The sequence below is a fragment of the Cellvibrio zantedeschiae genome (assembly GCF_014652535.1).
GTDB lineage: Bacteria > Pseudomonadota > Gammaproteobacteria > Pseudomonadales > Cellvibrionaceae > Cellvibrio > Cellvibrio zantedeschiae.
Window position 1 is genome coordinate 1 of sequence record NZ_BMYZ01000001.1, and the last position, 55794, is coordinate 55794.

The window sequence follows — 55794 nt, forward strand, 5'->3', positions numbered from 1 at the left end:
CAAGCTCTTATCCCAAACGCCCGACAGTAACACTGTCGGGCGTTTTCTTTTTTATCCTGAAGGTTTCTTATTGAATTATTTTGTCTCGATTTTCGAGACAGCTGGATTTCAGCCGGCCACCTGCATAATATGCATCTTTTTGCGAGATGTACTCCTTCCATGATTTCCTCTACTGGCGTTCTTACCATTGACCTATCTGCAATTCAGTCAAATTGGCTGCAAGTTGCCGCTATGTTGAATGGGCGCGCTGAATGCGCGGCAGTAGTCAAGGCGGATGCTTATAGCGTTGGCGCTGGTGAAGTGGCGGCTGCACTTTATGCCTCCGGTTGCCGCAGCTTCTATTTGGCTACTTTGCACGAGGCAAAACAGCTGCGCCAGGTTTTGCCGCAGGACACTATATTGTACGTTTTGGGTGGTGTTCGAGAGGGGACGGAAGCTGCGCTCGTTGAGCTGAATTTAATCCCGGTTTTGTATTCTTTGCCTACTATCAACCGTTGGTTAGATTTTTGCCAATCGCGTGAACAAGCTTTTCCCTGTGCAATCAAGTTGGATACAGGCATGGCTCGCCTCGGCTTGACCGAAGGTGAGTTTGTAAAATTATTGGCGATAGCACCGGATTCGCCCTTGCTCAATCCAGTTCTGTTTATGAGTCATCTCGCTTGTGCAGATGAGGCTGCTCATCCTTTAAATGATGATCAGTTAAAACGTTTTAGTTCGGCAGTAACAAAAATAAAAACGATTTTTCCGAAGATTAAAACTAGCTTGGCTAATTCTTCGGGTACTTTTTTAGGTGAAGCCTATCATTTTGACATGGTGCGAATCGGTGCTGCCCTGTATGGCATAAACCCTCAGCCGGGTTCTATCAATCCACTGCAGAATGTTATCGATTTGAAACTACCGGTCTTGCAAATCCGCGAAACTGAACAACCTTCATCGGTGGGTTATGGTGCTACAGCATCAGTCAAAGCGGGCACGCGTTTGGCCGTGGTCGCAGGGGGCTATGCCGACGGAATTAATCGCAGTTTAGGTTCTGCCCCAGAGGGGCGGGCGGCAGGTGTTGAAGTAAGAGCTGTAGGTCGACTATCCATGGACTCGTGTATTTTTGATATTACCTCTGTTGAAGGTGATCCTGCTTATATTGACGTCATTAATCATGAGCTGACTTTGGACTATTTGATGAGCGTGAATAAAACGCTCGGTTATGAGGTGCTAACGAGCCTCGGCCGCCGCTACCAGCGCCGCTATATTTCTTCTGGAACAAATAATGAATAGCGATGCTGCTGATTTGCCGCCCATGGCCTTATTGCAGCTATTGGCTGATGGCAAAAATCATTCTGGCCAGGAAATGGCGAAGCATTTAAATGTCAGTCGCACAGCTATTTGGAAGCAACTCGCTAAACTAGAGGCCTTGGGGCTTGAGCTCTTATCCCAATCGGGCAAGGGCTATTGTTTGGTTGGTGGTTTGGAGTTGTTGGATGAAGGCATCATTCGTAAAGAGATGGCTCACACCGCGTCAGAATGCCTTAATAAACTCTCAGTTTTAACCTCTATAGATTCGACTAACGCATTTCTCATGCGTCAGGAACCGGCGCCGGGAATTAGTGCTTGTTTTGCAGAGTACCAAACCGCTGGGCGTGGTCGTCGTGGTCGCCAATGGGTGAGCCCCTTTGCAAGTAATATTTATCTCTCGCTGAGATTGTCAAACAATAGCGGCTTGGGGGCTTTTGAGGGGATTAGCCTGGCTGTTGGTGTTGCAGTCGCACGGGCTTTGAATGAGCTCAATATTGGCGATGTGCAATTAAAATGGCCCAATGATGTGTTATGGTCCGGCAGAAAGCTCGGTGGGATTCTCATTGAGGTTGTTGGAGATCCATCCGGTGTTTGCCATTTGGTGGTGGGATTGGGATTGAATCTCAAAACAGAAAAATCCATGGCGCAGGCGATTGATCAACCGTGGGTGGCGCTAGATAGTATCCTGACTGAACCGCCAAGCCGAAACCACGTGGCCAGCTGTTTGCTCAACCACATAGTGCCGCTTTTAAATACTTACGAAGTCCAAGGCTTTTCTGCCTATAAGTCGGAATGGGAAGGCCTTAATGCACAGGCTAACCAAGCCGTCGATTTATTTATGGGCGACAATCGGACATCTGGCATTATGCGAGGCGTAAATTCATCAGGAGCGCTCTTGTTGGAAACGGATAAGGGTTTGGAGATTTTTCACGGTGGCGAAGTTTCTTTGAGGGTCGCTCGGTGATATTGGAGTTGGATTGCGGCAATACGCGGGTTAAGTGGCGGGTGCGCGACCACCATAAAACCCTTATGCGCGGCATGTTTCTTACCGGGGAAGGATTTCACCCATCCACGACCGCTGAATTGGCAGACGCAAATATTGAGCAAGTCTTGGTTGGTTCGGTGTTAAGTGACGATTACGCGCGCAAGCTGGCGGCCTGGTCAATCTCTCATTTAGGTGTAAACCCCCAATTTGCGGTAAGTGAGCCCCACTGTAATGGTGTGGTTAACGGTTATCAGCAGCCTGAGAAATTGGGCGTAGATCGCTGGTTGGCGATTCTGGCGGCTAAGGCAAAAGATCCCTCGGCATGTGTGATCGTGGACTGCGGGAGCGCCATAACTGTTGATCTCGTCACATCTCAGGGAGAGCATTTAGGTGGTTATATAGCACCTGGGTTAAGGTTGATGCGCGAAGCGCTCGCAACCAAAACTTCGGCCATTAAACTGGGGCAGATCGGCTACCCCGAAAACGATTTTCCGGGTCGCAATACAGTGCTGGCTATTAAATCCGCTGAGCTGGCGATGATTGCTGGCTTGGTTGAGCATGCGAAATCAATTTTGCGTAACTACGATAGTCATGGAGCGCATCTGCTGGTGACGGGCGGCGACGGCGAGTGGTTGGTTAGCATGCTGAAAGAGGGGGCCTATCACGAAGATTTGGTGATGGATGGGTTAGATATAGCCTTGGCTGAAGTCAAAACATAAAAGGCGGAATCAATGAGATTGATCTTTATAGTGCTGTTGCTCGGCAATGTCGCGTTTTTTCTTACCCAATTTTTCGGGGGATCGGCGCCGGTGGATGCCAAGCCTGCTGTGGTCGAGCACAGAAATTTCGGTAATTTACAAACGATTGCCGAGCGCGACGCAAAAGGCAAGCAGTCTGCAAAAGAATCCCGAAAGAAGGAGCCTGAGGCTCCGTCGGGTGCTGCCGTGAGCGATTCTGAAAAATGTGAACTTATTGGTCCCTTCGCCGAACTTCTCCATGCGGAATATTTGGTTGAGCGTTTAACTGCGCTGGAAGTTGCATCTTCCATTAAGCAAGTAGAGATCGCCGACGGTAAAAATTATTTGGTGTATTTAAAGCCTGAAATGTCAGAAAAAGAAGCTTTGAGGCGTTTGAGTGAGATTCAGCAATCCAAGGCGATTGATAGCTACATAATTCCGAGTGGCGAGCTGGCAAATGGCATTTCGTTTGGGCAATTTGCCAGCGAAAAGGAGGCGTCGGATAAGGCAGAACAGATTCGAGCCCAAGGCTATGCTGCTGAAATAAAAGAGATTCCTAAGAGTCATAATGAGACCTGGGTGGAGGTTCATCAAAAAGTTGGGCAGAAAGTAAGCGAAGAAAAGTGGTTGAGCCTCCTTAAAGAAGAAAAAGCTATAGAAAGACGACAAAATTACTGCTTGGGTGTTGCGCGCTGATAAAACTTTCTCTAATATTCGCGCCTCCACATTAGACGGTGGTTGTGAAAAGGCTGGCGTAGCTCAGTAGGTAGAGCAGCTGACTTGTAATCAGCCGGTCGGGGGTTCAATTCCTCTCGCCAGCTCCATTTCTTAACTTGTCTAGTGTGATGCAATGTAAGTGATTGCATTCGCAACGCGCGAGCTTCGATGGTTCGAATCCATCCCCCTGCACCATATTTATATCATTTGAATCCTGAATTCAGGTGAGCAAAAAGTAAGTTAGGCATCGCTGAGCTAAATGTGTTTAGCGGGTATGGTTCAATGGTAGAACCTCAGCCTTCCAAGCTGATGGCGCGGGTTCGATTCCCGCTACCCGCTCCATATTCTTATATGGAGAATGCTTGAAGAATATGCTTTTGTAGCTCAGTTGGTAGAGCACACCCTTGGTAAGGGTGAGGTCGGCAGTTCGAATCTGCTCAAAAGCTCCATATCTGCTGCGAGGGAGAACCTTTGCGGCTTTTTTTGTCTGTTTTAAATTAATCTCTTGAGGAGTGACTCGCAATGGCGAAGGAAAAGTTTGAACGTAACAAGCCCCACGTCAATGTGGGCACCATCGGTCACGTAGACCACGGTAAAACGACTTTGACTGCAGCGTTAACACGCGTGTGTTCAGAGGCATGGGGCGGTAAAGCGGTTGCATTTGACGGTATCGACAATGCTCCGGAAGAGCGTGAGCGCGGTATTACCATCAATACCTCACACGTTGAATACGATTCACCTGTGCGTCACTACGCACACGTAGACTGCCCAGGCCACGCCGACTATGTGAAGAACATGATCACCGGTGCTGCACAAATGGACGGCGCGATTTTGGTATGCGGCGCAACTGACGGCCCAATGCCACAAACTCGCGAACACATCCTCTTGTCTCGTCAAGTAGGTGTTCCATACATCGTGGTATTCCTGAACAAGGCTGACTTGTTGGCTGCAGACTGCGGCGGCGTAGGCACCGAAGAATACAACGAAATGTTGGAATTGGTTGAGATGGAATTGCGTGAGCTGTTGGGTACTTATGACTTCCCGGCTGACGACACCCCAATCATCCCAGGTTCTGCCTTGATGGCATTGAACGGCGAAGATGACAACCAATTGGGTACCTCTGCTGTTAAGAAGTTGGTAGAAACTTTGGACTCATACATTCCTGAGCCAGTACGTGCTATCGACCAACCATTCCTGATGCCAGTAGAAGACGTATTCTCTATCTCTGGTCGCGGTACTGTAGTGACTGGCCGTGTAGAGCGTGGTGTAGTGAAAGTAGGTGAAGAGATCCAGATCATCGGTATCACCGAAACTCAAAAAACCACCTGTACTGGTGTTGAAATGTTCCGTAAGTTGCTCGACGAAGGTCGTGCTGGTGAGAACGTAGGTGTTCTGTTGCGTGGTACCAAGCGTGATGACGTGCAGCGTGGTCAAGTATTGTGTAAGCCAAACTCAGTAACCCCACACACCAAGTTCATCGCAGAAGTATACGTATTGTCTAAAGATGAAGGTGGTCGTCACACCCCATTCTTCAAAGGCTACCGTCCACAGTTCTACTTCCGTACCACTGACGTAACTGGTGCTGTTGAATTGCCAGAAGGCGTAGAAATGGTAATGCCAGGTGACAACATTCAAATGAACGTTACCTTGATTCACCCCATCGCGATGGAAGAAGGCTTGCGCTTCGCTATCCGTGAAGGTGGTCGTACTGTTGGTGCTGGTGTTGTTGCCAAAATCATTCAGTAAGTTGTAAATGCCTTGCGAAAAGGACGCTGTAAAGCGTCCTTTTTATTTAAGGTAAGTAGTCTGGATGATGTTTTTAGTGGCTTTTAGAGTTGCTTAAATATTGTCTATTTTCTGTCAGCATTGTGTTGACAACCTGGGTCTAGGTCTTTAAGATTGCGCCTCCTTTTAAGGGGCTATCTTTTTAGCGCTTAGAAGGTGTTCTTTAAGTTAAATAATTGGAGTTTGGTTCATGCAGAATCAACGCATTAGAATTCGCCTGAAAGCTTTCGATCACAAGCTGATTGATGCATCTACTCAGGAAATTGTTGAAACCGCAAAGCGCACTGGTGCGCAAGTTCGTGGCCCAATTCCGCTGCCGACTCGTAAAGAGCGCTTCACTGTATTGATTTCTCCGCACGTTAATAAAGACGCGCGTGATCAATACGAGATACGTACACACAAGCGTTTGCTCGATATTGTTGAGCCTACTGAAAAGACTGTAGATGCCCTGATGAAGCTGGATCTAGCTGCAGGCGTTGAGGTTCAAATTAGTCTCGGTTAATAAGTAAATGTTTAAGTTGTAGGGCAATGGTGCTTTGCAACTGTGTAACGCTCTGAAATGGGCGGCCATAGCGGGTAAAAGCCCCGTACACTATAGAGGTTAGTAAAATGACGATTGGTATTGTCGGCCGCAAAAGCGGTATGACTCGTATTTTTACCGATGATGGTGTTTCCATTCCTGTTACTGTGATTGAGGTTGAGCCTAATCGCATCACTCAGGTCAAGAATGTCGAAACCGATGGCTACTCTGCTGTGCAAGTAACCGTGGGTTCTCGTCGTGCCTCCCGTGTTACCAAGTCTGAAGCAGGTCACTTCGCTAAAGCTAACGCTGAAGCAGGTCGTAACTTGTTCGAATTGCGTAACGACACTCAAGAAGCTTTCGAAGTTGGTGCATCAATTACTGTTGAGTCTTTCTCTGCAGGTCAAATCATTGATGTAACTGGCACATCCAAAGGTAAAGGTTTCGCTGGCGGTATTAAACGCTGGAATTTTGGTATGCAAGATGCGACTCACGGTAACAGCCGTTCGCACCGCGTATTGGGTTCTATCGGTCAGTGTCAAACTCCAGGTCGCGTATTCAAAGGCAAAAAAATGGCTGGTCACTTGGGTGCTGAGCGTGTAACCGTTCAGAATCTTGAAGTTGTCCGCGTTGATGCTGAGCGCAATCTGCTTCTGGTTAAGGGTGCTATTCCTGGTGCTCCAGGCGGCGACGTATTTGTACGTCCTGCTGTTAAAGCGCGCACTAACGGTTAAGTATCCGAGGGGAATCGACCATGGAATTAAAAATTGTTAGTCCCGCAGGCGCGCAAGGTACAGTAAATGTATCTGAAGTTGCCTTCGGTAGAGAGTTTAACCAAGACTTGGTTCATCAAGCCGTTGTTGCGTACATGGCTGGTGCTCGTCAAGGTACTAAAGCGCAATTAACTCGCGCTGAAGTGTCTGGCGGTGGTAAGAAGCCTTGGCGTCAAAAAGGTACTGGCCGTGCACGTGCTGGTACTATTCGTAGCCCAATCTGGCGTGGCGGTGGTGCTACTTTCGCAGCAAAACCGCGCGATCACGAGCAAAAGCTGAACAAGAAAATGTATCGCGCTGCATTGCAATGCATTTTGTCTGAGCTGAACCGTCAAGAGCGTCTTATTGTTGTTGAGAGCTTTGATATTGAAGCTCCAAAGACTAAAGCTCTGGTGCAAAAATTAGCTCAATTCAACTTGACTGATGTATTGATCGTTACTGAAGAAATCAGCGAAAACCTGTTCCTCGCTTCACGCAACTTGTACAAGGTTGGTGTTTCTGATGCGCAAGGCGTTGATCCAGTAAGTCTGATCGGTTTCGACAAAGTTGTTGTGACTGTGCCAGCTCTCAAAAAATTTGAGGAGATACTGGGATGAACCAAGAGCGTTTATACAAAATTATTCTCGGCCCAGTAGTTTCTGAGAAATCAGCAGCGGCAGGCGAGTCTGCAAATCAAGTGGTGTTTAAAGTTAATCCAACTGCAAACAAACTTGAAATCAAAGCTGCAGTTCAATCGTTGTTTGGCACAAAAGTAGAAAGCGTTTCTGTGCTGAATGTTAAAGGTAAGACCAAGCGTACCCGTTACGGTCTTGGCAAAAGAAGCGATTGGAAAAAGGCATACGTTCGTTTGGCGCAAGGTCAAGAAATTGATCTCGCGGCATCGGCTGAGTAAGGGGATTAGGTCATGGCTATCGTAAAACGTAAACCCACATCGCCTGGTCGTCGCTTTGTAGTTAGCATTGTTAACCCGGATTTGTACAAAGGTGATCCCTATGCACCTTTGCTTGAAAAGAAATCAAAAACCGGTGGTCGTAACAATGCTGGCCGTATCACTACCCGTCATATCGGTGGTGGTCACAAGCAGCATTACCGTGTAGTCGATTTCCGTCGTAACAAAGATGGTATTCCAGCAACTGTAGAGCGCATTGAGTACGATCCAAACCGTACTGCTTACATCGCTCTCGTTTGCTACGCCGATGGTGAGCGTCGTTACATTATCGCTCCTAAAGGTTTGGTAGTAGGTGACAAAATTGAATCTGGCAATGCCGCTGCAATCAAGGCTGGTAACACCATGCCTTTGCGCAACGTTCCGCTCGGTTCTGTTGTTCACTGTGTTGAACTCAAGCCTGGCAAAGGTGCTCAGGTTGCTCGTTCCGCTGGTGCTTCGGCTCAGTTGGTTGCGCGTGACGGTGCTTATGCAACCTTGCGTTTACGCAGTGGTGAAATGCGCAAGGTGTTGAGTGATTGTCGTGCAACGTTAGGTGAAGTATCTAACAGCGAACACAATCTGCGTTCCTTGGGTAAAGCTGGTGCTACTCGCTGGCGTGGTGTTCGTCCTACCGTTCGCGGTGTGGCGATGAACCCTGTCGATCACCCAATGGGTGGTGGTGAAGGGCGTACGTCGGGTGGTCGTCACCCAGTTTCACCATGGGGTGTTCCTACTAAGGGATACAAAACGCGCAGCAATAAGCGCACAGACAAGATGATTGTTCGTCGTCGCGATAAGAAATAATCGCGCGTCTAACAGCAGCTGAGAGAGGAAATCGCAGTGCCACGTTCACTGAAAAAAGGTCCTTTTATAGATCTTCACCTTATTAAGAAGGTCGAAGCAGCGATCGCAGCTAACGATCGTCGTCCAATTAAGACTTGGTCACGTCGTTCTATGATCATGCCGGAAATGATTGGTTTGACCCTTGCTGTGCATAACGGTCGTCAACATGTACCAGTATTGGTAAATGAAGAGATGGTTGGTCATAAGCTTGGTGAATTTGCAGCAACCCGCACTTATCGTGGCCACGCCGCTGATAAGAAAGCGAAAAAACGCTAATCGAGGTATACGATGGAAGTAGCAGCAAAATTAACCGGTGCTCGTCTGTCGGCGCAAAAAGCGCGTTTGGTAGCTGATCAAATTCGCGGTAAAGGCGTTGAACAAGCTCTTGATACTCTTACCTTTTCTACTAAGAAAGGCGCGGATCTTATCAAGAAAGTACTGGAATCTGCGATTGCTAACGCAGAACACAACGAAGGTGCTGACGTTGATTCTTTAAAAGTATCAACCATTTTTGTTGATGAGGGCACAAGCCTTAAGCGCGTAAGTCCACGTGCTAAGGGTCGTGCAGACCGCATCACCAAGCGCACTTGTCACATCACCGTTAAAGTAGCCGACAAGTAAGAGAGCAGGCGTTATGGGTCAGAAAGTACATCCGAACGGCATCCGTCTCGGAATTATCAAGAAGCACACCTCTGTGTGGTATGCCGATGGTACTGATTACGCAGATAAGTTGATCGTTGACTTGAAAGTACGTAAGTACATTCAAGAAAAACTGGCCAGCGCATCTGTAAGCCGTGTAGACATTGAGCGTCCAGCTAACACTGCTCGCATCACTATCCACACTGCGCGTCCTGGTATCGTGATCGGTAAAAAAGGTGAAGATGTTGATAAGTTGCGCCTTGAACTAGGCAAGCAAATGGGCGTTCCAGTCCATATCAATATCGAAGAAATTCGTAAGCCTGACTTGGATGGCGCATTGGTTGCCCAGGGCGTAGCCCAGCAATTAGAGCGCCGCGTAATGTTCCGTCGTGCCATGAAGCGCGCGGTACAAAACGCCATGCGTCAAGGTGCCGAAGGCATCAAGATTCAAGTTGGTGGTCGTTTAGGTGGTGCTGAGATTGCACGTAGTGAATGGTACCGTGAAGGTCGCGTTCCTCTCCACACATTGCGTGCGGATATTGATTACGCTACCGCTGAAGCGCACACCACCTACGGCATCATTGGTGTAAAAGTCTGGATTTTCAAAGGCGAAGTTATCGGTGACGTAGTTGCTGAAGCTGAACCTAAGAAAAAAGCCGCTAAATCCAAGTAAGGGGTACGCAAAATGTTACAACCTAAGCGTACAAAGTTTCGCAAGCAGATGAAAGGCCGCAACCGCGGCTTGGCCCAGCGTGGCTCCAAAGTTAGCTTTGGTGATTTCGGCTTGAAGGCAACTGGTCGCGGTCGCTTAACTGCTCGCCAAATTGAAGCAGCACGTAGAGCGATGACTCGTCACGTTAAGCGTGGCGGTAAAATCTGGATTCGTGTGTTTCCGGATAAGCCAATTACCGAAAAACCTCTTGAAGTTCGTCAAGGTAAAGGTAAGGGTAATGTGGAGTACTGGGTGGCACAAATCCGTCCTGGCAAGGTTCTGTATGAGATGGATGGCGTTGGTGAAGAGTTGGCTCGTGCAGCTTTCGCTCTTGCCGCAGCTAAACTGCCAATTTCAACAACATTTGTTAAACGTTCGGTGATGTGATGAAAGCTTCAGAATTACGCGAAAAATCCGTCGAAGAGCTGAATGGCGTTTTGTTGGAACAATTGAAAGAGCAGTTTAAGTTTCGTATGCAAGCTTCTACTGGCCAATTGAGCCAAACTCACTTGCTCGCGCAAGTGCGCAAAGACATTGCACGCATCAAGACAGCGCTTAGACAAAAGGCAGGTAACTAACGATGACTCAGGAAACAAAACTGGCTCGTACTCTGACCGGTAAGGTCGTTAGCGACAAGATGGATAAAACCATTACTGTGCTGATTGAGCGTCGCGTTAAGCATGAACTTTATGGCAAATACGCCACTAAATCTTCAAAGCTTCACGCTCATGACGAAAAGAACGAGTGCAAAATTGGTGATGTGGTTACGGTTGCAGAATCGCGCCCATTATCAAAAACCAAGACCTGGTCTTTGGTTAAAATTGAAGAACGTGCTTCTGAAGTCTAATCGGCTCCAGATTATATTGAAAGTTTCGGAGACGGACGATGATTCAAACAGAAAGCTACTTAGATGTTGCTGACAACAGCGGTGCTCGCCGTGTCATGTGCATCAAGGTTCTTGGCGGTTCTCACCGTCGCTATGCGGCAGTGGGTGACATCATCAAAGTTACCGTAAAGGAAGCAATTCCACGCGGTAAGGTGAAAAAAGGCCAAGTCATGAAGGCAGTTGTTGTTCGCACAAAGAAAGGTGTGCGTCGCCAAGACGGTTCATTGATCAAGTTTGACGATAATGCTGCCGTACTGCTGAACAACCAAGATGCTCCGATTGGTACACGTATTTTCGGACCAGTAACTCGTGAGTTGCGTGGCGAGAAATTCATGAAAATCATTTCTTTGGCTCCTGAAGTACTTTAAGTACTCAGTCCTAAGAATAAAGGGGCAGGAAAATGCTTAAAATTAAACGTGATGACGAAGTGATTGTTATCGCCGGACGTGACAAGGGCAAGCGCGGCAAGGTAGTTCGTGTGTTGGCTGACCGTGTTATCGTTGCTGGCATTAACTTGATCAAAAAGCACCAAAAACCTAATCCACAAGCTGGCGTTGCTGGCGGGATTATTGAGAAAGAAGCATCGATTCACACATCGAATGTTGCAATTTATAACCCAGCAACCAAGCAGGCTGATCGTGTTGGATTCAAAGTTCTTGAGAATGGCGACAAAGTTCGCGTTTTCAAATCCAATGGCGAGGCCGTAGAGGCGTAATAGAATGGCTAGGCTTAAAGACTTATACAACAAAGAACTCGCTCCCAAGTTGAAAGAAACATTGGGTTTGGCGAATGTTATGGAAGTGCCACGCATTACCAAAATCACCCTGAACATGGGTGTAGGTGAAGCAGTTGGTGATAAGAAAGTGCTTGAGAACGCGGTAGGCGATCTGACTAAAATTGCTGGTCAGAAAGTGGTTGTCACAGCAGCGCGCAAGTCAATTGCGGGCTTCAAAATTCGTGAAGACTGGCCAATCGGTTGCAAAGTAACTCTGCGTAGTGATCGTATGTATGAGTTCCTGGATCGTCTGGTTTCAATTGCAATTCCACGTATTCGTGACTTCCGTGGTATTAGCCCGAAGCAATTTGATGGTCGTGGTAATTTCTCAATGGGCGTGACTGAACAAATCATTTTCCCAGAGATTGATTACGACAAAGTGGATAAAATCCGTGGTTTGGACATTTGTATCACGACAACTGCCCGTACCGACGACGAAGGCCGTGCTTTGCTAAAAGCCTTCAACTTCCCATTCAAAGGCTAAGGGTAGAATCATGGCTAAGAAATCTATGATTGCGCGTGAAGTTAAACGTGCAAATACCGTAAAAAAATTCGCTGCTAAACGCGCTGAATTGAAAGCTACCATCATTAGCCCTTCTTCAACTGAAGAGCAAATCTGGGAAGCCCAAATCAAATTGCAACAACAGCCTCGCGATGCAAGTGCTAGCCGCAAACGTAACCGTTGCCGCTTGACTGGTCGTCCACATGGCGTTTACCGCAAATTTGGTTTGTGCCGTCACAAGTTGCGCGAAGCCGCAATGCGTGGTGACGTTCCAGGTCTTGTTAAGGCTAGCTGGTAAGCCTCGGCTTAATTTTAGGAGCAGAATCATATGAGTATGCAAGATCCTTTGGCAGACATGCTTACCCGCATTCGCAATGCGCAATCAGTGGGTAAACCGTCTGTAACTATGCCTTCTTCAAAGTTGAAGGTAAATGTTGCCAATGTACTTTCTAGCGAAGGTTACATTAGCGGTTTTTCAGTAAGCGAAGGCGCTAAGCAAGAGCTGACTGTTGAATTGAAATATTTTGAAGGCAAGCCAGTTATTGCTGAGATCGACCGCGTAAGTCGTCCTGGTCTTCGCAGTTATGCTGGAAAAGCAGCTATCCCTACCGTACGTGCTGGTTTGGGTATTGCTATTGTTTCTACCAGTAAAGGTGTGATGACTGATCGTGCTGCCCGTGCCGCTGGCGTGGGTGGTGAAGTTCTTTGCACAGTATTCTAATGGGAAATCGTCATGTCACGAGTTGCAAAAAGTCCGGTTGAAGTGCCTGCCGCAGTGAGTGTGACCTTAGCGGGTCAATCGCTCACTATTAAAGGCGGTAAAGGTACATTGGCGCTGGAAGTCCACGCGAGTGTAGAAGTTAAACACGAAAACAACGTGTTAACTTTTGCCCCACGCGACGGTGCCAAGCAGTCCGATGCACTAGCAGGCACTACCCGTGCGCTAGTTAATAATATGGTAAAAGGTGTTAGCCAAGGTTTTGAAAAGAAACTGACTTTGGTTGGTGTTGGTTACCGTGTTAAAGCAGAAGGCAATACTGTAAACCTGTCTTTGGGTCTATCTCACCCGGTAAATTATGTCCTGCCTGCAGGCGTAACGGTTGAAACCCCAAGCCAGACCGAAATTGTACTAAAAGGTAGCGACAAGCAATTGCTTGGTCAAGTTGCTGCTGAGATTCGTTCGTTCCGTGAGCCAGAGCCTTATAAAGGTAAAGGTGTACGTTATTCAGACGAAGTAGTACTCCGTAAAGAAGCTAAGAAGAAGTAAGGGCTAGGTTATGAGCGATAAGAAGCTATCTCGTCTTCGCCGCGCACGCCGTGCCCGAGCAAAGATTCGCGAACTGGGTACAACTCGTTTGACTATCCATCGCACCCCACGCCACATTTACGCACAAGTAATTGCTGGTGATGGTTCAAAAGTATTGGCTAGCGCCTCTACTCTTGATAAAGATTTACGCAGTGGTAAGACTGGCAATGCTGATGCCGCAAAAGCAGTTGGTTTACTGGTTGCTGAGCGTGCTAAAGCTGCGGGTATCACACAAGTTGCTTTCGATCGTAGCGGTTTCAAATACCACGGTCGTGTAAAGGCCTTGGCTGATGCTGCCCGTGAAGGTGGTTTGGAATTCTAAAGGTTAAGATATGGCTTACTCTAAGAAAGAAGATGATAGCAACAACGAAGGCTTGCAAGAGAAGTTAGTTCAAGTCAATCGCGTTGCTAAAACTGTAAAAGGTGGTCGTATCTTCCAATTTACCGCGTTGACAGTTGTTGGCGACGGTAATGGCAAGGTAGGTTTCGGCCGCGGTAAAGCGCGTGAAGTGCCCACTGCAATTCAAAAAGCAATGGAAGCAGCACGTCGTAACATGATTAACGTTGACCTGAACGGCGACACTTTGCAATACGCTATCAAAGGTGTGCATGGCGCATCTAAAGTGTACATGCAGCCAGCTTCACAAGGTACCGGTGTAATTGCCGGCGGTGCAATGCGCTCCGTGCTTGAGATTGCAGGTGTTCAGAACGTATTGGCTAAGTGCTACGGCTCTACCAATCCAGTAAACGTTGTTCGTGCAACCTTTAACGCCCTGAAAGCAATGACTTCTCCAGAAGCAGTTGCTGCCAAGCGCGGTAAAAGCGTTGAACAAATTCTGAACTAATCGAATTTTCGATTTACGACGGTGGATAACCATGTCTAAGAAAATGATTCAAGTGACTCAGGTGAAAAGCATTGCTCACCGCCTGAAAGCTCACAAGGCATGCGTTGCAGGTTTAGGCTTGCGTCGCATTGGCCATACCGTTGAAGTAGAAGATACTCCTTCTGTTCGCGGTATGATTAATAAAGTGAACTATTTGGTCAAGGTAGTGGGAGAATAAGATGCGTCTTAATACACTTAGCCCCGCACCGGGCAGAATTAAAGCTGCTAAACGTGTTGGCCGTGGTATCGGTAGTGGTTTGGGTAAAACTGCTGGCCGTGGTCACAAAGGTCTGAAATCACGTTCAGGTGGTTCTGTACGTCCAGGTTTCGAAGGCGGTCAAATGCCTTTGCAAATCCGTTTGCCAAAATATGGTTTCTCTTCTCGTATTGGTCGCGTTACTGCTGAGATTCGTTTGTCTGAACTGAATCTGGTAGAAGGCTCCGTAGTAGATTTGGAAACTCTCAAGCAAGCAGACTTGATTAGCTCCGTTATCAAACGCGCTAAGATTTTCGCTTCTGGTGAGTTGAAAAAGGCTGTGACTGTTAAAGGTTTGGCTGTAACCAAAGGTGCTAAGGCTGCTATTGAAGCTGCTGGCGGTACTGTAGAAGAGTAAGAGACGCATGGCTATCACTAACAATATGCCGTTAGCGAATCAAAAAGGTTTAGGCGAGCTTTGGGCTCGCCTTCGTTTTCTCTTTTTGGCTATTTTGGTCTACCGCATTGGTACTCACGTACCGATTCCGAGTTTAGATCCAGAACGAATCGCAAATCTGTTTAATCAAAACAAAGACACAATCCTTGGCATGTTTAACATGTTCTCGGGCGGTGCGCTTGAGCGGATGAGTATTTTAGCCCTGGGCATCATGCCTTACATTTCGGCATCGATCATCATGCAACTCTTAAGCTCGGTAACCCCGTCGCTTGAGCAGTTGAAGAAAGAAGGTGATGCCGGACGTAGAAAGATCAACCAATACACACGTTATTTCACGGTTGTATTAGCTGCTGTACAAGCCTTTGCCATGGCAGCCAGCTTTTCCAACTATGCATACGGCGGTGAGCCAACAGTTGCCTATTACTTCACTACGGTGATTTCATTGGTGACCGGTGCGGTGTTTATGATGTGGTTGGGCGAGCAAGTTACCGAGCGCGGTATTGGCAATGGTATATCCATGTTGATTTTCGCCGGTATCGTTGCTGGTTTGCCAAGTGCTGTTGTTCATTCTCTGGAAAGTGCGCGTCAAGGCGACGTGAATTATTTGGCGTTGTTATTTGTTGCGGTAATTGCAATAGCGGTAGTGTGGTTGGTGGTGCGCATTGAGCGTGGTCAGCGCAGAATTACTGTTAACTACGCGAAAAGACAACCGGGTCGTCAAGGTATGGGGGCGCAATCGAGCCATCTGCCATTGAAGATCAATATGTCAGGTGTAATTCCAGCCATTTTCGCCAGTAGTATTTTGTTGTTCCCAGCATCAATTGCCCAATGGTTTGGTCAAGGTGAAGGTCCGGTTAAGGTGTTCTTGCAGAACGTTGCTCTGGAGCTTAGTCCTGGTCGCCCACTGTACATTTTGTTGTTTATTGCATTTATTTCGTTCTTCTGTTTCTTCTACACCGCGTTGATGTTCAACCCGAAAGAAGTGGCAGATAACTTGAAAAAATCGGGTGCTTACATTCCAGGGATTCGTCCTGGTGAGCATTCCGCAAAATATATCGATAGCGTACTAACTCGCTTAACCGTGATTGGTGCTATCTATATGTCAGCAGTTTGCTTGTTACCTCAGTTCTTGCAAGTAGCCGCAAAAGTACCTTTCTATTTGGGTGGTACTTCATTACTTATCGTGGTGGTTGTGGTTATGGACTTTATGTCTCAGGTACAGGCTCACTTGATGTCTCATCAATATGAATCATTGATGAAGAAGTCAAACTTAAAAGGTTACGGCGGCAACGCGCGTTAATCCTGGATTTTGAGGTTGAATAATGAAAGTTCGTGCTTCTGTTAAAAAAATTTGCCGCAATTGCAAAATGGTGCGTCGCAACGGTGTTCTGCGTGTAATCTGCGCCGTTGAACCGCGTCACAAGCAGCGTCAGGGTTAATGCTTAATTAATTTGTCGCTTCAGTAAGAGGCAGGTATTCAATCTGAGTGCCTGCCTCTTGTTTTCTAAGTGATTAAACCAAAGCATTACCAATAGGGGGCGCCTGACTGTCGTTAGATAAGAAATTGTCTAGCTATTGCTTTGTGCTGTATTTCTCGCTATCCTGCGCGCCTTTTTGAGCGGCGATGATGGCGGTTAATACTGTCAGCGCTACATTTATGTGTTATTGGAGTAATTTGAATGGCTCGTATTGCTGGTGTAAACATACCAGATAACAAACACGCCGTTATCTCGTTGACTTATGTGTACGGGATTGGTCGTACTACAGCTAAACAGATCTGTGCCGCTACTGGTATTTCTGAAGAATCTAAAATTGGTTCTTTGTCAGAAGAACAGTTGGAATCGATCCGTGCTGAAGTTGCAAAGCGCACCGTAGAAGGTGACTTGCGCCGTGTTATATCTATGAATATCAAGCGTTTGATGGATTTGGGTTGCTACCGTGGCTTGCGTCACCGTCGTAGCTTGCCATTGCGTGGTCAGCGTACTAAGACGAACGCTCGTACTCGTAAAGGCCCACGTAAGCCCATTAAGAAGTAATTCTTAGGCTTAACTTCATTCACTTACGGTAACAAATTAGTAGGAAGAAATTGCTATGGCTAAGCCAAGTAATAAAACCGCAACCAAGAAAAAAGTTAAAAAGACAGTAGTGGACGGCGTTGCCCATATCCACGCTTCTTTTAACAACACCATCGTGACTATCACTGATCGTCAGGGTAATGCTCTTAGCTGGGCTACTTCAGGTGGTTCTGGTTTCCGTGGTTCACGTAAATCTACACCATTCGCTGCGCAGGTTGCTGCTGAGCGCGCTGGTGAAGCTGCAAAAGAATACGGCTTGAAAAACCTTGACGTAGAAGTTAAAGGCCCAGGTCCAGGTCGCGAATCAGCGGTTCGTGCTCTGAACAATGTTGGTTACAAAATTACCAACATCACTGACGTAACGCCGATTCCTCACAACGGCTGCCGTCCGCCGAAAAAACGTCGTGTGTAAGGGGAATAGATAATGGCTCGTTATATTGGACCTACCTGTAAACTCTCTCGTCGCGAAGGCACTGATCTTTTCCTGAAAAGTGGTGCGCGCGCGTTAGATTCAAAATGTAAATTAGAAACTGCACCAGGTCAACATGGCCAACGTCGTGGTCGTTTGTCTGACTATGGTGTGCAGTTGCGTGAAAAGCAAAAAGTTCGTCGTATTTACGGCATTCTTGAAAAGCAATTCCGTGGTTACTACAAAGAAGCTGCACGTCGTAAAGGCGCTAGCGGTGAGAACTTGTTGAAGCTGCTCGAATCTCGCTTGGATAACGTTGTTTATCGTATGGGCTTCGGCTCAACTCGCTCTGAATCACGTCAATTAGTGTCGCACAAGGCAATTAGCGTAAACGGCAAAACCGTTAATATCGCTTCTTACCAGGTTGCTGCTGGTGATGTTGTTGCAGTTCGCGAAAAAGCTAAAAAGCAATTGCGCATTCAAAACGCTATTAACCTTGCTGGTCAACGCAGCAATGTTGAGTGGGTTGATGTTAACGCTGAGAAGAAAGAAGGCGTATTTAAACGCGTTCCTGATCGCAGCGATTTGCCAGCTGATATCAACGAGAACCTCATCGTAGAGCTTTACTCTAAGTAAGGATCTCTGAGTAAGTACCGGGAAGCTCCCGGTACTAACAACATCTCGGTACTCACTAGAACCGCTAACAGGTGTGGATATGCAGACAGCAGTAAACGAATTTTTAACTCCTCGTCACATCGACGTTTCAGAGAGCAGCCCAACTCACGCACGCGTGGTATTGGAGCCTTTGGAGCGTGGTTTTGGACATACACTCGGCAATGCCTTGCGCCGTATTTTGCTATCTTCAATGGCCGGTTGTGCCATTGTTGAAGCTGAAATCGAAGGCGTTTTGCATGAGTACAGTGACATCGAAGGCGTTCGCGAGGACGTGATTGAGATTTTGTTGAATCTCAAAGGTGTTGCCATTGTTATGCACGGTAAGGATCAAACCGTTCTTACCCTGAACAAAAAAGGCCCAGGCGTTGTTACTGCTGCTGATATTCAACTCGATCACGATGTGGAAATCAAAAATCCAGATCACGTGATTGCGAATATCACTGGCAATACCGAATTGAAAATGCGCTTGACCGTAGCTCGTGGTCGCGGTTACCAGCCAGCTGACTCTCGTCGTAAAGACGATGATGAAAGCCGTGCAATTGGTCGCTTGCAACTCGATGCTTCTTTCAGCCCAGTTAAGCGTTTGGCATACAGCGTAGAAAATGCGCGTGTTGAACAGCGTACTGACCTGGATAAATTAGTATTGGATTTGGAGACAAACGGTACTATCGATCCGGAAGAAGCAATCCGTCGTGCAGCTACAATTCTGCAACAACAGCTTGCTGTGTTTGTTGATCTTGAAGGTGAAAAACAATCTGCGCCAGAGCAAAAAGAAGAGGCTATTGATCCTGTCCTCTTGCGTCCAGTGGATGATTTGGAACTTACCGTACGTTCAGCAAACTGCTTGAAAGCGGAAAATATTTACTACATTGGCGACTTGATTCAACGCACAGAAGTTGAATTGTTGAAGACGCCAAACCTTGGTAAAAAATCTCTTACCGAAATTAAAGACGTTCTCGCTTCACGCGGTTTGTCTCTCGGTATGCGTTTAGAAAACTGGCCACCGGCTAGTCTTCGTAACGACTAAGAAACCGAAAAACTAAAGCGGCTATTGCTTCGGCGGTAGCCGCTTTAATTTTTTATTAGTTCGCCCGTCAACTCACTTCGGTGCGGGTGATTAACGAGATTGCTATTAGCAATCCTTTTTGAAGGAAATTTGTCATGCGTCATCAATTAAGTGGTCGTCAATTAGGCCGTAATTCTTCTCACCGTAAAGCTATGTTCCGTAACATGGTTATTTCTTTGGTTGAGCATGAATTGATTAAAACTACTTTGCCAAAAGCAAAAGAATTGCGTCGTTTCGCAGAGCCTTTGATTACTTTGGCTAAAGTGGATAGCGTTGCTAACCGTCGTCTTGCATTTGCTCGTTTGAACAGCAAAGAAGCCGTAGGTAAGTTGTTCAGCGAATTAGGTCCACGTTACAACACTCGTCCAGGTGGTTACCTGCGTGTGTTGAAGTGCGGCTTCCGTGCTGGCGATAAAGCACCAATGGCTTATGTTGAGCTTGTTGGTCGTCCAGTAGCCGCAAAAGCTGTTGAAGTAGACGCTGAATAATTTTTAGCTTTTACGTAATACCAAAAAGCCAGGCTCTCGCCTGGCTTTTTGCATTTTGGATAGCTGTAATTTAGATCCCTTATAATGAAACAAAAAGGGGAGGCAAATGCCTCCCAAGTCGTGCTCGCCTTACAACTTATTTTAGCTGGGGCTTATGCCTCAGCGTTTGTCTATAAGCTCGGCGGTTTAACGGAAATAGCCAGCTGTAGAAGCCTTGGCGATGATGCTATCGGCAAAAGCAGCTTCAAACTCGGTTCGCGTCAAGGGTCCGGAAAAACTAATTGTCTCTTTATTAAGTGCGTAAAGTTGGAACTGGTAATGATGACGGCCAGATGGCGGGCAAGGGCCACGATATTTGGCTGAACCGAAATCGCTGCTGGTTTCAACTGATCCTGCAGGAAGTTTATCGACGTGAGTGGATGCTCCTTCCGCGAGCTCTTTCGCAGTTGCACTTATGTTGTAGATATTCCAGTGCACCCAAACCACCCCAAACATCGCAAATGCGTCCGGGTCATCCACTATAAGAGCAAAGCTCTTTGTTCCAGCGGGTGCGCCTTCCCAGCCTAATTGCGGGTTGATATCGCTGCCGTCACAAGTGTATGTATTGGGTATGGTTGTATCTTCTACAAAACTGGTGGAAGTCAGCTTGAAGTTGGATGCGTTTGCCGAGGATGCTGAGGACGACTCTGCTGAGCTGCTTGATGACACGGCCGCCTTGCTAGATGACGAGCTTGAGGACGAACTTGTGGATGAAGAACTGACTTCGGAGGAGCTTGATACACTGCTTGATGATAAACTCGAAGAGCTCGGCGTATTTGTGGGAGCGGAGCTTTTGCCTCCTGAACCGCCACCGCAGGCGGCGAGTAACAAGAACGATAAATATAAAATAGCGTTAATCAATTTCATGGCGAATACCTGCTGTTGTTATGAATACCGGGATTGAAATTAGGGAATCATTGGTGCATTCCCTGAGTTCAAAATCCTAATTGCATTGCACGGCGTTTCATCATTAAATCTTATGAAGTGTTCCTAAGGCTCCTTTAGAAAATAAGAACAACGGCTTACCAGCGCTACGCAAATAATTCTCGCGGCCGAATTGAGTACATGAGGATCTAATGTCAACAGAATCTGAAGCTTCCGAAGGTTCGGCCAGCAATCTCTCTTCTTACAAGATTGGGGATTGGCTACTCAATGCGCATAGCAATCAGCTAACGAAGGATGGGCGTTCAGTTGAGCTGGAATATCGCCTGATGAATTTGTTGGTATTTCTGTTGGAGAACAGAGATAGGGTGTTAGCCAAGGATGAAATTTTGAGAGCTGTGTGGCCTAAAAAAGTCGTCAATGACGATAGTGTTGCGGTAGCGATCAGTCAGTTGCGCAAAGCTTTGGAAGACAACCCGCGAGCCCCGACCTATATCAAAACAATTCCCGGTGTTGGCTACCAGTTTATCCATCAGGATCAAATCGACATCCCCGTCGCAAACTCAACTGTTGAAGCGAGCGAGCCAGCCAAAGTAGTGCGGCCAATAAAAACTTACGCAGCTGTTGCTGGGCTGATGATGTGTTTGGGTATGTTTGCCGTTTTGATTTACACCAGGGAAACCGCGAAGCCTCTTGCTCCAATGCCAAAGGAATCTCCAGTTTCACCTACGCATAACGCAAACTTATTCACGCAAGCTGCAGGATTAACAGCAAGCCCCAATGCGGAAGACTGGCGCACAGCAGTAAAACTGCTGCGGCAGTTTATTCAGGAAAACCCTACTAACGCACCCGCATATTTAAACCTTGCCGAAACTAAAATTAAGCTCTTTGCAGATCGTTTCGCAGAGACTGAAAACTATCTGGAATTAACTGCGCTATTAAATAAAGCGTTGGAGCTAGATCCAGATCTGGCGCGCGCACACGCCTGGTTGGCAGAACTAATTTTTGTGCACGATTTAAATCCCGCTAAAGCAGAAAAACATTTCAAACTTGCCGTTGCCTTGGCGCCAAGGGATGACTTTGTTCATTATCGTTACGCTCATTTTCTGTTTATCTATAAACGATTTTCAGAAGCGCAGGAGCAAATTAATATTTCTCGCGGCTTAAACCCTTTAAGTTTTTCAGGTACCAATATGGTTTGGATCTATTTGCTACAAGGCAACAATGAGTTGGCAGAGCGCGAGTTAGAGCGTATTCAAAGCACGGAAGAAGTTGATAAGTATTTTAAAATTGCGGCGCAAAATGTGTATTACCAAATGGGCAACGAACAAAAAGTGTATGAAAACATGCAGTGGTTTTTTAAGCGGGCCCAATTTAATGAAGAAAAAATTAATGTGTTGAACCAGGCATTTTCGGAAGGCGGATTAAAAGCAGTTTATCGCTGGCTACTAGAGCACAAAGAAACGGCAGACGTTGGTCAATACACTCCGCCAATTTCCTGGGCGAGATATGCTATTGCAGTAGGTGATAATAAATCGGCGATGAATTATTTGGAGCAAGCATTTGCAAAGCGTCAACCTCATGTGGAATGCGCCGTGGCAGATCCCCATTACGCGCCTTTAAAAGATGAGGTCAAATTCAAAGAGTTTGTTGCACGATTTGGTAGTTCGGTAACGCGTTAGTCATAAAAAAGGGACGCACTTGCGTCCCTTTTTTATTCTACAGATTTACTTTTTTGCTTCTTTTTTTGCGCTGGTCTTACCTTTTTTCTTTAATAAAGGCTTCAAGAAAATTCCGGTGTAAGAACGTGGGATTTCCGCAACTTCTTCCGGTGTTCCGGTGGCGATAATTTGTCCGCCGCCGCTGCCGCCTTCTGGGCCTAAATCCACAATCCAATCTGCGGTTTTGATTACATCTAAATTGTGTTCGATTACCACAACAGTATTGCCGTGGTCGCGCAGGCGGTGCAGAACATTTAATAATTGTTGGATGTCATAAAAATGCAAGCCCGTTGTAGGTTCATCCAAGATGTACAGCGTTTTACCCGTGTCGCGTTTGGATAATTCTTTTGCGAGTTTAACGCGTTGCGCTTCACCGCCCGATAAAGTTGTTGCGGCTTGGCCGAGACAAATGTAAGTCAAGCCTACATCAATTAGCGTTTGCAATTTATTGGCGATGGATGGAATGGCATCGAAAAATACGCGTGCATCTTCTACCGTCATTTCCAACACTTCGTGAATGTTTTTGCCTTTGTATTTTACGTCGAGTGTTTCGCGGTTGTAGCGTTTGCCTTTGCACACGTCGCAGGGTACGTATACGTCGGGCAAGAAATGCATTTCAACTTTGGTTACACCATCGCCTTGGCAGGCTTCGCAGCGGCCGCCTTTTACGTTAAAACTGAAGCGCCCTGGTTGATAGCCGCGCGAGCGCGCTTCTTGTGTGCCTGCAAATAATTCGCGCACGGGCGTAAAAATTCCAGTGTAAGTTGCAGGGTTTGAACGCGGTGTGCGGCCAATGGGTGATTGATCTATATCGACACATTTATCGAATAAATCCATGCCTTCAACTTTATCGTGCGCGGCTGGTGTGAGCGTGCTCGCGCCGTTTAATGCTGTTGCTGCAAGTGGATGAAGTGTTGCGTTAATCAGTGTGGATTTTCCAGAGCCCGAAACGCCTGTTACGCAGGTCATTAAACCTACCGGAATTTCGAGCGTAACATTTTGCAAGTTGTTGCCTTTGGCTCCCACCAAACGCAGCATTTGTTTTGGATTAACTGGATTGCGTTTTGCAGGTACAGCAATTTCGCGTGAGCCACTTAAGTATTGCCCGGTGATGGAATCTTTATTTGCCATAATGGCTTTTACATTGCCTTGCGCAATTACCTGGCCGCCGTGTACGCCTGCGCCCGGGCCGATATCGATCACGTGATCGGCGAGGCGAATTGCATCTTCATCGTGCTCCACCACAATTACGCTGTTGCCAATGTCGCGCAAATGCGTGAGCGTTTTTAACAAGCGTGTATTATCGCGTTGATGCAAACCAATTGAAGGCTCGTCGAGAATATACATAACGCCGACGAGGCCGGCGCCAATTTGGCTGGCGAGACGAATGCGTTGTGCTTCGCCGCCTGACAAAGTTTCTGCGCTGCGATTTAGTGTTAAATAATTTAAACCAACATCCACAAGGAAGCGGAAACGGTCGCGCAATTCTTTCAACACTTTATCGGCGATACCTGCTTTGCGGCCGGTGAAGCTGAGCTGCATGTAATATTCGTAGGCATCGGCCACCGGCAAGGTGGTAATTTCCGGTAATGTTTTTTCGTCGATAAATACATTGCGCGCTTCCAAACGCAAACGTGCACCATCGCATTCGGGGCAATCTTGTGTGGAGAGAAAGCGCGTTAAATCTTCGCGTACCGAGTTTGATTCTGTGTCGTGGTAGCGACGCTCCATGTTCGGAAGCACACCTTCAAATGCATGGCTGCGTTTGTAAACATCGCCGCGATCATTGACATAATTAAATGCGATAACTTCTTCGCCAGAGCCATGTAAAACCGCGTCGCGCTGTTTGGCTTTAAGTTTGTTCCAAGGTGTATTTACATCAAAACCATAATGCTTGGCGAGTGAGGCGAGCATATGAAAATAATAAACATTGCGCTTGTCCCAACCGCGAATGGCGCCTTCAGACAAACTTAATTTTGGATCTTGAATAACTTTATCTTCATCAAAAAATTGCTTTACCCCTAAGCCATCGCAGCAGGGGCAAGCGCCTGCGGGATTATTAAATGAAAACAGGCGCGGCTCTAATTCGGTGAGGCTGTAATCGCAAATTGGGCAGGCGTGTTTGGATGAGAAAAGACGATCTGGCGCCTTCTCGTCCATGTCGCTAATGATTGCAATGCCTTCGGAAAGTTTGAGTGCCGTTTCAAACGATTCTGCCAAACGCAACTTGATATCTTCACGCACTTTAAAACGATCAATCACAACTTCGACTGTGTGTTTCTTTTTCTTGTCGAGCGTAGGTGTGTCATCCAAATCACAAAGAATTCCATCAATACGCGCGCGAATAAAACCGTCGCGTTTTAATTGTTCAAACACATGCAAATGCTCGCCCTTGCGTTCGCGAATCACGGGTGCGAGCAACATCAGTTTGCTGCCTTCGGGCATGGCCGTCACTGTATCCACCATTTCACTGACGGTTTGCGCTGCCAGCGGAACGCCGTGATCAGGGCAGCGCGCTTCACCTACCCGTGCGTAAAGCAAACGCAAGTAATCGTAAATTTCGGTGATGGTGCCCACGGTGGATCGCGGGTTGTGTGACGTAGATTTTTGCTCGATGGAAATTGCCGGGCTCAAGCCTTCAATATGATCGACATCCGGTTTTTCCATCATGGATAAAAATTGGCGCGCGTAGGTGGAAAGAGATTCCACATAACGGCGTTGACCTTCTGCATAAAGCGTATCAAATGCGAGGGACGATTTGCCCGAGCCAGAGGGGCCGGTGATGACCACGAGTTTGTCGCGTGGGATATCCAGGTCGATATTTTTTAAATTATGGGTGCGAGCGCCGCGAACAATAATCGTATCCATCTAATACTCTCTAAGGCTTGCGTAGGGACAAATTAGTCAAAAGGGCGGATTATACGTGAAGCTTGTGTCAGTGGATGTCAGTAATCTGTGCTTTACCTAGCTTAATCAAGGGCAGCATACAAAATTGTGCAAATGTGGCTTTGGTACCGGCACTTATTTGCCATTAGGTTATTCTGCGCAAGCGAGCTATTGGATGAATTAATGACAGGAATTGACTATGAAATTGCTAAGGATTTTGGTTGGGACTAGTGCACTTTGCTGTTCGTTGTTATTGAGCTCTTGTGGTGGTGGGGCTAATGTGGATGACAGTGGTTGTGGGTCCACTCCCAATCCGCCACAGAGGCTAATTACTGGCTACAGTGCAAGCCTCGCGCGTTACGACAAGCCCATTGATCCCTTGGTTCTGCAGGCTGCGAAACCCCTTGCGAATAACGACTCGCCCGTTTGGAACGCCTTCAGTATTGAGCTCACGGCCGCTTACCAGCTTTATCAATCAAAAGCGGTGCCGTCTATAAGCTTCAGTCTTTTTGCCCAAGCCTTCGCCTGCTCACTAGTTCTTGGAGCTAAACAACATGTCACCAAAATATCCATTACTAGCGCGAATAACTTCAGCGATAAATATCCGGCGGGCAGTGAGTTGTTGGGCGTCTTTGAGTCAATAAATCACACCTACATCAAGCTGACTGATTTGCTTGTTAATTCACGTGCCCCGCTGCAGTTGAGCCTCAAGTTGTTGGAGGCGCCGCAATACGCTCGCCAGAATTTTGAAATAAAAATCACGCTTGATGACGGTAATACTTATGTTGTGAGCACGGGTGATGTTTATTTTAATTTGCCGTGATGCTGTAAAGCTTTTTATAGAGCGGTAATGGTTCCTTCCAGCTCGCAAAACTGTGCAATCTTCTCTTCGGTTTTGCGATTTTTTGTTGAGCTTTTGGCTTTTTGTTGCATCCAGAACTGGCATTCCAGGCTGTCTTTTTTGGCTTTGGCTTGTCTCGCAAGCTTGCGCTCTTGCTCGATCCTATCGCGTTCGAGTTCATTCTTTAGCTCTACTTCGGCGATGTATTTTGACAGCTTATGCTCATCTTCATAAGCAGATACTTTTGGCGCCGCAGTGGCGACAACAGGGGATTTATGGGTGAGGATAAATATCAGCAGGGCGGCTCCCGCAGCAAATAAAATACAGGCGAGAGTCATAAAGGAGGGCACGCGCATACAGATAGTCCTTTTAAGGTTAAATCCCAGGGTAAACACCAAGCGCGCGAATCATAACCCAAGTTTGCGGCAAAGTGATTACCCTGATTTAACATCTATTTCATGCTTCCTTAATTTTGCGTAACAGAAGCAAACGGTGAGCTCTGCGGCTTGCCTCAAACAAGTTGACTGCGGTACCGCCTATAAATATCCAGAATGCAATGGTGTTGATTAATTCGAGATGATTGACCATTTGGCTGTTGCCGATTACTGCGATTTTATCGGGCGTGTGTGCAACCGCCATGCACAGGCCAGCGAGAATAAGGCGCAAGACCAAGGACAAGCTCAGCTTGGCAGATGTCCAGTAAGGGTGGCGCAGGTTCCAAAGGTTAATCAGGATAGCAACGACAGCTGCCGCGCTCAGAATCATCAGCCAGGATTTCAGGCCTGCACCAACGGTCAGCGGTGCGGCAGGTACGCTAGCCGTTTCCACCCAGAAGAAATATTGCATGATCATCAGGAAGAAGGCATTGCCGATAAGCTCCATGGTTGAGTCAAACAGGCTGATGCGCTGCCAGGGTTGTCTCACGGGTGGCAGCTCCTCTGGACGCCATTTGCAGTAAGGGGATAAATTGGCGGTGGCTGCAAGATTACTCAACACGCAAAACACCCCGGTTACGCAGGCGAACATGACCAATGAGCCGTGTATCCATCCCCCGATAAACCCCCGAATAAAGCCACCAATACTGACGTTTCCGCCCCCCAAAAGCGTGACCGCAGCGGCCAGCAATTGAACGCCCGCCACAATGATCAAGCCATAGGTGAGGCATTGGAGAAAAAATGGGAACCATGCAGGGCTAACCAGATGGCGAGGGGGCAGGAAGCTCGCGGCTACCTGGCGGGGATGCCCCAATTCACGTAAAAGAGCAGATTCGTCTGCGGGTGTTAGCGGGCGGCCATGTTGCTCGGAAAAATGCTCCATCCGGTCAAGGATGTTGGCCTTTAGCTCACGGGTAATATCGTCGCGGCGGCTGGCGGGTAGTTGTTGCGCAACGGCGCTGATGTAACGATCAATAAGGCTCATCTTAAACCTCCAAAAGTTTTGCAATGTTTGAGTTCAGGGCTTGCCATTCGCTGCTTAGGCTGTCGAGCAACCCCGCACCTACAGGTGAAAGCTGGTAATAACGGCGCTCGCGGCCATCGCCTTGCTGCCATTCACTATCGAGCAAACCCTGGTCTGCCAGCCGGCGTACCAGCGGATAAAGCGTGCCTTCATCGATATCAATCCCGGCATCTTGCAATTGTTTGCGCAGCGAGTAGCCGTAATGCGGTTGTTTGAGCGAGCCGAGTACGGCCAGCACTAACACGCCGCGCCTTAGCTCCTGCCGCAGTTTCTCTAAATGTTCTTCTGACATGGGCCTCTCCCATAAATGACTGGTTCATACTGTGTGGCAAACACTGTGTATTGCACAGTATGTGTTGTGTACTATGCGCCGCACAGTAATGCGCTGTCAAGCATTTGTTTACATTTTGTTCGAATTGCCTGGTGCGTTGAATATTGGGGAGAGGGGTACTGGCGAGAATGATCGGTGTGCCGAGCCTAAATTCTGCTAGTGCTCAGCATGAGAAAATCGCCATCTTCGAATTGGAAGATGGCGATGAGTGGATGAGGTTTAAAAAAGGTCGGGCAGGTTTTGATCCGGATTTTTCTTGCGAGACAATAGTTTTTTTATAGTGTCAGATAATTCTCCTGGCGCCTCTTCCAGATCTTTAGCTAAATCAAATTTTTCTAAAATCTTGCGTGCGTCATAGGGTGCCCAGAGTTTGTCAGTGTTATCAAAATAACAAAAAACATCGCGCGGTTTATGTCGCCGTGCGGTTTGTTTCGCTGTTAATTTTGCGTCTTCCGGTTCGCCACCCTCGCTCCAGATTTTGATTCGCTCATACCAATAATCCAGCGCTTTCGCTGAATAACCGCTGTTGTAAAGCTCGGTGTCTCCGTGCAAACGCATATAGATAAAATCGCTGGTGATATCTTCCATTTGTGGCCATCGACCAGCGGTGTCGGCACAGACTAAAGCAACATCAAACTCACGCAAGAGTTCAATAAATTCAGGTGACCGAAAACTTTCGTTGCGTATTTCAATTGAGTAACGCAAAGGTCGTGAGATAATATTTTTAATGGTGGAGTATTTTTTTTCGGCCGTCGAATTTTGCGCGTACGCTATAGCCTCATGAGTGGTGCGTGGTAAAAGTGTAAGGAAGTTGCGAAATTGAGTTTTATTAAATTTAAATGTGGGAGGAAATTGCCACAGAATCGGCCCCAGTTTTTCGTCGAGATCCAGAAGTCCTGATGCAAAAAAATCGGCAAGCGGCGTCTCTATATCGCGCAAGCGTTTCAAGTGAGTAATCAACCGCGGACCTTTTATGCTGAATACAAAATTATCCGGTGTTTCGCTGTACCAGCTGGTATAACTTTTGGGCGTTTGGAATGCGTAAAAAGAGCCATTAATTTCGATAGAATTGACTGTTCGGGAAGCGTAATAAAGCTCTCGTTTTTGTATCAGTTTTTCAGGATAAAAACTCCCGCGCCAAGGAACGTAGCGCCAGCCAGAAATACCTACACGAATCTCACTCATCGACAAAGTTTCCTCATCACCAAATCATTAAAAGTGAATGTCAATTACTAATGATGATTATGTTTGCTTTGTTTTTTCTGTTGAGGAGTTTTTAAGGGATGAATATCTACATCGTGATGATGGACATTATGATCGGAATGATCCTCATATGCAGATTCATATTCACATGCCATAGTCCAATGTTTGGCAGCGCAGCCCTCGGGTTTACCTTCAGATTCCCAAATTTGATAAGCGCGCTCACGGATACGATTTTCGTTAAATTGCATGACATCTTCTCCTTCAAATAAAAATAAAATACCGCGCTATTGTGAGCGCTTGTTTTCGTTCAAGTTCCCTTGGTTAATGCATTAAATTGTGTGTTGGTGTATTGATGTGCTTGGTAATAAATTTCTGATGCCAAGTAATTCAATTTGCGGCGATAAGATTGATTAATTGGATGCCGCTTTTTTTTAATAAAACCTTTTGCGCAATCATTTTTTTGTGCGAACTCAGGTGAATTATTTTGCAGGATCGGTGATTATTTTGTAGAGGAGTAGCTTTATAAATATATATTGCCGAGCGGGAATTTATTTAACCCAAGCGTCATCCGGGCGCCAGGTTTTTATCCATTCGGGTATGGCGGCGGCGGGCATGGGGCGGGCGATGCCGTAGCCTTGAGCGAGTTCGCAGCCCATGGCTAATAAAATTTCGCCGTGCGCAATAGTTTCTACCCCTTCTGCTAAAACTGTGCGATGGAAGGCATTAGCCAAGCCAACAATACCTTTGATGATGGCGAGGTCATCGGTGTCTTCCAGCATGTCGCGTACAAAGCTTTGGTCGATTTTTAATACTTGCGCCGGGAGCTTTTTAAGATAGGCCAGTGAAGAATAACCCGTACCAAAATCGTCCAGCGCAAAGCTAACACCGAGCACCTTGCAAGCATTAATCACTGCAGATACCTGGGTGATGTCTTCCAGCGCGCTGGTTTCTAAAATCTCTAATTCCAGATTGCGCGGGTTGGCGGCAGGGTGTAGGAAGAGTAACTCTTCCAAACGCTCCGCAAAATTACTCTGCTGCAATTGAATGGCGCCAATGTTGACGCTGACAGGGATTTCCAAACCCATGACTTCCCATTCGGTCATTTGATCGAGTGCGGTTTCAATCACCCATTCGCCCAGCTCAATACTGAGCAGGTGGTTCTCCACAACGGGCAGGAATGCAGCGGGCGGTAGCAATCCGTATTGCGGGTGTTGCCAGCGAATCAGGGCTTCTGCGCCAATGATCTTGCCGGTGCGCATGTGAACCTTGGGTTGGTAGTAGAGGACAAACTCCTGGTTGTGCAGGGCTGAGCGTATGTGTTCAAGGGTTTCGCGCTGGTGTTTGACCGCGACATCTTTGGCGATATCAAACAAATGGTAGCAATTTTTACCGGCCTGTTTAGCGAGGTACATGGCTTGGTCGGCATGGCGCAGCAGTTGATCTGCATCTGAACCGTCTTGTGGATAAAGGGTTACGCCAATACTCGCGGAAACCTCGAGGGAGAGATCATCCAGTTGCACAGGTTCGGCGGCAGCGCCCAGCAGGCGTTGCAACAGGGGCTCGCATTCCGAAGTGTGGTGCAGGTCGGTCAGGACGATTACAAACTCGTCGCCACCAATGCGCGCCAGGGTATCTCCTTCGCGCAAAGTGCTTTTCATTCGTTGGGCAAGGCTGACTAACAATCTGTCGCCTATCGCGTGACCATATTGGTCGTTAACGGCTTTAAAGCCATCCAGATCCAAAAAGGCCACAGCCATGATTTGCTCGCTGCGCTGGGTGTGTGCCATGGCTTGATAGAGGCGGTCAGCGAGAAGTACTCGGTTGGGCAGATGGGTCAGGGCGTCGTAGTGTGCGATGTTTTCAAGCACGCGATTGGTGTATTCAAGCTCCTGGTTGGCATGTTCAAGCGCTATCTGCGCGGCTTTGTGCTCGCTAATGTCCTGGAATACACCATTCAGTTTGCTGGGTTTGCCGTTTTCCATGGTGACCGTACAAATCACCCTTACATCAATTTTGCGCCCCTTAAGGGTTTGCATTTCCAGTTCTATATCGAAGCCTTCGCCATGGGCCATGGCTTCTCTCAAGGCTCTGCTGAGAATGGGGCGCGACTCGGCGGAGAAATAATTCAGGCCAGACTCAACCGTGGGCTCTACCTCGCCTGGCGTGGTGTCCAGCAAATGGTAAACCTGATCAGTCCAAAACAGTTTTTGCGTGGGTACATCTAATTGCCAGCCACCAATTTGGGCAACGTACTGCGACACGCTCAAGAGTTCGGTGCTCAATCGTAACGCCTGTTCGGCGTTGTGGCGCTCGGTGAGATCAATGGCGGTACAGCCTAGAAAGCGTTGGCCATCGGCGTTGCTAAAGACAAATTTCACGGTCAGCCAGTGGCGCATACCCGTGGGGGTGGGCACGTTTTCAAAAGCCTCGGTCTGCTTGCCGGAGGCAAAGATGGTCATGTCGTGATCGTGTAGCTTTTGCGCGACTGCTTTTGGCCAATGGTCAAAAACGGTGGTGCCGATAATCTCTCCAGGTGTCATTTGGAACACCCGCTCAAAGGTCGGGTTGATATACACAAAATGGCCTGCTTCATTTTTGATAAACGCCAGTGCTGGGGTTTTTTCCATAAAGGCGCGAAAGCGTGACTCACTGGCATTGAGCGCAAGTTCAATCTCTTTGCGCTCGGTAATATTTTGCGATGTTCCCACCATGCGCAAGGGCTTACCCTCATCGTCAAACACGGTGATGCTGCGCGCCTCAATCCAGCGCAGGCTGCCGTCGGGCATGACAATGCGGAAGTCGTATTGCCCGCCTCCCTTGCCCTGCAAGCTTTGCGCATGGCGCTCGATCAACAATGGATAGTCCTTCGGGTGCACCATAGCCATGAATTCATTGAAATTCGGCACGCCCAGTTCGGGGTCACGGCTCATAATTTGGAACCATTCATCGGACGCCGAGCCTTGGCCGGTTGCCAAATCCAGTTCCCAGCTGCCAATAAGGGCACGCGCCTGGGCGGCAGCCAAATGCGATTTACTCAATTCCAGTGCGGCTTCTGCTTCTTTGCGCGCAGTGATGTCGGTGCTGGTGCCAATCCACTGCACAATTTTGCCTTGCTCGTCGTATATGGCTGAGGCGCGCGCTATGTGCCAGCGGTAGCAACCGTCGGCGCGGCGCAAGCGGAAATCGGTTTCGTAATCTTCACCCGTGGCTAAAGAGCGGCTCCAGCGCAAAATCGCTTCGTGCACGTCTTCCGGGTGGACAATTTCCACCCAGCCTGTGCCCAGCATCTCCTCAAACGAGCGCCCAAAGTAATCTGTAACTTGTTGATTCACGAAGTCTAGCGAGCCGTCGGGCAGGGCGGTCCACACTTGTTGCGGAATATTGGCAATAAGCTGGGTAATACGCTCTGACTCAGGCGAAGGCATTGGTCCGGCACTGAACGCGTGGCGGGGAAGCAATGAATCCTTTTTACTCATCGTTACTCATCTAGTTAAAACCTTATAGTTAGGAGCTTTTAGTTAAAGCCTTGGGTATCGGGTATGTGATCGCTAACTTCGGAATCTAGCGGTAGATTCCAAGTGTAGTCAAAGAATGCCAAAAGGTAGTTTCGTATATAAGTGAAATTTGTAATTACCCCTATAGCTAAAGTTTAGGTTTTCCGGTTGGCGTAAAGGCTGATTTTGAACAACACTCTTTAGGAGAAAATGTAGTCAACGAGGCCGCTGTGCAGCACTTAAAACTTTCAGAATTGATGAGCGCGCTCAGCTACGCCCTGGATATCACCGAGGGTCAACCGCCCGGGCACTGTATTCGCTGCTGCTGGATTGGTATGAACATCGGCCAGCAAATAGACCTGCCTGATAATCAATTGTGGGAACTCTATTACGTGCTGCTGCTAAAAGATCTGGGCTGTAGCAGCAACGCCTCACGCATTTGCGAACTCTATTTAACTGACGATCTCTCTTTTAAGCGCGATTTTAAATGGGTGGATGGCAGCCTGCCGCAGGTGCTGCGCTTTGTGTTGCGGCATACGGGTAGCTCGGCGGGAATTTTGTCGCGCTTTCGCGCCCTGTCTGACATTTTTGCCCACGGTGATGAGATCGCCCAGGAGCTTATACACACTCGCTGTACTCGCGGTGCCGATATAGCCCGCCGTTTGCGCTTTGATGAGCCAGTCGCCCGCGGTGTGCACTCGCTGGATGAGCATTGGGACGGCCACGGTCGCCCGGAAGGTTTAGCGGGTGATGCCATTCCAATCTACGCGCGCATTGCCTTGCTGTCGCAAGTGATAGACGTGATGAACTCGTCCAGCGGTGTTGATGAAGTTCTGGCAGAAATCAAAGCTCGTGCCGGCAGTTGGTTTGACCCGCAGTTGGTGGAGGCGTTCGCAGCCGTGGCACAAGATCCCGGCTTTTGGGAAATTTTAAACTCGCCGCATATAGACCAAACCATTTTGGCGCTGGAGCCCGGTGAGTTTGAAAAAGATTTGGACGAAGATTTTTTTGACGATGTGGCCGAAGCTTTTGGCCAGGTAGTTGATGCCAAAAGTCCTTACACCTCTGGCCACAGCGCCCGCGTGGGTTTGTACACCTCGTTATTGGCAGAAGATTTGGGTGTTAGCCAAGCGCGCCAGCGTTGGTTAAAGCGCGGTGCGCTCTTGCACGATGTTGGCAAATTGGGGGTGAGCAACACCATTTTGGATAAACCGGGCAAGCTAACTGATGTGGAATACGAGTTGGTAAAAATGCACGCGGTTTACACCGGGAAAATTTTGGAACGCGTGCGCGCTTTTGATGAGCTGGCGCGAATCTCGGCTGCACATCACGAGCGTTTGGATGGCAAGGGATATCCGCTAGGTTTGTCGGGAAATCAAATTACGCTAGAGACTCGCATCATTACCACTGCCGATATTTTTGATGCGATTACCGCCGAGCGCCCCTACCGCGGCGCACTGCCGGTTGAAAAAACCTTATCCATTATGAGCGAATCCGTAGGCACGGCGATTGATCCCCAGTGTTTTGAAAGTTTGCAGCAATTAATTCATCGCCATCCGGAATTTTTTCCTAATTGCATTATTGATTAATATCGACGCAATCTTTTTTGTATTCGCTTCCCTGCCTCATTCAGTTTACCTGGCTTTAGTTTCAATTTTTCGTGCAGCAGTGTGGTCATAGCTTAGTGCCTCTTTCAAAATCCATTGCCCGTTTTCCAGTAGGTAAATATGCGTGAAATTCGCAGTACCCGTATGCACATCGCTTTTGTTCGACTCTCTAATATAAAAATGATGTATGCCAGTTTGGATCGCACCATATAACTGGTTGTCGTTGTAGAGCGGAAATAATTGCAAACTATTTTCTTCCAATTTTCTGATCGGTTTCTTGTTAGGATTTGCGCAAATATTCTGCTTCACATTATGTAGAAACTGCGCTCTATCCTGTGGGCCGCCTTTGTCGTGATACATCCTGAAATCCTTCGCAATTGCTTTTTCAAGATATTCAAGATTGCATTGGTTAAATGCTTGTTCAAAAAAATTGCGATCCTGTTCCCGCATTGTTTGGAAGAGCGACGATTTTTTGGCCTCTTCTGTTGTAGGTTGTGTATTTTTTATTTCTGCATCTGCGCAAAATGCTGCGCTGGAAAATAAAAATACAAAACCGGACAAGCATAGAGTGGCTGCAGTTATAGGTTTCATGAAGGCCTTCCGTCTGTGGTTGTGTGAATGCGTTGGCTGGCAAACCACTGATGCCACATCAACATCAGTTAGATTCATTAATCATCCAATTGGATTCATTCAATAAGGCCTACATTAAAATCGACCTGCATTTTTTTAGCCGTTCGCCCATAGCTCTTGGTAGAATCGCCACCCTTAGCTGATTTACCGAGATACCCCTAGTGCAATCCGCCCCTCTACCTTTTGAACGCCGCGTTGTTATGTCGCTGGCGGCGCTCTACACCTTCCGCATGTTCGGCCTGTTTTTACTGTTGCCGGTACTGGCGCTTTACGGAACGCAATACGAACATCACACCCCTTTTTTGTTAGGTGTTGCTTTGGGTGCTTATGGGGCGAGCCAGGCGTTATTGCAAATTCCGTTCGGGATACTGTCGGATCGTATTGGTCGCAAGCCGATCATTCTGTTTGGATTAATTGTTTTTATCATCGGCAGCGTTATTGCGGCCCAGGCGACGAGTGTTTACGGCTTGATTCTTGGCCGCTTCTTGCAGGGCGGTGGGGCGATTTCCGGCGTGGTAATGGCGCTGCTGACTGACCTTACGTCTGATGAAAGCCGTACCAAAGCTATGGCGACTATTGGGGCATCAATTGGTGTTTCGTTTTCGGTCGCCATGACAGTTGGCCCGCTGGTAGCAAATTGGGGTGGCGTAGGTGCGATTTTCTGGATTACCGCGGCCTTGGGGGTGATTGGCATTTTCATCCTGTTTGCGTTAATTCCCTCGGTAAAACAAGCACCGCAACCCAAGCGCGAAGCCTTACCCGCGCCAGAATTATTTTGGAAGACCTTTAGAAACCCCGAATTGCTGCGCTTGAATGTGGGCATTTTTGCACTGCATTTTGTGTTGATGGCAAACTTTATGGTGCTACCGCAAATTCTTGAACAGCAGCTGCACATCGAGCGCAGTCACCACGGCATGCTGTATTTTCCCATGTTGGTTGTGGCCTTTGCGATTATGTTGCCCTTTGTGATCATCGCGGAAAAACGCCGCAAAATTAAACCGGTTTTTCTTGGCGCTATAGGTCTTTTGGCGTTGATGGAATTATTGCTGATGGTTGCGCCGCCAAGCCTGGTTTTCACTATCGCTGCCATCTTCCTGTTTTTTGTCGCCTTCAACGTATTGGAGGCGACTTTACCCTCAATGGTTAGCAAAATTGCGCCTGCAGGCGCAAAAGGTACGGCGACGGGGATTTATTCTACTAGCCAGGTAATTGGTGTGTCGGCTGGTGGCGCTGCGGGCGGATTTTTATTGCAGCACTACGGCATGGTTGCCGTGCTCGGTTTGGGTACGCTGTTTACCTTGGTATGGCTGGTAGTTGCTTGGTCAATGAAGCCACCGCGCTTCCTCGCCAGCGTGCTTATTCCATTGCGTCACCACAACGGCGACGAGATTGCAGCCAAGCTGCGCGCAGTGGCAGGCGTAGCAGAAGTGGTGATTGTAGAGTCCGAAAACACTGCCTATCTTAAGGTTGACCAGCAGTTGGTAGATCGCAAGGCGCTAAACGCCATTGTCGGTTGATGCTTTTTTCTCCACAAAATCCTTCCCGGATCGCAACTCTTAAATATTCTAAGAGTCACCATTGAAGCAGGCGGGCGCGAGAGGTAAAGTGCTCCGACTTCGCCACGCGAAGAAATAACCGAATGTCGCCTGATAATAATTCATGAGGGCGATTACACCATCAAACCAAGACCAGCAAAGAGGAACGCCCTATGGCCCGCGGTATTAATAAAGTCATCATCATTGGCAACATCGGCCAAGACCCAGAAGTTAAATACATGCCTTCCGGCGGCGCAGTGACTAACGTCAGCATCGCAACCTCAGAAACCTGGAAAGACAAAAATACCGGCCAACCACAAGAGCGTACCGAATGGCACCGTGTGGTGTTCTTTAATCGCTTGGGCGAAATCGCTGGCGAATATTTGAAGAAAGGCAGCAAGGTTTATATCGAAGGTTCATTGCGTACCCGCAAGTGGCAAGCGCAAGACGGCACCGACCGTTACACCACTGAAATCGTCGCCAACGAAATGCAAATGCTCGATGGCCGCAGCGACAACCAGGGTGGTGGTTACAATCAAGGTGGCGGCTTCAACCAAGATCAACAATACGGCGCACCGCAAGGTGGTGGCTACCAAGGCGGCGCTGCTCCAGCTCCGCAACAAAACCGCCCACAACAAGGCGGCTACGGTAATCAGGCTCCCGCGCACAACGCACCGCAACAACCCGCTGGATTTGATTCATTTGATGATGATATTCCGTTCTGACCGTCAAGGTTTTGAAAGAAAAATAAAAAAGGCCTCTAGTCATAGAGGCCTTTTTCGTTTGTATCCATAACAAAAATCGATGAATTTAAAATGATTATTTTTTGAAGTATTTAATTGAATACTTTAAATAAAATTAAGACACATATAAAGAGAGCGTGGGCGAATCATCGCACACGCTCTCTTTGTATTATGGGTTTTTATAAATGGAGAAAGAGTCACAACCGCCATAGAATGTGTAACCACCGTTACCGCCTACGCTACATGTTCCAGCCGAGTTGTTATAAGTGAGTGTTAAACCAATCACCGTGCCGCTGCAGGTAACATTGTAACCTACATAGGTATAGCCACCGCCACTCATACCGCTCTGGACTGCTATTGAACAGCTGGGGTTAGAAGTTGTGTTTTTGTTGTAAACGTCGGTGATATACACGGGGCTTGCCGGTGGGGTTGTTTTAAACAAGGTGTAATTATTTAATGAAAGGTTAGTACAGCCGCCGGTAACAGAATAACCCGAAGAAACATTTAGTGTGCAAGGTGATCCGGGAATGCTGGTGATGCCTGTAACATAAGCGATATCTGTTCCGCAAGTTAATCTGTAAGTTGAGGAATTACTATTGCTGTTTACGTTAACGATACTGCACGAACCCGAGTCCACCACATTGTTAGTCACATGAGCTAATTGGGTATCTGCCTGCGCAGAAATAGCCAATGAACCTAATAAACCTGCAGCACAAGATAATATTAATCGAAACTTCATTACACTCTCCTTAATTACATTAATGAAAATTGATTTGGCTATAGTCCATACATCCCATTCTACAAAAGTAGGTAATAAAATTAGCCATGTTTTACCTGGGTACTACTCCTTAAACATATTCTTTTATTGCAATAAATTTATGTTGTCATTTCGGGCAAGATAAAAATTCAATGTGCCATCATTAGTAGTGGGTTCTATAAAAATTTTTTTTGTGATACCTGCATTATTATTAAAAATGCCTTGCGTTAAAGTTTGCGAAAGTTCTGAGCTTTTCTTCTGGTCTGAAGCGGGAATTGTAATTCTGCAGCGCGTACTGCGGCATTCAATATATTGAGGGTGTATATCTGCGAAAGATTCGGTGAAAAAGTTCTCTAGTTGATGTTGATATGGGTTGGCCCACGAGCTATCTACAGATTCATTGGCGAAATTGTTTTTTATCTTTGTAAACGGATCCTTGCTCGTACCAAGCATATTGTTAAACTCCTGCATTTGTGACTCAATATTTTCTTGTGCTGCGAGTTCGCTCGGGGTTGGTGTTGTTCGATGGGGTGCCGTCTCAGTAGGCAGCGATGAATTAATATTTGATGTGTGTTTGAGGCGCGCTAATTCACCGGTAAGTTGCGCTATGTGCTCTTTGAGTTGACGGTTTTCCGCCAGCAGATTTTGTTCGGGGGTGGCAAGAGTTTTTACAGATGCCGATGTCGATTGAGCAGCGTCTGTTTCCTTGAGATCCATTTGGTGGATTATTATAAATGCGCCAAGTGCGCCTATTCCTAACAAAAGCCATTTCATGATTCGCTATCCTTTATCTGTTTTCTTATAGGTTCAAGAGTAAAGCGTTTGCGCCATCACTTAAGATTTTAGAAATATTTTTTTGAATTTATAAATAATGCGCCAAATTGTTTATTTATGTGTCTTTTAAGGCTGTTTGAAGATAATATCGCGAAATTGAGAATAGTGTAGCTGCACTTTTTATCAATGTGATTTCTTTTGCAAAAATATTCCACTTCAAATTATTGCATTTAATCCCATTCATATTTGTAACTAATTTTTGATATGGAAGCTGTTTTTTGGTTTTGCAAAAAATCGCGCCAAATTTTTAAAGCGGTGTCTAAGGTAGCCGCAAGCTATTTGGTTGGACTATCAGATAAGAAATGAAGTTAGATGCCATGCAAATTATCTGCTCTTCGATTCTATAACTAATAATTAAGTGAACGTTTTTTTTGTCGCAGTGAAAATTTTATACAACTAATAATGAAAAAATTAACAGAGAGGAAATATGAAAAGTTTTCGTTACTACTGGCTTGCAGCAATTATTCTTTTATTAATAGCGGTTTCGTTAATTTTGGTTACTAAATTTAAATCACCTACACCACTTGCTTTTTGCACTCCTGCAGCTGGAATTCTCACGTTCTTTGCAATTTTTTCCGAGCGTATTCAACAGGGAAGGAGTGCAGATGAGAGGCTTCGCCATGCAATTGCGTCAGCAGTGATTGTTCAGTATTTGGTATTGGTAGGGATTGTTGTTTACTTCGTTAACACGGCTAATACGCTTCCGCCAATTGTTGAGACTATGCTTTCAAGTTTTACAACCTTAACCAGCGTTGTAGTGGCGTTTTATTTTGGTGCTTCTGCGTTTGTTGAAGCAAAAACGAAAACCGCTAGCAAAAATGACGAACCCACTGCGGAAGGTTAAATGCAAAATGTGCAGTATGACTAATTCGATACTGCACATTTGGTTGAACGACTTTTTTACACTCCCTCCAATGGTTATTCGGTAACTTCCTTTATCCACAAATAATGTGCACCTGGTCCTTCATCAGCAAGTTGATCTAGAGGGTTGCGCAAGCGGCAGCGTTCTATGGAAAGACAGCCGCAGCCTATGCAATCATCCAATGTATTGCGTAATTTTTGTAGTTGCAGAATTCGCAGGTCTAAATCTTTTCGCCAATCGGTTGAAAGTTTTTTCCAGTCTGCCTGCGTGGGTGACGTGTTGTGCGGCAAGCTGGCGAGTGCATCATTAATCTGTTTTAGCGGAATGCCTACACTGGGCAACGCGGATAAACGAAACCCGCCGTAACACATCACGCGCGTAGCGGCGCTGGTTGCCAGCGTTGCGTGTGCTTTCAATCAAACCTTTCTTTTCATAAAAGTGCAGGGTGGATATAGAGACTCCACTGCGCTTTGCGACTTCGCCTACTGAACGATGCGGTGCTATTCCTGCGGCTTCTAATTCTTTGTTCATAAGTGCTTGACCTCAACTTAAGTTGAGGTATTAGTCTAGGCGCTCCTAATTAATTATGTCCATGAGGAGTGAGTCAAATGATTGGTTTTATGGTTAACGATCAGTTGCGGTTGCGTGTCGATAAGTTTGTAGTGCCTGAGGCTGTGCACCAGCAGTTCGTGGAAAAAATGAAATATCTTCAACAGACGCTTCGCCGTTTGCCTGGCTGCAAAAGTGCCAATGTGTTGAGTAAAACCGAGGGCGCGGGCGAGTACAACGTGATTACTTTGGTGGAATGGGAAAATGAGGCGGCCATTGCTGATGCTTTTTCTGTGATGCAGCAAAAGTTTGCGGAGGAAAAATTCGATCCCAAGGAGTTTACCCGCGCCTTGGGGGTGAAGGCAGATTTGGGTTTTTATAAAATCGTCTAGCTTGTGCGGTAATTATCATGTAACGGCAACTATCATATAAATAATGGTTGGATATCCGCGGGTATAATTTATACTGCCGCTCCGGCCTGTTTTATGCGAATCGGTACATGCAAGAATTTTATAAGAAAGCACTCATAACCTTCTGCTGCCTGCTGCTGTTAAGCCTGCTTGCGGGTTATTTTTGCGTTAGCCGAGCCTTTTTAAGTATTTCACTCTTACCGTCTGAGACCGGGGCTTTGCCTTGGCGTTCGGGGTTTGATATGGACTCCACTCGGGGCGGTGCCTCAACCGCCCGCTTGGAAGACGACAAGTTCAGCCTGAGCTTTGAGTTCAAACTGTCTCGCCAGGCCCAATACCCTAACGCCGCCCACGAAATGCGCTTTGACACGGGCAACCAATCAGATTTGGTGGATTTATCGCAATACGATCAACTCTCTTTTAGTGCTAAATGCGCTCCCGCCAATATCATTATGTTTTCCGCACATATTTTTGAGGAAAAGCTGACAGTTCCTACAGATCCGGATACTTACCGTGGTCCGGTTACTTTCTTTTCGTGTAATGAAAACTGGAAGCATATTGAGCTGGATTTAACACGCCTGGAAACGCCTCAATGGTGGTTTGATAAGTACAAGCTCGCGCTCTCTAAAAAGGAGTACAAGCTGGATAAAGTGCACAAGTTGACCTTTGGTAGCACTTTCCAAAGCCCGTTTGATGTGAATGCCAAGGTGCAGTTGCAAGAGATTGTGTTGAGCGGGCGCGATTGGTTTTACCTTTATTTACTGGGCGGTTTTTTACTGGCAGTGTGGGGTGGCTATGGATTTTGGTTCTTTAACCGGCACACGCGAGCGGTGATTACCGAGCTGCGCGATAAAATCCAGCGCGACCGTCCCTTGGTAGCCTACCAACAGCTTTCGGTCGAGCCGCACCGGGATAAGGAAAAAAGCGCGATCCTGCATTTTATGGCGACCAATTATTCCAATGCCGATTTGAGTCTGGAATCCATGGCGGCGACAATTGGCGTGAGCCGAACCAAAATTAACGACATCCTCAAAACCGAATTGGGTTTTACCTTTACAGGTTACCTCAACAAGCTTCGCCTTACGGAGGCGGCGCGGTTGCTGGCAGAAAAGGAGGATGCGAACATCGCGGAGATCGCCTATTCCGTGGGTTACAAAAACGTGTCCTATTTTAATAAGTTGTTTAAAGAGGAGTACAACTGCACGCCCAAAAGTTTCAAAGGATTGTGTGATCGAGCTCCCGAAGCGGATCAGTAAAATTCAACTAAAACGAAAAAAAATACAACTTTTGGCAATTTGATAAGGTTTCTCGCAAAAGCATTACAGCTAAATCTCTGTTTTTAATAGTCTGCCCTTCACCCTTTGGGTGCTATCGACACGTTATTAAAACAGAGAAAAATCATGAAAATAATAAGTGCAGTCATTCTGTTAGGCCTTTTTTCAGCAACATCGGCATGTGGTGGAGGCGGTGGCGGTAGCTCCTCGCCAGCACCAGGTGGCCAAGCGAGTACGAGCGTGGCGGGGACATCTTCAAGCTCATCCAGCGTGGTAAGTTCGTCCAGCTCGTCTTCTTCAAGTTCTTCATCTTCATCAAGCTCCTCAAGTTCGCCCAGTTCCGTGGCGGCGGCTTATCCAAGTTACAATACCAAACCTTTGGCGCCTGACATGACCGGCGTGGGCAGCACTGCGGTGCAGATTGCCAGCAAAATCAAAATTGGTTTCAACATTGGCAATACCCTGGAGGCAACCGGCGGCAAATCGGAAACCTATTGGGGCAACCCAAAAATCACCAAAGAATTCGTTGCCTTTGTAAAACAATCCGGTTTTAACGCCATACGTTTGCCAGCGTCCTGGGATCAATACTCTAATCAGGCGACTGCCGAAATTGATGCTGCCTGGCTAAACCGTGTTAAAGAGGTGGTGCAGTACTGTGTCGATAACGATGTATATGTTGTCCTGAACATCCATTGGGACGGAGGCTGGCTGGAAAACAATGTAGTGCCAGAAAAGCAGGCGCAAAATAATGCCAAGCAAAAAGCTTTTTGGGAGCAGATTGCAACGCTCTTGCGCGACTTTGATGAGCGCGTGATTTTTGCCAGCGCCAACGAACCCAATGTGGAAAACGCCGCGCAGATGGCGGTGCTGCAGTCTTATCACCAAACCTTCATCGACACAGTGCGCGCTACCGGCGGCAAAAATGCGTACCGCGTATTGGTATTGCAGGGACCAAGTACTGATGTTGAAAAAACCAACAAGCTCTGGACACAAATGCCTGTCGATACCGTGAAAGACAAGCTTATGGCCGAGATCCATTACTACACGCCCTGGAACTATACCGGCATGACCAAAGACGAAAGCTGGGGTAACCAATTTTTCTACTGGGGCAAAGGTTTTCATTCCACTACTGATACCGCGCACAACCCTACCTGGGGCGAAGAAGACACGGTTGATCAAATGTTTAAGTTAATGAAAACCCAATTTGTTGATAAAGGCATTCCGGTCCTTATGGGCGAGTTTGGTACGGGCGTGCGTAAAAATTTAACGGGTGCAGATTTGAAATTGCATTTGGATAGTCGCGCTTATTATTTCAACTACATCGTTAAGCAGGCGCGCGCTAACGGACTCTTGCCGTTCTTATGGGATACCGGCGATTTGTTGGATCGTGCCAATAACAAAGTGTTGGATCAGCAAGCCTACGACGCGCTAATTCAAGGTACAAAATAGCCAAAAAGGTTTCACCCCAAGGCTTGGTCTTGGGGTGATTGTCGTTTTAAATAAAACAACAATAACAGGAATCTGCAGATGAATAACCATCCTGAAGCGATTAACAATATTCTCAACAATCACTCGGTCAGTTCGCTATTTGATGTGAATGTTATCGACTATTCAGCCGGAAAAATTGTTCTTGGTTTGAATGCGCGCGCGCCGCTGTTTAACGGAGCGCTGGGTTGCATAGTGGATTGCGTTGCACGTATAGCAGGACAAGCATCTGTGGGCGATTGTTTTGTGTCGGAATACGAGCTTAATTCCTTCAGGCAATCAACGGTGAGCGAATTTGTTGCCAGCGCCAGGATTGAATCCAGCAGCAGTGATAACGCAACTTACTGCTGCGAAATATATGCGGTAGAAAATTCAGCCTACAAACCGCTAGCTGAATCACAAGGCACTCTTGTTAAAAATTAATTAATAAATAAAGAGATAAGTTGTTATGGAAATTAAATCCATTTTTCGTGGTTTTGCGTTTGGTTTATGTGTGCTGCCAATAATGGCTTGGGCACAAACACGTGTGATTGAGGTTGATCTAAATAACGTGAAGGGCCAACTCAATACTTCCTTTAAAACCAGCGTAGGTGCAGGTCGTGCTAATGAAGGCTTACGTGCGGACTGGCAGCAACAGCTCGCGGAAATAAAGCGCGATACAGATTTTAAATTTATTCGTATGCACGGTTTGCTCACCGACGATATGGGGGTGTACAAAGTTGACGCTCAGGGTCGCGAGCAATACAACTTTCAATATGTGGATGCCCTCTACGATTATATTCTTAGCATAGGCATGAAACCGTTTGTTGAATTAGGTTTTATGCCGCAAGCCCTGGCGAGTGGCAACAAAACTATTTTTTGGTGGCGCGGCAATGTTACGCCACCACACTCCTACGAAAAGTGGGAGAAATTAATTCAAGCTCTGACGCAGCATTGGACTGACCGCTATGGTGCCGAAGAAGTAGCGAGTTGGTATTTTGAAGTGTGGAATGAACCTAATCTCGATGGCTTTTGGGCGGGTTCGCAAGCTGATTATTTTAAGCTGTACAACTATAGCGCGCGTGCCATTAAACGCGTAAATCTAAAATATAAAGTGGGTGGGCCTGCAACAGCAGGTGCAGCGTGGATTCCAGAAATGATTGCTTACTGTGCACAAAATAAAGTGCCACTCGATTTTGTAAGCACACATTCATACGGTGTTGATCAAGGATTCCTTGACGAATTTGGTGGCAGAGGCACCGTGCTTTCTAAAGATGAATTATCTGTTGCGCGCGATGTTTTGCAAAACCGAAAACAAATTTCTGAATCAGTTATGCCGAATTTGGAATTGCATTATACCGAGTGGAGTTCGTCATACACACCCGCAGATCCTACGCACGATTCCTATCATCAAGCGGCCTATATTTTGCAAAAACTAAAGCAAACAGGCGATGCAGCGCAGTCAATGTCTTATTGGGTATTTACCGATATTTTTGAAGAACCAGGCCCACGCTTTGAAGCTTTCCACGGCGGCTTTGGTTTGATGAATGCCCAAGGCATTAAAAAGCCAGCGTACTTTGCCTACCAGTTTTTAAATAAATTGTCCGCCACCGAATTAAAAACCAGTGATGCACAATCCATCGCAACTAAAGACAATAAAGGCAGCACGCAATTGTTATTGTGGGATTCAACGCGCACCTTACCTGAAGGCGTAAACAATCAGCAGTATTACATTAAAGATTTGCCGCCGGCGAATAAAGGCGATGTGAATGTTCATCTGCAAGGCTTGAAGAAAGGTCAATACAAACTCACTATTTCACAAGTGGGCTACAAGCAGAACGATTCATTTACCGCCTACATAGGTATGGGTTCGCCAGCGCAGTTAACCAAAGCACAAGTGACCGAATTAAAAGCAAAAAGTACCGGTAAACCTAATCAGGAGAAAAGGATTAGTGTGGGTGGCGATGGTGAATTTACGTTGAATTTGCCGTTGCGTGAGAATGATGTTTATTTGGTGGAGCTGAGTAAAAATAAATAATTTTTCATCTTGGAAAAAATCCCATTGAAAAGCAGTCGTCATCCCCGATAAGCGAGGATGACGATTCAGAACTTAAAGTGAAACAACTGTTCATTTCAAAAATTGTTTGAGCGAGAGGAAATTATCGTGGATGCAACACGCAGAAATATTTTTAAAGCTTGTATCGCTGGCGCGGTAGTTTCACCACTCGCACTAACAAATTCAACACAAGCCATTGCAGCAAGCGCCAACACCAACACCAATTGTACTCGCCAAACTTTACAATGGGGTCGCGGTATTGAAGGGCAGCGCAAAGCCGATTTAGGTAATGGTACTTTTTTAAATCCAATTCTCGCCGGCGATCATCCCGATCCTACCATTTTGAAAGACGGCGACGATTACTACATGACTTTTTCGTCATTTAATTCTTATCCCGGCATAGTGATTTGGCATTCAAAAGATTTAGTCAATTGGGTTCCGGTCGGTGCCGCCTTGCATAAAAATATTGGCACTGTATGGGCGCTGGATTTATGCAAGCACAAGAATCGTTATTACATCTACATTCCTGCTGCGCCAGATGGTAAACCCTGGTCAACCTTTGTGATTTGGGCAGACGATATTAAAGGTCCCTGGAGTGAGCCCGTTGATTTAAATATTGTGGGTTGTATAGATCCAGGCCACATAGTTGGTGAAGACGGTAAGCGCTATTTGTTTGTGAATGGGATTCGCAAAATTCGTTTGCGTGATGATGGTCTTGCCACCGATGGCCAAGTGGAAAATGCTTACAGCCCGTGGCGTTATCCTGATGATTGGATCACCGAAAATTTTGCACCCGAAGGCCCCAAACTTTTGCGTCGTGGTGAATGGTTTTACCTCGTCACCGCCGTGGGCGGCACCGCTGGTCCTGTGACCGGTCATATGGTTATTGCCGCGCGTTCGCGGTCTATTCACGGCCCTTGGGAGCACTGCCCAAATAATCCTTTAGTTCGCACTTTGTCTGACGCTGAGCCCTGGTGGTCGCGTGGCCATGCAACCTTGGTTGAAGGTCCTGGTAAAACGGGTGAGTGGTGGATGGTTTATCACGCTTACGAAAATGGCTTTAGAACCCTTGGTCGCCAAACAATATTGGAACCGATTGAATGGACAGATGATGGTTGGTTCCGCGCAAAAGGTGGTGATTTATCACAGCCTTTACCCAAACCATTACCAGCATCTAAAGGTGTTGCGGGCTTTGCGTTGTCTGATGATTTTGCGCGCAACAAATTCGGCATTCAATGGAGTTTTCATAATCCCGGCGCGCAAGAAATGGCGCGCGTGAATTACGGCAAAAAAGTATTGGAGCTTGCGGGGGCGGGTACATCGCCTGCAGATTCATCGCCATTGACTTGCGGCGTGGGCGACCGTGCATACCAGGTAGAAGTCAGTTTTACTTTGGACGGTGATGCAGAGGCAGGGCTTTTATTATTTTACAATCACAAGGCGTTTGTCGGTCTTGGTTTTACTGCTGAAACACTTAAAATTTATCAGTACTCTGAGGAACTGCCTTGGGCGCGAAGAGAGCTCAAAACTAAAAGTTTGCGTATGCGTTTGACTAATGATCACAACGTTATCACTTACGAATATTCGCTCGACAGCGGGCGCACCTGGAAATTATTTCCTACGCGCATGGAAGTTTCTGGCATTCACCACAATGTTTTCGGTGGATTCTTAAGTCTTAAAGTAGGAATTTACAGCGTCGGCAAAGGCAAGGTTCAAGTACGGGATTTTCAATACCGTGCGCTGGCGCAGAAAGGCTGATATTTTTTTGAGGTCTTCTCACGAAATTGGTTTTAGTGTTATCGAGCGCGTTCAAAAACCACTTAACTTTTAAAAGCCGCTTAACTTTTAAAAACCACTTAACTCGCTTTATTGCCGCTTGGCATCTTTTTCCGTGTTTTCTATAAATCTCCTTTAGCCTGAGTGTGGAGTTATTGCAGCACCAGAGCATCAATAGTCTCCTTCCCAGGGATGGGCACGCAAAGATAAATTTAAGTGATTACATTGGTCATTATCAGTGTGTGACAAAAGCCTTGGTCCTGTCGCCAAATAATGGTGATACTGATTGGGTTGGCAGCCACACACATAATCATAATGCTGAGGGCTAGCCGCAAATAGCACTCCCCCTGATATCAAATAATCACGGATTTATATCTGTGTAGCCTAATTGGTCGGAAATGCACCAACTGACTCCGGCCATGATGGTGGCTCAGCATTAGGTGCAGAGCGGGGCAGACTGCATTAGAATGGCGCTCACATGAGGGATGCGTACAAACTTGTACGGTCCCGTTTTAGCCCAATCAGTTGTAGGACGGTACGTGTGAATAATAAAAGTGAACTCTTGTCCCAGTTGCGCATAGATCGTGACGCTAACTCGCCGGGACGCCCAATTTGGCCCTGGATAGCGGGTGGGCTAATTTTACTCTTACTCATTATTGGTGCTTATCAGCTGCTATCAGATTCAGCGCCCTTGCCCGTAAAAGTGCAAATGGCGCGTATGGCAACCGTGGATTCCTCCTCCGCGAGCGTATTGGATGCAACGGGTTATGTTGTTGCGCGTCGCCAGGCGAATGTCTCGTCTAAAGTGACCGGTCGCGTGATTGAAGTGTTAATTGAAGAAGGCATGACAGTTGAAAAAAATCAGATTGTCGCGCGCCTTGAGGATGTCAATGCCAGAAAAAGTTTCGATGTAACCAAAGCCGAATTAGATGCCGCTAAAGCACAGGTGAGTGAAGTGCGTGCACGTCTAGTGGAAGCAAAATTAAATTTTGACCGCAACAACACACTTTTTCAAAAACAATTAGTGAGCCAGGCATCCTTTGATCTTATCAAAGCGAATTACGAATCCCTGCGCGCGCAACTTAATAACCGTGAAGAAGTTGTGAATGTAAATCAAAAATTATTGGCACAACAAAAACAAAATTTAGATGACTTTGTTTTGCGTGCGCCTTTTGCCGGTGTGGTAATTGCAAAAACATCGCAACCAGGTGAAATGATTTCTCCCATTTCTGCCGGTAGTGGTTTCACCCGTACCGGTATTTGTACTTTGGTTGATATGACGTCTCTGGAAATTGAAGTGGATGTTAATGAATCTTACATTCAGCGCGTGCATCCGGGGCAATTGGCAGAAGCTGTATTAGAAGCATATCCCGAGTGGAAAATACCAGCGAAAGTTGCTGCAATTATTCCAACGGCTGATCGCCAAAAAGCTACGGTAAAAGTGCGCGTTGCGTTCCAAAATCTTGATCCGCGTATTTTGCCGGATATGGGTGTTAAAGTTTCTTTCCTCAATCCTGAGCCGGTAGAAAAACAAAAACCAAAAGAGCCTTTGGGCATTCGTGTACCAACAACGGCAGTGCGTTCAGTTGAAGAAAATAAATATGTATTTGTAGTTAAAGATGGCGTAGTGCAACAACGCAAAGTCAAACTCAACGCCAGCTATGGCAGCGATGTTTATATCTCTGAAGGCCTGAGTGCCGGAGAAGATTTTGTGGTGGAAGTAACACCCCAGCTAAAAAATGGATCTAAAGTAATCCAGGAATAAAAATCTAAAAGCGCAGCAAATACTGCGCTTTTTTTTCAATTAAAAACGGAGGGAATATGTCTAATCCTGCAACCTTAGCCGAAAGTGATATTTTGGTAAGTTTAAAAAATATCAACAAAACCTATAAAAAAGGTAAAGAGTTGGTTCCTGTTTTAACGGATATGAATTTAGATATCCAGCTTGGTGATTTTGTTGCTTTAATGGGGCCGTCGGGCTCGGGCAAAACTACGCTGCTTAATTTGTTGGGTGGATTGGATAGTCCAACATCAGGCGAATTACGCATCGCAGGGCAGCGTATAGATCAATTCTCTGCCGGACAGCTCACGCGGTGGCGCGCGCAAAATGTCGGTTTTATTTTTCAGTTTTACAATTTAATGCCGGTATTAACCGCGGAAAAAAATGTAGAGCTTCCATTGTTGTTAACCAACCTTTCCAGCAAAGAACGCAAAGCGCATGTTGCGGCAGCTTTGGATTTGGTGGGGCTCAGCGGCCGTGCGAAGCATTATCCGCGCGAGCTATCTGGCGGTCAGGAGCAACGCGTTGCGATTGCACGAGCTTTGGTAAGCGACCCTAACTTATTATTGTGTGATGAGCCTACCGGTGATTTGGATCGTGCAACTGCCGATGAGATTCTTGCGCTCATGCAAGAGCTTAATCAGGTGCAACAAAAAACCATCGTAATGGTTACGCACGACCCGCGCGCCGCAGATCATGCGCGTCGCACATTGCATCTCGATAAAGGCCAATTACTGCAAGAATAAGCGACGGAGCGAGGTGTGATATGAAATATCTCTATTTCATTTTAAAAAATTTAACACGCAAAAAAGTGCGCACCACTTTAACCGTGCTGTCCATAATGATTGCGTTTTTATTATTTGGTTTGCTGCGCACACTAGGGGCTGCCTTTGAAGGTGGGGCGCGTATTGAAGGCGAAGATCGTTTGATCTCCATCAACAAAGTCACTTTGATTCAGCCATTGCCCTATAGCTATCTCAGCAAAGTTAAAGCCTTGGATGGCGTTGATAAGGTCACTATGGCGAATTGGTTTGGTGGCTATTATCAAGACACCAGAAACCGCTTCCCACAATTTCCGGTAGATGCCGAAGAATATTTTACTATTTATCAAGACACCTATAATTTGCCGCCTGAGCAATACCAGGCTTGGAAGGCAAATAAAACCGGTGCAGTTATTGGTAAGGCTTTAGCCGATCAATTCCATTGGAAAGTGGGTGATCGCGTTCCTTTAATTGGCATGTTTCCCAAAAAAGATGGCAGCACCAATTGGGACTTTGTTATTGACGGAATTTTTACTGGCAAAACAGAAACCGCACAAACCAATATGATGTTTTTTCATTATGACTATTTTGATAAATCACGCCAGTTTGGTGAAGGCACTATTGGTTGGATGATTATTAAGGTTAAAAATCCCAAAGATTCTGCCAAAGTGTCGGCTGCAGTAGATGCGCTATTTGAAAACTCGTCATCAGAAACGAAAACCGATAGTGAAAAAGAATTTGCTAAATCCTTTGCCAAACAATTTGCCGATATAGGTTTGATCACTACGCTTATTTTAAGTGCGGTATTTTTTACCATGTTATTGGTGGCGGGAAATACCATGGCGCAATCTTTTCGCGAGCGTATTCCTGAATTTGCAATTCTCAAGACATTAGGATTTTCGGATGTGAGTGTCATGCTAATGGTCTTGGCTGAATCTGTTTTCATTTGTGGTTTTGGCGGGTTTTTAGGCTTGGCACTTGCGAAGTTGCTCGTGGTCAGTCTCTCTGCCAAATTTGCTATGTATCTGCCGGGTTTAAATATGTCCGCCACGATTTTATTAATGGGTACGCTCTGGATTATTTTGTTCGGTGTGGTTACCGGAGCTGCGCCTGCAATACAGGGGTTGCGTCTAAATATTATTAGTGCGTTGCGGAGGAATTAATGATGTCTTTTAACTGGCTCGCACAAATATTTACGGTAACCATCATGAACCTGCGCAATATTTCGCAGCGTTTGGGAACATCGTCAGTTGCAATTTTTGGGGTCGCGTGTGTGGTAGGCGTTTTTATCGGCGTGCTCTCCATGGCGACAGGTTTTCAACGCACTATGACCAATTCAGTTGCGCCTGACATGGTAATGATTATGCGCGCTGGTTCGGCCTCTGAAATGAGTAGCGGTTTGAGTTACGAGCAAACCCAACTGATCGACAATATGCCGGGCATTCAAAAAGATGGCGATACATCTTTAGCGTCGGCGGAATTATTGGTTATCGTCAGCATCCCCAAGAAAGCCAACAATGCAATGGCTAATGCGTCACTGCGTGGTGTACAACCTGCTGCATTTAAAGTGCGCGACAAATTCAAAATTGTAGAGGGCCGCAATTTTGAATCCGGGAAAAACGAATTGATTGTAGGCCGAGGTGCCTCTAAACAATTTAACAATGTCGCAGTGGGTTCGGTTATTCGCTTTGGCAACACCGAGTGGCATGTTGTTGGTGTGTTTGAAGAGGGCGGTGGCTTATCAGAATCAGAGGTCTGGTGCGATGCAAAAATTCTGCAAGCGGCTTATCGCCGTGGCAATAGTTATCAAACCATTCACGCTAAAGTAGAAGGCAAAAAAGGTTTCGAGGATTTAAAAGCCGCTATAGCAGCAGATCCCAAATTAACTTTGGATGTTGTCTACGAAACGGCGTATCTCGCCGAACAATCTTCTGGCTTAACTACTTTTATCAAGGTGGTTGGCTATCCGCTCGCTATTATCATGGCCATAGGCGCAATTTTTGGTGCAATCAATACTATGTATACCTCTGTGGCTTCCCGCACCCGTGAAATCGCTACGCTGCGTGCTTTGGGGTTTGGTGCATTTCCGGTGGCATTCTCCACATTGGTCGAATCGCTCGTACTCGCATTTATCGGTGGAGCTATAGGTGCAGCGGTGATCTATTTGTTGTTTAACGGCTATACGGTTTCAACGCTTAACTTTTCCAGCTTTAGTCAAGTCGTGTTTGATTTCGCGGTTACGCCTGCGCTGCTAAAGCAGGGTGTTATTTTTGCGGCGGCGATTGGTTTTATTGGTGGATTGTTTCCCGCGATTCGCGCTGCGCGTTTACCTGTAGCCACGGCTCTACGCGATAATGGTTAAATGTTAAAAGCTCTTCCGGGCCGCTGTATTACTCGCGAGTACAGCGGCTTTTTTCTGTATTTTGCAGAGTTGCTGGTGTAGTATCCACCACATAACTGCTGAAATTTTGGCGTGACAACGAATCCTCATAATACGCATAAATAGCGAGGCATCGACGCATGAAAGACGATAAGCCAACCTCCTTTGATATAGCCTACCGCGCTGGTGTATCGCAATCCACCGTATCGCGCGCGTTGCGCGACAGCCCATTGGTTAATCTTGAAACCCGCCTCAAAGTTCAAGCTATTGCAAAAGAACTTAATTACAAAGTTGATAAAAACGCCCGCAATTTGCGTTCGCAGGAAACCAAAACGATTGCGTTGTTACTGTGTGAAGACCACGGTACCGGCGATTCGCTGATTAATCCTTTCTTCTTGTCTATGCTCGGTAGCATCACTCGCGCAACCGCAAACCGCGGTTATGATTTATTAATTTCTTTCCAACAATTCAGCGATGACTGGCATGCGGATTATGAAGATGCTAACCGCGCCGATGGCATTATCTTTTTAGGTTACGGCGATTACGAAAGCTTCGTAAAAAAATTAACCTACTTAACGGAAGTGGGTGCGCACTTTATTACCTGGGGGCCGGTGTTGGAAGGTCAACCCGGTGTATCCATTGGTTGCGAGAATTTTAACAGCGCGCTTTTGGCGACAGACCATTTAATTCAATTGGGCCGCAAAAATATTGCATTCCTGGGAGATGTTTCTGAACACAGCCCGGAATTTGAGCTGCGTTATAAAGGCTACATGCGCGCTCTTGAAAAATCGGGGCTTTCACTCGATTCACGTTTACAAGTTAACGCGGAAACCTCAGAGGAAGAGGGCTATAAAGCTACGCTTAAATTATTGCAGAAGCGTATTCCATTTGATGCAATTTTTGGCGCGAGCGATTTGATTGCGATTGGTGCTATTAAAGCTTTGGAAGAGGCTGGGTTGAATGTGCCGGGCGATGTTGCAGTAATGGGTTTTGATGATATTCCCATGGCATCCTACACCCATCCACCACTATCAACCGTGCAACAAAACACCGCATTAGCGGGAGAGTTATTAGTTGAAAGTTTACTGAAAAAAGTAAACGGAGAGCCCGTTGAATCTATGTTGCTTCCCGCAAAATTAATTGTGCGTGGTTCCTGTGGTGCGAAGAAAGCGAAAGCTAAATAAAGATTTTGGAATAGAAAAAACGCCAGATAGTTGGTCGCTATCTGGCGTTTTTTGTTTTAAGTAATTAATGTCCCTGAATCGCCCGCTCGTCTGGTGTGCTATCGCTATTATCCTGCACAAAATAAACTGCAATCGCGCCCAAAATCATTGAAACGCCAGCCAGTGCAATAATGTAAATGGCTTGATTATCGAATGCATATTTCAGGATTTGACCTGCCACCAAGCCTGAGACAATTTGCGGGGCAGCGATGGTGAAATTAAAGATTCCCATGTAGACGCCGGTTTTATCTGCTGGCAAGGAGCCTGAAAGAATTGCATAAGGCATGGCAAGAATTGCAGCCCAGGCGATACCAACGCCGACCATTGGCAAGAGCAAATTTAATGCGCCTTGTGGAATATCAATTTCGGTAAGCAACAAGTTAACATGCACGACTTCTGCATTCTGGAACAACATAAAGCTGATATAACCAATGCCGCCTGCGAGTAGTGAAAGTGAATAAGTAATTTTTCTTCCAAAGCGATTGGCAATGCGTGCAATAAAAACAGAAAAAATTGCAGCAAACAATGAGTATGCCGCAAAGGTAATTCCTACCCAGTCACCCGCTGCGCCTTTTGCTGCGGCAATATCCGCTGGAATTACATCAACACTGTGAAGAAATTCTGCATCAAACCATTTTGCCTCTACTCCCCAAATATATTGGGTAATAGCCGGGCCGGTATAAACCCACATAATAAATAACGAGAACCATGAAAAGAATTGCACCAGCGCAAGTTGGCGCATGGTTTTTGGCATATTAATAAATAGTTTCCAAAAGTTCGCTAATTTTGTTGTAAGCGATAATTTTTCAACAATTTTAGGTGCAATATTTTTATAACGGTTGTAATCATCAGGTGAGTATTCCTTCGTGCGAAAGCATGTCCAAAGCACGGTACCTAACAGTGCTGTTCCACCCACATAAAATGCCCAGGTCACTGTCTGTGCAACTTCGCCTTTAGGGGCAGTATTATCGAGCCCAATGACATTGGTGAACACAAAAGGAAGTATGGAGCCTATAACTGCACCGATATTAATGAGCAGCGCTTGAATCGAATAACCGAGCGTACGTTGTTCATTGGGCACCATATCCGACACAAGCGCGCGAAACGGTTGCATAGTCACATTAAATGCACCATCCATTAGAGCGAGCATCATGCCGCCAAAAATCATTGGTGCAAGAAAAGCAACAAAAATAGATGCGTTAGGCATTAGGAACATGCCGAGTGCCGCTGCAATTGCGCCACCTAAAATGAAGGGTTTGCGACGCCCCAGACGATTCCAGGTGCGATCTGATGCAGCGCCAACAATAGGTTGAACTAACAAACCCATCACTGGTGCGGCCAACCAAAATAATGAAAGCGAATGTAGATCAGCGCCCAAATCTGAAAGCACGCGGCTCACGTTGGCGTTTTGCAATGCGAAACCAAGTTGTACGCCTAGAAAGCCAAAGCTGACATTCCAGACTTGCCAAAACGGGAGCGTGGGTTGTTTCATTTTTGATGCCTTTGTTGTTATTCGTGAATTAAAATTTGTTAAACAGACACTGCCCTTTTTAAACTACATAACCGCCATGCTTATTAGAGCATGGCGGTTTCTTAAAAGCAGGCAAGCTAAATAAATTATTTTACATAGCGTGTCGCAGTGCTCGCATTGTTATCCCATACTTTTTTGTCGGCGTAAGAGCGCAAGAGTTTTACATATTCCGCGTGCGACCAAGCTAAAGGCGTAGCTGAGTTTGTACCTTGGCCATTAGTGAATTTGTAAGTGTCGTTGCTTCCTACGCCATCCCACACTTGCTCAGGAATCATATAGCCTTCATTTGCAAATAATTCCATAGCTTTGATATAGGTATTGCGTAAACTTGTGATGTTTTCACCATCCAATTTACCGGTGGTTGCAGCTTTGGCTAACTCATAATGGCCGCGCTCACCGGTGAAAATTGGCCAAACACGCCCGCGACCTTCGGGAAGATTTTTTCCCGTAGCGTTGTAACCGCGGCCGGCTAGAGTATCTTCGCCATAACCGTCCCTACCATAACGGCGCCAGCCCGGAAATTTGCCTTCAACGCCGTTAAAGCTAAATTCATATTTCACACGCACGGGATCAGGCAGGCTAGTGTCATCCATTTCGGGCAAAGTGTTTTGAATTTCTTTGTTAAGTGGTGAGCGTACACCGTAGCGTACAAGCTCTAAAAAACCACCATCAACAACTTCACTTTCATTAACATTGCTCTGGCCGTTGCGCTCTTCCAATAACGCGTGATCGTTGGGGTTTTCGTTCGCACTAATGCGCAAATAATAATTGCCATCGGATGGTGCTTTGTTAAGTGCGCCAGTTGTGGTGTACAGATTTTTTTCCAGATTTGCAGAATATTTATCTGCAGCTGCGAGATACTTTTTCGCGCTCGCATCATCTTTAGCAAGCTTTGCCATATCGCTGGCCGCTACCAAACCGGTAATCACGGCTGCTGTTGTTGATGGCGAATAGCCGGGTTGCTCCTCCCAACGCTCCTGAATACTTTTTGGCGGCGTAATCACAACATTTTTCAACCAGTCGATGCTCACCGTGCCTCCATCGGCCAAAAATGTTGCTGCAGGTTTCAGCATTTTGTTATACCAGCTCAGCATTTCCGCATCGCTCAACACGCCTTCT

General features: G+C 46.6%; 65 protein-coding genes and 3 tRNA genes (1 of these 68 only partly in view). 53 read left to right on the forward strand and 15 right to left on the reverse strand.

The genetic code is table 11. The features are described 5' to 3' along the window. The first annotated feature begins 159 nt into the window (after nt 1–159). From alr to rplQ, 36 genes are all read left to right on the forward strand, one after another. Nucleotides 160–1272 carry an alanine racemase gene (gene alr / locus IE104_RS00005; RefSeq protein WP_189414846.1) on the forward strand — a complete coding sequence of 371 codons (1113 nt, stop codon included), beginning with the start codon at nt 160–162 and terminating at the stop codon, nt 1270–1272. Then, nucleotides 1265–2254 carry a bifunctional biotin--[acetyl-CoA-carboxylase] ligase/biotin operon repressor BirA gene (birA, locus tag IE104_RS00010; RefSeq protein WP_189414848.1) on the forward strand — a complete coding sequence of 330 codons (990 nt, stop codon included), beginning with the start codon at nt 1265–1267 and terminating at the stop codon, nt 2252–2254. Before alr ends, birA begins: the two co-directional genes overlap by 8 nt. After that, complete coding sequence (locus tag IE104_RS00015; RefSeq protein ID WP_189414850.1) at nt 2251–2994, forward strand: type III pantothenate kinase; 744 nt, start codon at nt 2251–2253, stop codon at nt 2992–2994. The genes birA and IE104_RS00015 overlap by 4 nt, the downstream gene beginning before the upstream one ends. Before the next feature lie 12 nt (nt 2995–3006). Next, nucleotides 3007–3708 carry a hypothetical protein gene (locus IE104_RS00020; protein WP_189414852.1) on the forward strand — a complete coding sequence of 234 codons (702 nt, stop codon included), beginning with the start codon at nt 3007–3009 and terminating at the stop codon, nt 3706–3708. Between the two features lie 52 nt (nt 3709–3760). After that, nucleotides 3761–3836, forward strand: a tRNA-Thr gene (locus tag IE104_RS00025). Nucleotides 3837–3997: 161 nt separating this feature from the next. Continuing rightward, nucleotides 3998–4071, forward strand: a tRNA-Gly gene (locus tag IE104_RS00030). Nucleotides 4072–4102: 31 nt separating this feature from the next. Beyond that, nucleotides 4103–4178, forward strand: a tRNA-Thr gene (locus IE104_RS00035). A 73-nt stretch (nt 4179–4251) separates the two neighbouring features. Then, entirely contained in the window at nt 4252–5475 is a 1224-nt protein-coding gene (gene tuf / locus IE104_RS00040; protein WP_189414854.1) for an elongation factor Tu, read from the forward strand. Nucleotides 5476–5704: 229 nt separating this feature from the next. Beyond that, nucleotides 5705–6016: a 30S ribosomal protein S10 gene (gene rpsJ / locus IE104_RS00045; protein WP_007644456.1), complete on the forward strand. Its 312-nt coding sequence runs from the start codon at nt 5705–5707 to the stop codon at nt 6014–6016. Nucleotides 6017–6123: 107 nt separating this feature from the next. After that, nucleotides 6124–6768, forward strand: coding sequence for a 50S ribosomal protein L3 (gene rplC, locus IE104_RS00050; protein WP_189414856.1), 645 nt, complete (start codon nt 6124–6126; stop codon nt 6766–6768). A 20-nt stretch (nt 6769–6788) separates the two neighbouring features. After that, on the forward strand, nt 6789–7403 hold the full coding sequence (rplD, locus tag IE104_RS00055; RefSeq protein ID WP_189414858.1) for a 50S ribosomal protein L4: 615 nt from the start codon (nt 6789–6791) through the stop codon (nt 7401–7403). Beyond that, on the forward strand, nt 7400–7699 hold the full coding sequence (rplW, locus tag IE104_RS00060) for a 50S ribosomal protein L23 (protein WP_189414860.1): 300 nt from the start codon (nt 7400–7402) through the stop codon (nt 7697–7699). The genes rplD and rplW overlap by 4 nt, the downstream gene beginning before the upstream one ends. A 12-nt stretch (nt 7700–7711) precedes the next feature. Continuing rightward, on the forward strand, nt 7712–8539 hold the full coding sequence (rplB, locus tag IE104_RS00065) for a 50S ribosomal protein L2 (protein ID WP_189414862.1): 828 nt from the start codon (nt 7712–7714) through the stop codon (nt 8537–8539). Nucleotides 8540–8575: 36 nt separating this feature from the next. Further along, nucleotides 8576–8854, forward strand: a complete 279-nt coding sequence (gene rpsS, locus IE104_RS00070) for a 30S ribosomal protein S19 (protein ID WP_189414864.1) — start codon at nt 8576–8578, stop codon at nt 8852–8854. Between the two features lie 12 nt (nt 8855–8866). Next, a complete protein-coding gene (gene rplV, locus IE104_RS00075) occupies nt 8867–9199 on the forward strand; it encodes a 50S ribosomal protein L22 (RefSeq protein ID WP_189414872.1) in 333 nt (110 codons plus the stop codon). Between the two features lie 13 nt (nt 9200–9212). Next, a complete protein-coding gene (gene rpsC, locus IE104_RS00080) occupies nt 9213–9890 on the forward strand; it encodes a 30S ribosomal protein S3 (protein ID WP_189414875.1) in 678 nt (225 codons plus the stop codon). 12 nt (nt 9891–9902) lie between these two features. Further along, entirely contained in the window at nt 9903–10316 is a 414-nt protein-coding gene (rplP, locus tag IE104_RS00085) for a 50S ribosomal protein L16 (RefSeq protein ID WP_189414877.1), read from the forward strand. Next, nucleotides 10316–10507: a 50S ribosomal protein L29 gene (rpmC, locus tag IE104_RS00090; protein WP_189414879.1), complete on the forward strand. Its 192-nt coding sequence runs from the start codon at nt 10316–10318 to the stop codon at nt 10505–10507. Before rplP ends, rpmC begins: the two co-directional genes overlap by 1 nt. Before the next feature lie 2 nt (nt 10508–10509). Further along, on the forward strand, nt 10510–10776 hold the full coding sequence (rpsQ, locus tag IE104_RS00095; protein ID WP_189414881.1) for a 30S ribosomal protein S17: 267 nt from the start codon (nt 10510–10512) through the stop codon (nt 10774–10776). A gap of 38 nt (nt 10777–10814) precedes the next feature. Continuing rightward, nucleotides 10815–11183 (forward strand): 50S ribosomal protein L14, encoded by a 369-nt coding sequence (gene rplN / locus IE104_RS00100; protein WP_007644480.1) that lies wholly within the window; start codon nt 10815–10817, stop codon nt 11181–11183. A gap of 32 nt (nt 11184–11215) precedes the next feature. After that, nucleotides 11216–11530, forward strand: a complete 315-nt coding sequence (gene rplX, locus IE104_RS00105; RefSeq protein ID WP_189414883.1) for a 50S ribosomal protein L24 — start codon at nt 11216–11218, stop codon at nt 11528–11530. A 4-nt stretch (nt 11531–11534) separates the two neighbouring features. Beyond that, nucleotides 11535–12074, forward strand: a complete 540-nt coding sequence (rplE, locus tag IE104_RS00110) for a 50S ribosomal protein L5 (RefSeq protein ID WP_189414885.1) — start codon at nt 11535–11537, stop codon at nt 12072–12074. Nucleotides 12075–12084: 10 nt separating this feature from the next. Beyond that, nucleotides 12085–12390 carry a 30S ribosomal protein S14 gene (gene rpsN, locus IE104_RS00115; protein WP_189414887.1) on the forward strand — a complete coding sequence of 102 codons (306 nt, stop codon included), beginning with the start codon at nt 12085–12087 and terminating at the stop codon, nt 12388–12390. 30 nt (nt 12391–12420) lie between these two features. Next, nucleotides 12421–12813 carry a 30S ribosomal protein S8 gene (gene rpsH / locus IE104_RS00120; RefSeq protein ID WP_189414889.1) on the forward strand — a complete coding sequence of 131 codons (393 nt, stop codon included), beginning with the start codon at nt 12421–12423 and terminating at the stop codon, nt 12811–12813. A 12-nt stretch (nt 12814–12825) separates the two neighbouring features. Then, on the forward strand, nt 12826–13359 hold the full coding sequence (gene rplF, locus IE104_RS00125) for a 50S ribosomal protein L6 (RefSeq protein WP_189414891.1): 534 nt from the start codon (nt 12826–12828) through the stop codon (nt 13357–13359). Between the two features lie 10 nt (nt 13360–13369). Continuing rightward, nucleotides 13370–13720 (forward strand): 50S ribosomal protein L18, encoded by a 351-nt coding sequence (gene rplR, locus IE104_RS00130; protein WP_189414893.1) that lies wholly within the window; start codon nt 13370–13372, stop codon nt 13718–13720. A 10-nt stretch (nt 13721–13730) separates the two neighbouring features. After that, nucleotides 13731–14243, forward strand: a complete 513-nt coding sequence (gene rpsE, locus IE104_RS00135; protein WP_189414895.1) for a 30S ribosomal protein S5 — start codon at nt 13731–13733, stop codon at nt 14241–14243. 31 nt (nt 14244–14274) lie between these two features. Continuing rightward, nucleotides 14275–14460 (forward strand): 50S ribosomal protein L30, encoded by a 186-nt coding sequence (gene rpmD, locus IE104_RS00140; protein ID WP_189414897.1) that lies wholly within the window; start codon nt 14275–14277, stop codon nt 14458–14460. 1 nt (nt 14461) lies between these two features. Beyond that, complete coding sequence (gene rplO / locus IE104_RS00145; protein ID WP_189414899.1) at nt 14462–14896, forward strand: 50S ribosomal protein L15; 435 nt, start codon at nt 14462–14464, stop codon at nt 14894–14896. A 7-nt stretch (nt 14897–14903) separates the two neighbouring features. Further along, nucleotides 14904–16235, forward strand: a complete 1332-nt coding sequence (gene secY, locus IE104_RS00150) for a preprotein translocase subunit SecY (RefSeq protein ID WP_189414901.1) — start codon at nt 14904–14906, stop codon at nt 16233–16235. Between the two features lie 22 nt (nt 16236–16257). Beyond that, entirely contained in the window at nt 16258–16374 is a 117-nt protein-coding gene (rpmJ, locus tag IE104_RS00155) for a 50S ribosomal protein L36 (RefSeq protein WP_151033880.1), read from the forward strand. 240 nt (nt 16375–16614) lie between these two features. After that, the gene (rpsM, locus tag IE104_RS00160) at nt 16615–16971 is read left to right on the forward strand and encodes a 30S ribosomal protein S13 (RefSeq protein ID WP_189414903.1); all 357 of its coding nucleotides are present in this window, start codon (nt 16615–16617) and stop codon (nt 16969–16971) included. A gap of 55 nt (nt 16972–17026) precedes the next feature. After that, entirely contained in the window at nt 17027–17422 is a 396-nt protein-coding gene (gene rpsK / locus IE104_RS00165) for a 30S ribosomal protein S11 (RefSeq protein WP_189414905.1), read from the forward strand. A gap of 12 nt (nt 17423–17434) precedes the next feature. Continuing rightward, nucleotides 17435–18055, forward strand: a complete 621-nt coding sequence (rpsD, locus tag IE104_RS00170; RefSeq protein ID WP_189414907.1) for a 30S ribosomal protein S4 — start codon at nt 17435–17437, stop codon at nt 18053–18055. A gap of 79 nt (nt 18056–18134) precedes the next feature. Then, nucleotides 18135–19121, forward strand: a complete 987-nt coding sequence (locus IE104_RS00175; RefSeq protein WP_189414909.1) for a DNA-directed RNA polymerase subunit alpha — start codon at nt 18135–18137, stop codon at nt 19119–19121. Nucleotides 19122–19255: 134 nt separating this feature from the next. Further along, nucleotides 19256–19648: a 50S ribosomal protein L17 gene (gene rplQ, locus IE104_RS00180; protein ID WP_189414911.1), complete on the forward strand. Its 393-nt coding sequence runs from the start codon at nt 19256–19258 to the stop codon at nt 19646–19648. Between the two features lie 186 nt (nt 19649–19834). Here the strand turns inward: rplQ and IE104_RS00185 are convergent, their stop codons facing one another. Beyond that, complete coding sequence (locus tag IE104_RS00185) at nt 19835–20554, reverse strand: YbhB/YbcL family Raf kinase inhibitor-like protein (RefSeq protein WP_189414913.1); 720 nt, start codon at nt 20552–20554, stop codon at nt 19835–19837. A 209-nt stretch (nt 20555–20763) separates the two neighbouring features. On the opposite strand from IE104_RS00185, the gene IE104_RS00190 reads away from it, so the two are divergent. Next, nucleotides 20764–22251, forward strand: a complete 1488-nt coding sequence (locus IE104_RS00190; protein ID WP_189414915.1) for a winged helix-turn-helix domain-containing protein — start codon at nt 20764–20766, stop codon at nt 22249–22251. A 45-nt stretch (nt 22252–22296) separates the two neighbouring features. On the opposite strand, the gene uvrA is transcribed toward IE104_RS00190, so the two are convergent. Next, nucleotides 22297–25158 (reverse strand): excinuclease ABC subunit UvrA, encoded by a 2862-nt coding sequence (gene uvrA / locus IE104_RS00195; protein WP_189414917.1) that lies wholly within the window; start codon nt 25156–25158, stop codon nt 22297–22299. A 217-nt stretch (nt 25159–25375) separates the two neighbouring features. On the opposite strand from uvrA, the gene IE104_RS00200 reads away from it, so the two are divergent. Beyond that, nucleotides 25376–25999, forward strand: coding sequence for a DUF5034 domain-containing protein (locus tag IE104_RS00200; RefSeq protein ID WP_189414919.1), 624 nt, complete (start codon nt 25376–25378; stop codon nt 25997–25999). A 14-nt stretch (nt 26000–26013) separates the two neighbouring features. Here the strand turns inward: IE104_RS00200 and IE104_RS00205 are convergent, their stop codons facing one another. The 6 genes from IE104_RS00205 to IE104_RS00230 all read right to left on the reverse strand — a co-directional run bounded on the left by IE104_RS00205 (nt 26014) and on the right by IE104_RS00230 (nt 32485). Then, complete coding sequence (locus IE104_RS00205; protein WP_189414921.1) at nt 26014–26373, reverse strand: hypothetical protein; 360 nt, start codon at nt 26371–26373, stop codon at nt 26014–26016. 100 nt (nt 26374–26473) lie between these two features. Then, complete coding sequence (locus IE104_RS00210) at nt 26474–27436, reverse strand: HAAS signaling domain-containing protein (protein ID WP_189414923.1); 963 nt, start codon at nt 27434–27436, stop codon at nt 26474–26476. Between the two features lies 1 nt (nt 27437). Continuing rightward, nucleotides 27438–27767, reverse strand: coding sequence for a PadR family transcriptional regulator (locus tag IE104_RS00215; protein WP_189414925.1), 330 nt, complete (start codon nt 27765–27767; stop codon nt 27438–27440). 258 nt (nt 27768–28025) lie between these two features. Further along, entirely contained in the window at nt 28026–28991 is a 966-nt protein-coding gene (locus tag IE104_RS00220) for a DUF72 domain-containing protein (protein ID WP_189414927.1), read from the reverse strand. Nucleotides 28992–29038: 47 nt separating this feature from the next. Beyond that, nucleotides 29039–29257, reverse strand: a complete 219-nt coding sequence (locus IE104_RS00225; RefSeq protein WP_189414929.1) for a DUF2934 domain-containing protein — start codon at nt 29255–29257, stop codon at nt 29039–29041. A 300-nt stretch (nt 29258–29557) separates the two neighbouring features. Beyond that, nucleotides 29558–32485: an EAL domain-containing protein gene (locus IE104_RS00230; RefSeq protein WP_189414931.1), complete on the reverse strand. Its 2928-nt coding sequence runs from the start codon at nt 32483–32485 to the stop codon at nt 29558–29560. Nucleotides 32486–32733: 248 nt separating this feature from the next. Here IE104_RS00230 and IE104_RS00235 point away from each other — a divergent pair, with 248 nt between their 5' ends. Further along, nucleotides 32734–34092 carry an HD-GYP domain-containing protein gene (locus tag IE104_RS00235; RefSeq protein WP_229837551.1) on the forward strand — a complete coding sequence of 453 codons (1359 nt, stop codon included), beginning with the start codon at nt 32734–32736 and terminating at the stop codon, nt 34090–34092. A gap of 45 nt (nt 34093–34137) precedes the next feature. On the opposite strand, the gene IE104_RS00240 is transcribed toward IE104_RS00235, so the two are convergent. After that, nucleotides 34138–34701, reverse strand: coding sequence for a nuclear transport factor 2 family protein (locus IE104_RS00240; RefSeq protein ID WP_189414933.1), 564 nt, complete (start codon nt 34699–34701; stop codon nt 34138–34140). Between the two features lie 200 nt (nt 34702–34901). Between IE104_RS00240 and IE104_RS00245 the strand changes: the two genes are divergently transcribed. Together IE104_RS00245 and ssb are read left to right on the forward strand one after the other, a co-directional pair. Continuing rightward, nucleotides 34902–36257 (forward strand): MFS transporter, encoded by a 1356-nt coding sequence (locus tag IE104_RS00245; RefSeq protein WP_229837552.1) that lies wholly within the window; start codon nt 34902–34904, stop codon nt 36255–36257. A 191-nt stretch (nt 36258–36448) separates the two neighbouring features. Further along, entirely contained in the window at nt 36449–37000 is a 552-nt protein-coding gene (gene ssb / locus IE104_RS00250; protein WP_189414935.1) for a single-stranded DNA-binding protein, read from the forward strand. A gap of 187 nt (nt 37001–37187) precedes the next feature. Here the strand turns inward: ssb and IE104_RS00255 are convergent, their stop codons facing one another. Together IE104_RS00255 and IE104_RS00260 are read right to left on the reverse strand one after the other, a co-directional pair. Then, nucleotides 37188–37757 carry a hypothetical protein gene (locus tag IE104_RS00255; RefSeq protein WP_189414937.1) on the reverse strand — a complete coding sequence of 190 codons (570 nt, stop codon included), beginning with the start codon at nt 37755–37757 and terminating at the stop codon, nt 37188–37190. Between the two features lie 123 nt (nt 37758–37880). After that, complete coding sequence (locus IE104_RS00260) at nt 37881–38549, reverse strand: hypothetical protein (protein WP_189414939.1); 669 nt, start codon at nt 38547–38549, stop codon at nt 37881–37883. Nucleotides 38550–39036: 487 nt separating this feature from the next. On the opposite strand from IE104_RS00260, the gene IE104_RS00265 reads away from it, so the two are divergent. Beyond that, nucleotides 39037–39453: a hypothetical protein gene (locus IE104_RS00265; RefSeq protein ID WP_189414941.1), complete on the forward strand. Its 417-nt coding sequence runs from the start codon at nt 39037–39039 to the stop codon at nt 39451–39453. 74 nt (nt 39454–39527) lie between these two features. On the opposite strand, the gene IE104_RS00270 is transcribed toward IE104_RS00265, so the two are convergent. Together IE104_RS00270 and IE104_RS19120 are read right to left on the reverse strand one after the other, a co-directional pair. Then, a complete protein-coding gene (locus IE104_RS00270) occupies nt 39528–39887 on the reverse strand; it encodes a MerR family DNA-binding protein (protein ID WP_308429246.1) in 360 nt (119 codons plus the stop codon). Continuing rightward, the gene (locus IE104_RS19120; RefSeq protein ID WP_308429247.1) at nt 39778–40002 is read right to left on the reverse strand and encodes a MerR family DNA-binding transcriptional regulator; all 225 of its coding nucleotides are present in this window, start codon (nt 40000–40002) and stop codon (nt 39778–39780) included. The genes IE104_RS00270 and IE104_RS19120 overlap by 110 nt, the downstream gene beginning before the upstream one ends. A gap of 77 nt (nt 40003–40079) precedes the next feature. Here IE104_RS19120 and IE104_RS00275 point away from each other — a divergent pair, with 77 nt between their 5' ends. The 11 genes from IE104_RS00275 (at nt 40080) to IE104_RS00325 (ending at nt 53105) form a co-directional block, all read left to right on the forward strand. After that, nucleotides 40080–40412, forward strand: a complete 333-nt coding sequence (locus IE104_RS00275; RefSeq protein WP_189414943.1) for an antibiotic biosynthesis monooxygenase family protein — start codon at nt 40080–40082, stop codon at nt 40410–40412. A gap of 260 nt (nt 40413–40672) precedes the next feature. Further along, nucleotides 40673–41686, forward strand: coding sequence for a helix-turn-helix domain-containing protein (locus IE104_RS00280; RefSeq protein WP_229837553.1), 1014 nt, complete (start codon nt 40673–40675; stop codon nt 41684–41686). A gap of 144 nt (nt 41687–41830) precedes the next feature. Beyond that, on the forward strand, nt 41831–43153 hold the full coding sequence (locus IE104_RS00285; RefSeq protein ID WP_189414947.1) for a glycoside hydrolase family 5 protein: 1323 nt from the start codon (nt 41831–41833) through the stop codon (nt 43151–43153). A gap of 78 nt (nt 43154–43231) precedes the next feature. After that, a complete protein-coding gene (locus IE104_RS00290) occupies nt 43232–43612 on the forward strand; it encodes a hypothetical protein (RefSeq protein ID WP_189414949.1) in 381 nt (126 codons plus the stop codon). Between the two features lie 25 nt (nt 43613–43637). Next, entirely contained in the window at nt 43638–45206 is a 1569-nt protein-coding gene (locus IE104_RS00295; protein WP_189414951.1) for a GH39 family glycosyl hydrolase, read from the forward strand. Nucleotides 45207–45332: 126 nt separating this feature from the next. After that, nucleotides 45333–46982 (forward strand): family 43 glycosylhydrolase, encoded by a 1650-nt coding sequence (locus IE104_RS00300; protein WP_229837554.1) that lies wholly within the window; start codon nt 45333–45335, stop codon nt 46980–46982. A gap of 559 nt (nt 46983–47541) precedes the next feature. After that, entirely contained in the window at nt 47542–48765 is a 1224-nt protein-coding gene (locus IE104_RS00305; protein ID WP_189414953.1) for an efflux RND transporter periplasmic adaptor subunit, read from the forward strand. A gap of 56 nt (nt 48766–48821) precedes the next feature. After that, complete coding sequence (locus IE104_RS00310; RefSeq protein WP_189414955.1) at nt 48822–49526, forward strand: ABC transporter ATP-binding protein; 705 nt, start codon at nt 48822–48824, stop codon at nt 49524–49526. Nucleotides 49527–49546: 20 nt separating this feature from the next. Then, nucleotides 49547–50704: an ABC transporter permease gene (locus tag IE104_RS00315; RefSeq protein ID WP_189414957.1), complete on the forward strand. Its 1158-nt coding sequence runs from the start codon at nt 49547–49549 to the stop codon at nt 50702–50704. Beyond that, a complete protein-coding gene (locus tag IE104_RS00320; RefSeq protein WP_189414959.1) occupies nt 50704–51903 on the forward strand; it encodes an ABC transporter permease in 1200 nt (399 codons plus the stop codon). The genes IE104_RS00315 and IE104_RS00320 overlap by 1 nt, the downstream gene beginning before the upstream one ends. Before the next feature lie 158 nt (nt 51904–52061). Next, entirely contained in the window at nt 52062–53105 is a 1044-nt protein-coding gene (locus tag IE104_RS00325) for a LacI family DNA-binding transcriptional regulator (RefSeq protein WP_189414961.1), read from the forward strand. Nucleotides 53106–53169: 64 nt separating this feature from the next. On the opposite strand, the gene IE104_RS00330 is transcribed toward IE104_RS00325, so the two are convergent. Continuing rightward, complete coding sequence (locus IE104_RS00330) at nt 53170–54636, reverse strand: MFS transporter (RefSeq protein ID WP_189414963.1); 1467 nt, start codon at nt 54634–54636, stop codon at nt 53170–53172. A 125-nt stretch (nt 54637–54761) separates the two neighbouring features. After that, nucleotides 54762–55794, reverse strand: the 3' end of a protein-coding gene (locus IE104_RS00335) for a glucan 1,4-alpha-glucosidase (RefSeq protein ID WP_189414965.1). The gene runs 1388 nt beyond the window's last position; only the last 1033 of its 2421 coding nucleotides appear in the window; its start codon lies off the right edge, out of view; it ends in the stop codon at nt 54762–54764.

Bases quoted from the DNA above. Each gene is read 5' to 3' on its own strand.
- alr (WP_189414846.1), top strand. From the start codon at position 160: ATGATTTCCTCTACTGGCGTTCTTACCATTGACCTATCTGCAATTCAG.
- birA (WP_189414848.1), top strand. From the start codon at position 1,265: ATGAATAGCGATGCTGCTGATTTGCCGCCCATGGCCTTATTGCAGCTA.
- IE104_RS00020 (WP_189414852.1), top strand. From the start codon at position 3,007: ATGAGATTGATCTTTATAGTGCTGTTGCTCGGCAATGTCGCGTTTTTT.
- tuf (WP_189414854.1), top strand. From the start codon at position 4,252: ATGGCGAAGGAAAAGTTTGAACGTAACAAGCCCCACGTCAATGTGGGC.
- rpsJ (WP_007644456.1), top strand. From the start codon at position 5,705: ATGCAGAATCAACGCATTAGAATTCGCCTGAAAGCTTTCGATCACAAG.
- rplC (WP_189414856.1), top strand. From the start codon at position 6,124: ATGACGATTGGTATTGTCGGCCGCAAAAGCGGTATGACTCGTATTTTT.
- rplD (WP_189414858.1), top strand. From the start codon at position 6,789: ATGGAATTAAAAATTGTTAGTCCCGCAGGCGCGCAAGGTACAGTAAAT.
- rplW (WP_189414860.1), top strand. From the start codon at position 7,400: ATGAACCAAGAGCGTTTATACAAAATTATTCTCGGCCCAGTAGTTTCT.
- rplB (WP_189414862.1), top strand. From the start codon at position 7,712: ATGGCTATCGTAAAACGTAAACCCACATCGCCTGGTCGTCGCTTTGTA.
- rplV (WP_189414872.1), top strand. From the start codon at position 8,867: ATGGAAGTAGCAGCAAAATTAACCGGTGCTCGTCTGTCGGCGCAAAAA.
- rpsC (WP_189414875.1), top strand. From the start codon at position 9,213: ATGGGTCAGAAAGTACATCCGAACGGCATCCGTCTCGGAATTATCAAG.
- rplP (WP_189414877.1), top strand. From the start codon at position 9,903: ATGTTACAACCTAAGCGTACAAAGTTTCGCAAGCAGATGAAAGGCCGC.
- rpmC (WP_189414879.1), top strand. From the start codon at position 10,316: ATGAAAGCTTCAGAATTACGCGAAAAATCCGTCGAAGAGCTGAATGGC.
- rpsQ (WP_189414881.1), top strand. From the start codon at position 10,510: ATGACTCAGGAAACAAAACTGGCTCGTACTCTGACCGGTAAGGTCGTT.
- rplN (WP_007644480.1), top strand. From the start codon at position 10,815: ATGATTCAAACAGAAAGCTACTTAGATGTTGCTGACAACAGCGGTGCT.
- rplX (WP_189414883.1), top strand. From the start codon at position 11,216: ATGCTTAAAATTAAACGTGATGACGAAGTGATTGTTATCGCCGGACGT.
- rplE (WP_189414885.1), top strand. From the start codon at position 11,535: ATGGCTAGGCTTAAAGACTTATACAACAAAGAACTCGCTCCCAAGTTG.
- rpsN (WP_189414887.1), top strand. From the start codon at position 12,085: ATGGCTAAGAAATCTATGATTGCGCGTGAAGTTAAACGTGCAAATACC.
- rpsH (WP_189414889.1), top strand. From the start codon at position 12,421: ATGAGTATGCAAGATCCTTTGGCAGACATGCTTACCCGCATTCGCAAT.
- rplF (WP_189414891.1), top strand. From the start codon at position 12,826: ATGTCACGAGTTGCAAAAAGTCCGGTTGAAGTGCCTGCCGCAGTGAGT.
- rplR (WP_189414893.1), top strand. From the start codon at position 13,370: ATGAGCGATAAGAAGCTATCTCGTCTTCGCCGCGCACGCCGTGCCCGA.
- rpsE (WP_189414895.1), top strand. From the start codon at position 13,731: ATGGCTTACTCTAAGAAAGAAGATGATAGCAACAACGAAGGCTTGCAA.
- rpmD (WP_189414897.1), top strand. From the start codon at position 14,275: ATGTCTAAGAAAATGATTCAAGTGACTCAGGTGAAAAGCATTGCTCAC.
- rplO (WP_189414899.1), top strand. From the start codon at position 14,462: ATGCGTCTTAATACACTTAGCCCCGCACCGGGCAGAATTAAAGCTGCT.
- secY (WP_189414901.1), top strand. From the start codon at position 14,904: ATGGCTATCACTAACAATATGCCGTTAGCGAATCAAAAAGGTTTAGGC.
- rpmJ (WP_151033880.1), top strand. From the start codon at position 16,258: ATGAAAGTTCGTGCTTCTGTTAAAAAAATTTGCCGCAATTGCAAAATG.
- rpsM (WP_189414903.1), top strand. From the start codon at position 16,615: ATGGCTCGTATTGCTGGTGTAAACATACCAGATAACAAACACGCCGTT.
- rpsK (WP_189414905.1), top strand. From the start codon at position 17,027: ATGGCTAAGCCAAGTAATAAAACCGCAACCAAGAAAAAAGTTAAAAAG.
- rpsD (WP_189414907.1), top strand. From the start codon at position 17,435: ATGGCTCGTTATATTGGACCTACCTGTAAACTCTCTCGTCGCGAAGGC.
- IE104_RS00175 (WP_189414909.1), top strand. From the start codon at position 18,135: ATGCAGACAGCAGTAAACGAATTTTTAACTCCTCGTCACATCGACGTT.
- rplQ (WP_189414911.1), top strand. From the start codon at position 19,256: ATGCGTCATCAATTAAGTGGTCGTCAATTAGGCCGTAATTCTTCTCAC.
- IE104_RS00185 (WP_189414913.1), bottom strand. From the start codon at position 20,554: ATGAAATTGATTAACGCTATTTTATATTTATCGTTCTTGTTACTCGCC.
- IE104_RS00190 (WP_189414915.1), top strand. From the start codon at position 20,764: ATGTCAACAGAATCTGAAGCTTCCGAAGGTTCGGCCAGCAATCTCTCT.
- uvrA (WP_189414917.1), bottom strand. From the start codon at position 25,158: ATGGATACGATTATTGTTCGCGGCGCTCGCACCCATAATTTAAAAAAT.
- IE104_RS00200 (WP_189414919.1), top strand. From the start codon at position 25,376: ATGAAATTGCTAAGGATTTTGGTTGGGACTAGTGCACTTTGCTGTTCG.
- IE104_RS00205 (WP_189414921.1), bottom strand. From the start codon at position 26,373: ATGCGCGTGCCCTCCTTTATGACTCTCGCCTGTATTTTATTTGCTGCG.
- IE104_RS00210 (WP_189414923.1), bottom strand. From the start codon at position 27,436: ATGAGCCTTATTGATCGTTACATCAGCGCCGTTGCGCAACAACTACCC.
- IE104_RS00215 (WP_189414925.1), bottom strand. From the start codon at position 27,767: ATGTCAGAAGAACATTTAGAGAAACTGCGGCAGGAGCTAAGGCGCGGC.
- IE104_RS00220 (WP_189414927.1), bottom strand. From the start codon at position 28,991: ATGAGTGAGATTCGTGTAGGTATTTCTGGCTGGCGCTACGTTCCTTGG.
- IE104_RS00225 (WP_189414929.1), bottom strand. From the start codon at position 29,257: ATGCAATTTAACGAAAATCGTATCCGTGAGCGCGCTTATCAAATTTGG.
- IE104_RS00230 (WP_189414931.1), bottom strand. From the start codon at position 32,485: ATGAGTAAAAAGGATTCATTGCTTCCCCGCCACGCGTTCAGTGCCGGA.
- IE104_RS00240 (WP_189414933.1), bottom strand. From the start codon at position 34,701: ATGAAACCTATAACTGCAGCCACTCTATGCTTGTCCGGTTTTGTATTT.
- ssb (WP_189414935.1), top strand. From the start codon at position 36,449: ATGGCCCGCGGTATTAATAAAGTCATCATCATTGGCAACATCGGCCAA.
- IE104_RS00255 (WP_189414937.1), bottom strand. From the start codon at position 37,757: ATGAAGTTTCGATTAATATTATCTTGTGCTGCAGGTTTATTAGGTTCA.
- IE104_RS00260 (WP_189414939.1), bottom strand. From the start codon at position 38,549: ATGAAATGGCTTTTGTTAGGAATAGGCGCACTTGGCGCATTTATAATA.
- IE104_RS00265 (WP_189414941.1), top strand. From the start codon at position 39,037: ATGAAAAGTTTTCGTTACTACTGGCTTGCAGCAATTATTCTTTTATTA.
- IE104_RS19120 (WP_308429247.1), bottom strand. From the start codon at position 40,002: ATGAACAAAGAATTAGAAGCCGCAGGAATAGCACCGCATCGTTCAGTA.
- IE104_RS00275 (WP_189414943.1), top strand. From the start codon at position 40,080: ATGATTGGTTTTATGGTTAACGATCAGTTGCGGTTGCGTGTCGATAAG.
- IE104_RS00280 (WP_229837553.1), top strand. From the start codon at position 40,673: ATGGACTCCACTCGGGGCGGTGCCTCAACCGCCCGCTTGGAAGACGAC.
- IE104_RS00285 (WP_189414947.1), top strand. From the start codon at position 41,831: ATGAAAATAATAAGTGCAGTCATTCTGTTAGGCCTTTTTTCAGCAACA.
- IE104_RS00290 (WP_189414949.1), top strand. From the start codon at position 43,232: ATGAATAACCATCCTGAAGCGATTAACAATATTCTCAACAATCACTCG.
- IE104_RS00295 (WP_189414951.1), top strand. From the start codon at position 43,638: ATGGAAATTAAATCCATTTTTCGTGGTTTTGCGTTTGGTTTATGTGTG.
- IE104_RS00310 (WP_189414955.1), top strand. From the start codon at position 48,822: ATGTCTAATCCTGCAACCTTAGCCGAAAGTGATATTTTGGTAAGTTTA.
- IE104_RS00315 (WP_189414957.1), top strand. From the start codon at position 49,547: ATGAAATATCTCTATTTCATTTTAAAAAATTTAACACGCAAAAAAGTG.
- IE104_RS00320 (WP_189414959.1), top strand. From the start codon at position 50,704: ATGATGTCTTTTAACTGGCTCGCACAAATATTTACGGTAACCATCATG.
- IE104_RS00325 (WP_189414961.1), top strand. From the start codon at position 52,062: ATGAAAGACGATAAGCCAACCTCCTTTGATATAGCCTACCGCGCTGGT.
- IE104_RS00330 (WP_189414963.1), bottom strand. From the start codon at position 54,636: ATGAAACAACCCACGCTCCCGTTTTGGCAAGTCTGGAATGTCAGCTTT.